Source organism: Nocardia sp. NPDC004860 (assembly GCF_040609015.1).
Lineage (GTDB): Bacteria > Actinomycetota > Actinomycetes > Mycobacteriales > Mycobacteriaceae > Nocardia.
Genome location: NZ_JBEXJI010000004.1, coordinates 169,815 through 226,670 on the forward strand (window position 1 = coordinate 169,815; position 56,856 = coordinate 226,670).

The window sequence follows — 56,856 nt, forward strand, 5'->3', positions numbered from 1 at the left end:
TCCGTCGACAGTTCGTCGGGTCGCTCGAACTGAGCGAGCGCGTTCGCTATCGCCACTCCGACCGCGTTCACGGCCGGTCGGTCGGTCCGTTCCCGCTCGAGTGCGGCCAGTTCGACGAAAGCGTAACCATCCGCCCAGTCCATGGCGTGCGCCCCGACCGTCTCGGCGGCCAACCGGGTCTTTCCCACGCCACCGGTGCCCGACAACGTCACCAGCCGGGCCTCGCGCAATGCCAGCCGCACTCCTTCCACGTCGCGTCCACGTCCGACGAAGCTGGTGTGCCGCCTGGGCAGCAGCGGAGCGGACACCTTCGATGTGGTCCGGGATGCTGCCGTAACTCCCGTTCGACCCGATTCGGGCGTCGTCTCGATGGCAGGTCCGTCGACTGCGGGATCAGGGGGTGCATTCGTGTGAATGTCGGCCAGGGCCTTGCGCAGCACTTCGGCGGGTGTCGTGCCGAGCTCGTCCAGTAACAAGGCCTCGGTTTGTTGAAACTGTTGTATCGCCTCGGATGTTCGTCCCGCTGCCGCCAGCGCCCGCACGAGTTGTGCGGCCAGTGTCTCCCGGAACGGATGTGCCGCTACTTCCGTGCGGAGTTCACGCAATACCTCGCCGCCTCGGCCCAGGGCTCGAAGGGCGTCCGCTCGCAGCTCGACCGCTTCGAGCCGCTGCTCGGTCAATCGCAGTGCCGCGGAGCGCAATACCTCCGATTCCCCCATATCGATCAACGGCTCCCCGCGCCACAACGCGAGCGCGGTATCGAAGCACGCGATGGCTCGTTCGGCCTCCCCCGCCTCGAGCAATGCCCGCCCCGCCGCGACCTCACGCGTGAACCGATGCACATCGACGTCCTCGGGCGCCAGTTCGAGCACATACCCGCCCCCGTCACTCCGCACCGCCCCCGGCGCCGCTGCGCGCAACCGACTCGCCAAGGTCTGCAACGCATTCCCGGTCCCCGCCGGCGGGTTCTCCGCCCACACCCCGTCCACCAGTCGCGCCACCGGCACCACACGCCCAACCTCGAGCGCCAGCAACCCCAGCAGCGCCCGCACCCGCGGCCCCCCGACCGACACCCTCGTCCCGTCCGCGGCCTCCACCACCACCGGACCCAATAGCCCTACCAGCATGAATCATCCATCTCACGATCGATCCTGCGTGCCGCCGCATCTCTCGTCAACCTGGGCCAACCGCCGACATCGACTACTCAACGGGTTGAAGAAGGCCCTGATCGTGTGCATGCGCCTGGCGGAGGCAAACGACTACTCGGCAGAGTGACCGCCGATCGACCGTGAGGCCGGCATCGCAGAGTTGGGCGCAACCAACGCGGGGAGAATCACGAATTGGGGGCGCTGTTCTTGCTCGGGATTGTGCGCGAGCCGATCTCGGCTTCACCAGCGGGTGCTCTCACTCCTGAGATCGGGGCTTACCAAGGCGACCGGTTGCCGCGCAGCACCCAGGAGTCCGCGCGGCCCCTGGATCGGCTACGAGGGTGCGAGGATTTCAATGGTGCTGGAGGATTCGCCGTACGTCACATAGACCTCGTGGGTTGTGGGGTCCGCCGCGATCCCCCAGGTACAGCGGCCGCCGTAGGGAGATGACTTCGCGGCGAGGCGGGAGGCGGTGACGGTGCGCGTCCTGGTGTCGATCATCGTGACGCTGCCGAAGGCCGAAGTCGTGAAATAGAGAGTGTACGGCGGGATCGATCGCCACCGCGTAGCCAGCTTCGCGTTGCAACGAGATGTTGCCCACCGCATGGGTTGCGGTGTCGACGGTCATTATCGAGCTCACGTTGAATTTGGTGATGTAGGTCGTCTGTGTCTCGGGGTCGACGACGATGCCGCGCGGCTCTGCGCTGAGCGGGATCGTGGCGCTCACCATAAAGGTGCCGGGGTCGATGACCGAAGCGCTGCCATTGCCAGCGACCCACACTTGGTGATTGCTGGGATCGACAGCCAGCGTTTCGGGCTCAGCATCGACCGGGATGGTGGCCACGACGGTCTTGCTGCGGATGTCGATCGCCAAGACCGTCCGGAAGTAGTTATTGGCCACGTAGACGGTGTGACGATCGGAATCGATTTGCAATGGCAGCGTAGTCGTGGGTGCCCTCTGTCGGGATGCGGGCAGTCACAGAATTGGTCATCGGATCTATAACCGACAGCATGCCAGCCGGCCCCTGGCCGATGAGGTACACCAGGTGCGTCGCCGGGTCCACGGTGATCGACTGGGGCTTCAGCACATGCATGTCGTCCACTGCGATGGTGGCCGTGACTGCCTGCGTACGGGTGTCGATGACCGAAACGGTGACGGGGTAGGGAGCCGTGGAGTCTTGGCTGACGACGTATGCCTTCCGCAGGCCGGGGTCGACAGCCACGCTGCGGGGTCCTTCACCAACCTGCACGGTTCCGCGGCTGCGATAGGGCCCGACACCGACATCGTCGTACATCCGGTTGGTCGCGGGGTCCGTCGTCGTTGGGATGGGGATCGGTGAGGAGGTCGTGGCCGACGTCGGCGACGTACAGCTGCTAACCGCGAGCGCAGCGGCCGCTGCAAGGCCGATCCCCCCAATAAGCCTTGTTGTGAAGCGCATTCGTTGGAACCTAGCATCCCTGACGCCCACTACACGCGCGGCTATTCACCCACAGGTGCTGCCCGCGGCTGGTCTGGGACATCGGCTCAACCTCACGCGAGAACCCATGGAGGGCTTGGGGGTTGAGCCGAACCAAGGGGATTTGGCGATGGTGTCGTCGCCGGTCATCTTGTACCGATGACCATCCGCTACCAATCCGGAGCCTCGATTGATCCGCGGTCGTAGTAGACATCGTCGAACTCTTCGTCCGGCTTGCGCTGTCGTTCGACGCGCTCGGCTTCCAAGCAACAATGGTCGCGATGCGGGGGTCGGCCAGGACTTCGCGTACGAGGCCCTCGATATCCTGCTGGGCCTGCTCCCGTGCCTGGTGGATCAGATCGGCGATCAACGAGCCGAGTGGTGCACCACTCGGGGCGACTGCTTCGTCGATGGCGACAGTACTGGACGACGCTACTGCTCGCTGTCAACTATTGTCGAAAAGTCTTGTCTGCCTGTCGATCTGATTGCCTCGTCGCTACCTTCTGCTCTCGAACGCGATTTCGGAAAACGGTGACGCGCAGTGAATTTCGTAGGAGTTCGTTGGGTCTCACGATGAGCTCGCCCCCGTGTTCACTCTTCGAGTCAGAATGACGGTCGCAGATCGGTTGGTCGGCTCACCATGCCTCGTAGAGCAGTCGGTGCGGTCTCTCGTCCACCGTCCCCGGTCTCAGTCGGCGGCGATACGGGACTTGCGGCGGAATTCGTAGTCGTAGGCTTCGTCGTCCCAAGTTACATCTCTCGCCGTCGATGGTGGCGCGGTGGCGGTTCGAGCGAGTGCATCGCGGGCAGCATCGGTGGCGGCTCGGACGTCCTCTCGTTCGGAGATGGTGTCGAGTTCGGTTCGGATGGCCTGCTGCGCGGTGATGTGGGCCTGTCCGATCAGCTCGACCAGGCTGGCCACGAGTCGATTGGTGTGGGCGTCGGCATCGGCGATGTGCCAGTCATGCACGGTGCCATCTGCGCTGACTGCCACCGTGACTCGACCATCGGCTGAGGTCGCGGTCGCGGTGCGGGTCTGGATCGCTGCCTGCAGGCGTTCGGTGTCGTCGGCGACCGCGTCCAGCAATGAGCGGTGACGCACAGGTCTGTGATCAGCCATGGTGTGAGGCCCCTACTCGCTGGTCCCGGCTGCCGACGTCGTCGCGCGGCCGGAGCGTCTGCATGGCGTTGTGAAGTACGCGCTACTAAGTTTGTAGCATCACGTGCACTGATCGGTCGGTGTCGGCAACACGAGGGGGCTCGGGTATGGGTGGGCGGCTGGATGTGAACCCGGAGCGTGTGCGCGCGTTGGCTTCCGGGTTCAAGGATGCATCGATCACGCTCGGGGGCATGACCGACCACGATTCGGCCGACCAGATCACCGCAGGTCTGGGTGACACAGCCGTCGGTGGTGCCTGCTCGACGGTGGCGTCGGCGGTCGGCGGGGCGTTCACCGCCATCTCCGGCCACTACGACGCGCTCCATACCCATGCCCACAACGGCGCCAACGCCTATGACGCGACCGAGGACCTCTCGGTCGACAAGTTCACCAACCTGAGGGACGCGATCTGATGGGTACGCCGACCGTCCCACAAGTGAAGGCGTGGGATCCGGACGTACTCAACACTCAGGCCGGGGAGTGGTTGCAGAAGGCCAAGACCCTCGGCGACACCCTGGATGCGGCGGCACGCTCGGTCGACGGCTCGCATCACTACTGGATCGGTGATGCCGGGGACTCGATGCGGGACCGGCACGACGAAATCCACGGCGACGCAAAGAAGGTCAAGACGGCGCTGGAAAACGGTGCTACCGCCGCGCGCAACGGGGCTACGGCGATCCAGGCCGCCAAAACGACGTTGCTGAGCAAGGTTTCCGACGCTGAAGGTGCGCATTTCACGGTCGGTGATACCGGCGAGGTGAAGGTGAGCACCGACATGCTCCTCATCCTCAAGCTCACCGGCCAAGACTCATCCTCCACTTCCACATTGCTGGCAAGTCTGGAGCACCGAGCCGAGGAGTACCAGAAGGCGATCCAAGCCGCGCTGACCGATTGCGGCACCGCCGACGACAACGCGATGACCGCGGTCAACAACGCCTTCGCGAATCTGACCACCACCCAGATCCAGCAGCCGACCACCGATCAGCTCGATCAGCTCACCGCCGATCAGGCCCGCCAGGATCTCCAGGCCGTCAAGGACGGCACCGCCGACGACGCGGCCCTGGCGCGAATCCGCATGGCCACCACACTGTCCGACTACGACAAGCAGGAACTGAACGACGGCAACAGCGTCGGCCTCGCCCAATACCCCTATCTCCAGGCATTCACTCAGGGCATGAACGACATGTCCAGCGATGACATCAGCCAGCTGGGCAGCAAGCTCAAAGGCAACGAGCCCGATCAGGTGCGATCGGCGATCGCCAACGATTTCCGCATCGTGTCCGACCCCCAGGTGCACAGTCTCGACGGCAAGAGCACCGGCGGAATGTCGCAGCTACCCAAGAACGTTCAGAAGATCCTCACCGAGAACCCCTCCGTGCTCACCGGTACCGCGACCAGTCCTGTGCCCTATCCCGTTCCCGATCAACCGAACTATGACGCGTTGCATGACGCCGACAGCATGCGGGCGCTCGGCCAGCTGATGAGTAAGGGCGACTTGTCGATTCAGGGCAGCGACATCAACCGCGCCATGATCAAACAAGGTGCCGAGATCGCCGCCTTGAACCCGAGCGCAGATCTGATCAAGAGTCAGACCGGCTCCCTCGCGAATACCTTCCTTCAGGACGCCTCGGGCGACCACACCGCCGTCCACGACGCGCTCGTCAACCCCCACGGCGTCATGGACGTCACCTGCACCCCCGGCGGTCACTATGACCCCAACAGCCACGTGCTGGACATCCTGCAACATCAATGGTCCCCGGACCAGCACGGTGCGGAAAACATGTTCAAGTACATCGGTGACGACGCCGGCGCAGCCAACCAATTCCAACAGCAGCGAGCAGGGGAATCAGCCCAATCGCTGGCCACGATCATTGCCCACAACGAAGCCACACTGTCCCACGACGTACCCGGCTACGGAGGCCACGTCTCCTTCGGTGAACTCAACCGTGGCCTGAGTCAAGTCGTGGCGAAATCCCTCGAGCCCTACATCCCCAATCTTGCCGGGGTCACTGACAAAGAGCTGTTGGTCAACCACTACTGCGGCAATCTCGACACCGCTAGTGGCACCGACAACAGCGTCACTGTTGACGGTACTCAGCTGAACCACACCCCCGGCGACCTGTCGAACCTGTTCAAAGTGATCGACTCCAATCCGCAGGCTGCCACCGAATTCAACACTGCCGCCGCCCATCTGGCCGGGCAACTGGACTTCGCCTACGGCGCGGGACATCACGACGCGGCCTACGAGCAGGGGCAACTCACCGGGGCTATGAAGAACGGCCTCGCCGATGAACTGTCGACCTTGATCAAAATTGATCACCAGAACACCGTCGATCACGATACTTCGGCGTACAACCAGAAAGCCGAGATCGCCGACATAGTCACCGGAATCGTGAACGGTGCAGGTATCGAAGGCCCGGCGGGCGGCGTCGTCTCGACCGCCGCGTGGATCCTCGACCCCATCATCAAAGCCCAGATACCTTCTCCGGACACCTACGGCATCGACCACACCACAACTCACTGGGACAAAGATCTCGGACCGACCTCCCACATCGACGCCAACAACACCTTCCTGCAGGACGCCAACATCATCAACGGCTACAACTCGGTCCACCACGACACCTTCGACCAATTCAATAACCACCAATACAACGGCCGCACTTACCAGTTCTTCGACTCTCAGGGCCGACCGAACATGGGTGTCATCGAGCATAATCGAGATGCTTTCGACGACGCGAAAAAGAGCATAATAGGACAGAACTTCTTCAACGACTATCGCGATAATCAACGTGCCGGGCTGACGAACCCAGCCATAACTCCCCAGAAGGATGGACCGAAATGAGACGGATCGCCGTCGAGACGATATCGATACTCGCGGTCGCGCTCGGAGCGGTTTTCTCGGCAGCCGCCTGCTCGACCGGGGAATCAACCCAGCAGGCAGGAAGCGCGATGACATCACTCTCCACCGCGACGTCTACCTCGGCCTATCCCCAATCGTTTGTGGACGATGTACATATAATCACCGACTACGCTAAGACCGATCCAGAGATATTTGAGAAGTTCAACACCTATCACAACAAATTTACCGGGGAGGCACGCGAATTTTTCGACTCGAACGGGCAGCCCAATATGGATACCATCATCCATAATAGGGAAACCTTCTTCGAAGCAAGGTATGTCCTCATTCCAAATGATTTCTATCAGCAAGAATTGCAACGCGTACAGGACAGCCCAGTCAAGCAGTCGCCTACCACGGTGAAACCGACATCGTGAAAATGTGCACATCGTAGGTAGGCGCAAAATCCGAGTGGCGTTTCTGTAGAAGGTTTGACCGAATCGAGACGTGCCGCCGTCAAGATTACGTCGATACTCGTGATCGTGCTCGGAGCGGCTTTTTCGACTGCCGCCTGCTCGACCGGGGAATGCTGTGACGGTGTGAAGCGGGCCGTGGTCGCGGCGGATGGTGCAGGAGGCCGACCCAAAGAACCGCAAGGGCCGAATTGCGCTGCGGAGTTCGCGGTCGTCATGCTCACCCAGCGCCAGCAGCTACTCGAGGAACGTAAGCGGACACGCCGACCAGCGGAGGCCCCCCGAATATGACCTGGTGTGCCCCTCCACACGGTGAACGATGCGGGACCCGACAACGTCCAGGACAAATGGCAGCGGGTGCGCGCGGCGCTCGGCATTCCCGACGACGTCACCGCGCACAGCTTCCGCGGCGCAGTCGCGACGATCCTCGACGACGCGGGATCGTCCGCCCGCGTCGCCGCCGACGTCCTCGGACACGCCGACCCGTCGATGACCCAGCGCCGCTACATGGCCCGCGGGCGAGTGCATCCGGCCGCGGCCGCCGCGCTGCACAGCGCGGTCAGCGACGAATGAGTTAGTGGGGAGTTTGTGGGGGATCGGTCCCGGTTTGCGGGTTCCCCGGTGCGGGTATTGGTGTAACTGCCAGCGTTGTCGCTGGTCAGTCACCCCGTGTGCGCCCCCGGCAGGAATCGAACCTGCGACCTAGGGATTAGAAGTTCCTACCCTCGAAACAGTGTCCTGACCTGCATAGATGCGGCTCATGGGGGAATGAAACCGCAGAATCCCTAGGTGAATCGATCAATCTTGGTTGATCTTGAAAATCAGGCGTTAGCCGGGTTGCCTCACCCCGTGCCATGCGGGTGAGATTACGCCGATTCGGCCACCGACACATCGGGTGAGCGTCACCCTCGGCAGGTGCCTCCCGCAACTGAGTAGTTCTGCGGTGGTCTGGCCGCGATCTGGTCGGAATCATTCGGCGCATGACGAACGACCTGGACGCGCTCGGCCTCTACGCACCCTCCGCCCGACGGACGCTCCCGCGAGTGGTGGACGTTCTTGTAGGGTCTGTGCTGTATGCCGTTGCGGTATGCCTCGGGCTGACCTTGGGTTACGCCGTAATGTATGGGCTCCTGGCCGATCCATGCCCGCACAACGACAATTGCGACCAGACCTACATCGGCTGGGGCATCGGAGTGTGCTGGGGCGGAACGATTCTCGCGCTGACGACGAGTCTGGCGATGCTCGTTCGCGCTGCGACCACGAGCAGATGGGCGTGGTACTGGCCGATAGTGGCGATGGTCGTCATCTATGCCAGTTCCATCGGCGGCCTCGCCCTCGCCGGCCTGTTGTCCAATCGCTGAGGGCCCACACATCTCGATCGAAGGGGAGGCTGCCCGGTAAGAAACGGATCCACTCACTGAAATCGGGGCAACCTCAGGACGGCGAGCTCACCGCTCCCACTCAATCATGGGACGCTCCCTTTCTTCGCGGTAAAGCGCGGACGGCTTCAACGGTTCGTGCTCCCTTTCTCGTTCGGTGAGATCGGCCCGTTCCATGGCCCATGAAGAACGTTTGTCCACGTAATCGGTCAGGCACCGCAATGCGTACGCTCGATCTGCGCCAACCTCAAGTTGACCGATCCGCGCCCTAAGGTCGTCCAGACCCGCACGGGCACGCCGGATCTCATCCGCGGTCTGACCACTTCTGGACTGGTCCAAGATCGATAGGAGCGCTCGGTCGATCGCCGACTGTTCCTCCGACAGCCAGTGAATCTCACGACTGAGCGCATCCCGGCTCCGCCAGTCCACGTACCCATACAGCTCCCGAACGGCCCACTGTTCCGGAACATTCGAGTCCAGAGTGCGCACCTGATCGCTCAGACGGATGACTTCCCGGCGGACCTGCTCTGCCTCTGCAACGGCTTCCAAGGCCATCAATATCGTGAGGTGGTCCCGCAACCGTCGTTCCAGATCCTCAAGCATTGCGCTACCTTCCCTCCGACTGTTCGGGAACCCGATCGGGCAACGTGATCCCCTGTGCAGCAAGCTCTTTGTCTGCGTGCCAGCCATCGACCGTCCACTCGACGGCGAGGTCGTAATCGTCTGCCCACCGATCACCTATGTCCCTGATGACAAGTTCTACGAGCTCACGCACGTCTTCGGTCGACTCCTGGATGCCGGCCCCAGACTCCCTCAACCCCCATGTTGCCGACCAGAATTCATCATCAGAACTACGTGGTTCGGCATGCCTGTATAACTCCACATCCACGGTCGCCGGGCTTCGACCCGATGGCGGCGACGGACGGGACGTCGGAGGGACACTCGGACCAGGGCGAGTGATGCCCTTCGCTTCAGTGCGTTCACGGGCGCGGCGTTGCTGGCGAGATTCGCTCATATACTGATGGTGCTACCAAACCTGTTGCCGAACAACCACTTCCGGCACACCGACCAGTTGGCATACGCCCGCATGATGGTCTATTGCTACCCGATGCTACCGACTGTCATCAACTTTTGAAGATCAGGCCGCAAGTCCGGTCGGCACCTCGCCCCAAGCATGTATTGCGGGGCCCAGACCGTTAGAGAATGCTGCTGAGGACAGCTCCCCAAGACTCGAGTGCCTGATTCAATTGTGTGCCGACTGTCGCCGCGGCCGCGAGTGCCGCCAAGGCGGAGCGGATCATCCCCGGCTTCCGACTCTCCGGCGACGCTTCCGCTGCCTGTGCCAAGTATTCGACGTTGTCGAGCAGTCCGCTGCGCTCCTCCTCGCCGAGGTCGTCGGCGAGGATCGCTTCCTTGACCGCGTCGAGGGCGTCTCCGAGGTCTTGGTTGCCTTGGTTCACAACGTTCGATATCGAGTAGGAGATGCTTTCCACCCTCGACCCGACGGGACTGTTGTTGAGCGTGCTGTTGTGGAAGTTGAACGCGTAGGTCGGGTCTTTCCGGCCCTGCCCGGACGTTTCTGCATAGTCACTCATTCGTTCCTGCACTTTTCTTAAGTAGTTGAGGCAGAGGACCGTATAGGCTTTGACGACGTCCGTATCGCACACAACCTGCCGGTCGGCGTGATGGACTGTCGCTGTCAACTTTTCGAAGCCGTGCGCGACGTCCTCGGGCGCGAGCCTTTTCAGGCATTTGATGATTTCCCCGAACCAGGGCTGGAGCGGCTTGTCGTGCTCGCTGCCGCAATGGATCGCGACGTAGTAATCGGTTGCGAGGTCGATGTTTTCGGCGAGATCAGCCTCGATGAGCCGGGCGAGGAATCCTTTCTTGATCCGACCGTGGCGTGGAGGCTCGATGAACGCTGGGACGTAGAGGAAGGTCGGCGGCTGTATCGCCTTCCGGAATTTCTCCGATACCTCGTTCAGCATCACCCACACTGTGCAGAAGACGCAGCGGCCCCCCGGCGTCAGAAGGACCTCTCCGGTCACCTTCTGCTCAGCTGTCCAGAAATCTGAGTAGGATTGCGCGTTGAAGATCGCCTGCTCTGCCTCCCTAATTCTCTGGGTCGCGTTCGGCAAGACGTGGTTTGCCGCCAATTGCAGTGAGCGTGTGAGCCTGTAGGCGTTTCCGATCCACTCGAACGCATTCGTCAGCGAATGGAAGTTTCCCTGGATCCGCCCGTGAGTGTGTGAGGTGTACTGAAGCCAATCAGGGTCTACCCGTGCCCCCAGAGAAGCGTGCTTCTCTGGGGTGATGCCGAGCGGCGCGAGGGGACGGGCCACGTGGACCGCTTGTGCGGATAGGGAACCCAGGACTTGGAAAGCTTCGATCCGCTGGGCCAGCGCGATGTCATAGTTCTGGATCGTCTCGCGAGCGGCCCGGAAGTCCATTCCGGCATCAATCTCAGCGAGCAAATCGTAGTCGGCGAGCTCCTCGCCGCCCTCCGCATCCGAACCCCCGGTCACCGCATCATGATCCGCCGAGTTGGACTGCGAGGCAAGCATTTCCAAGGAACATGCCAGGCAACGCAGCCATCCTCGCGGGTTTGCGCTCAGATCGGGGGCTCAGGTCAGGAAAGGTTCACCGTACAGGCCGCAGAGGATCGGACCCGTTTCGTACTGGAGCGTGCGGCTAACCAAGAACCTGGATCGCAAGCTGTTGGTAGCGTCGTCGCTTGTCTCCGACCACGTTACGCAGCCTTGAGGAAGTCTGGTAGTAGTCGAGATTTGTCTGACCGGCATCTGATATGAGGAGCCACCATTCGTCCAACGTGGACGAGTACGCGTCGACGGCCTGATGCAGGTCGGACAGCGGGTCAAGTAGTTCGACCGGTCCGGCCAACTCGGGACCGCCACGTCCTTCGGCGTACTTCGTCCATAGATCGATGTACTCGGTACGCCTGCTGCTCAACACTTCTCGTGATTGATTGCTCATGACCGCATCCACGAACATCCTCCCGGCCCTCCATCAGCCGGTCCAATCGCAGCAGGTACTCGCGGTGCTCTGCGTACTGCCGATCCAGCAGATGGTGGTCTCGAGTCGCGAGGGCCAGGAGCCGCTGGCTTCGCGTCGTGAGCCAGTTGACCGCGAACGTCCCGGCCCCGCCGATCATGGCGCCCGCCAGCGTGAACAAGCCGGTCGTCGCCTCGGAGGCCATAAACTTCAGGGGATCGAACACCAGCAGCAGTACGTTCGATTCTGGCAGGCTGGCACTTGTCTGATCCGTTGCGACACAAGGCATGCAAACCATCCAGCCGGTATTCCGGAGGGTCCTAGGAGCCTCCCCAGGCACGTGGCCCATGGCCGGAACTACGGCTATTGTCAGGGCAACTACAACGCGGCCGGTTGTGCCGATCGGCCGCACAGGGGAGGTCTTGCGTGGATCCGCTCGTGCTCGCAGCTGGAACGGCTCTCGTCACGGCAATGGCGACGGATGGATGGACACAGGCCCGGGATGCAGCCGTGGATCTATGGCGACGAGTCCATCCGAGGCGTGTTCCGGCAATTCAGGAAGAACTCGAAGAAGTGCGCGGTGAACTCCTGCTTGCCCGCGAGGCGGGCGACCACAACACCGAACGCGAATTGGTTTCCGACTGGCAACGACGGCTGCATCGATTGCTAAACGACGACCCCGGCCTGAACGCTGAAATTCGCCGAGTCCTCGACGACCATCTCCTGCCACTGTTGCCTACTGCCGAGCAGGCAACAGTGCAGGAGATCGTTCAGCATGCCACGGCCTCGAACAATGCCATGGTATTCCAGGCGGGACGCGACATGCACAATACCGGTCGCGGCATTGGCGACCGATGATCACCAGGATGATCGGACCGCACACGCGCCGAAGGCGCCACTGAACCAAAAGGCGGCGGCGTCGGAGAACGGGCGCACGTTTCAAGCGGGACGCGATCTACACAATATCTCGATCAATCTCGGCAATATCATCTGGCTCCTGATATTTCCGGTCATCGCCGCTGTTGGATTGTTAGCCTATTCGGTGGTCTGGCCGATGTTGCGGCAGTCAGTGTCGGCGGAGCCTTTAACGGTCAGCATTGCCTACGCCAAGGGTGGTGTTAGCAATGGCAACCCGGGGTGCGGGAATCTCTGGATGTTCGACAGACCGTTAAGCCTGATCAGACCTCCGGTCTCCGGGATTCTAAATGAGACATGGGCACAGGAAGCGGGCGGTGTCGATATGTTCACCACTTGGTTCAAGATTTCGTTGCAGGGTGCCTCAGTAGATGCCGTGAACATTCACGGAATGCGGATCATCGACGTCGATCGTACTCCGGCAACTGCGAAACAGTTTGTGGCGGATCAAGCGTGTGGCGGCACTACGGATGTGAGAAATTTCCAGATCAATCTCGATCCCACGCCGCCGCAGATAATCTACAACAACGGCATGACATTCGCTTTCACGGTAAGCAACTCGGATATTGAAGAATTCGATGTGAAGGCTGTGTTGAACTCTAAGAATGCCTGCGATTGCATTTCTCGGTGGCGCTTGGCCCTCGACTGGTCCCACATGGGCAAGTCCTACACTACCGTGATCGACAACAACGGTGTCCCCTTCCAGACCGCAGCCGTGCACAGTTTTTCGGCGACGGCACGGCTAGACGGTAAGGAATGGGTGAGATAGGCCACCATGTCGGCAAGAGACCATTCGCGGCGAAAATTCATCGTCGGCGGTATCGGCCTTGGTGCATTCACGGCCGCCGCAGGGTACATCGGCCTGGACAAGTCGACGGAGCCTCGTTCTAAAAATACCCCAGGATTGTGGAAATCGATGGGCGGTTCCACCGACGCGATTTCACTATATGCAGTGCTATTTACGGATATGAAGCCCGCCAGGCAAACAAAGGTAGCGTTCAGCGAGGATTCCAAGACCCTACTCGTCGCACGAAATGGATATTTCGACGGCGACGGATTGGATCTACAGGTCTGGAACCTTCGGGAGCAAACCAGTACGATGTCGACCAACTTGAACTGGCAGGGAGTTACCAAATATGCCGTAAGCTCGGATGCGTCCACGGTCACCGGCTACAGCGGTTTATGCCCACGGATCTGGCTGCGCTCTTCAGGTGAAGAACGAGAGGTCCGCAGCGCGTGCGGACGCTACCCCAATGAAATCGCGCTGAATCACGACGGAAAGCTGATGGCGGCCACGAGATATTTCGTTCCGCAGAACAGCGCGCGGCGCGATTTTCTCGACATTTGGTCGAGTCCACACGACACGCAGCCGCGTTCTCTGGCCGTGACGGCCCCATTTTCGCCCGGGGTCATGAAATTTGATCGAAGCGGCAGGCTACTTGCTGTAGCGAGTATGATCGGTGAATTCGACAGGGCGGGCAGCTACCCGATCATCACTCTCATCGACGCCACCACGGGATCAGTGATCACGACCCTGGATATATGTCAGGAGGAAGCAGGTAAGCAGGCCAAACCCATCGACGACATGGATATCAGCGAGAACGGATCGATGCTGGCGGTAAGCGTCAGTGATCCGCTGAAGAATCCGACGGGTGACTCGGCGTACGGCGGAGTGGAACTGTGGGACCTGCGGACACGAACCAGACTAAAAAGCTTCACTTCGAACGGCGGAGCGGTGGCGATGAGTCGCGATGGAGACATGCTCGCCATGGGAGCCTTCGAAAGATTTGGTGTGGATATCTGGAGCACATCCCGAATGCAACCGATCGCATCTCTGAATGTGTCGCGAGCCCCGGGGGCTGGAAGGGGTCTCAATGGTTCGGTCGTTTTCAGTCCGGATTGCACGATGCTTGCGGTTCCGGTGATGCAATCAGTGCAACTGTGGACTGTGGGCGGGTTCTGAAACGGGCGCTCTAAGCCTCCGGTACCAGTAGACAGATCGATGCGCTGGCGTCGAGGTCCAGCCGCCGGCACTGCGGGAGTAGCGGTTAATCCGCAGCACCACGGCCGCGCAGTGCCCGCAGCGCGACCGCACAGAGACCGCTGACATAAAACGAGGACGTATGCCAGCGGTTCGACCATTCCGCAAGCGCCGCAGCGACATCCGCCGCCATAGGATCGGGGTCGCACGCATTTCCGAACGAGACAATTCACGCGACGCAATCCCGTGTGCGACGAGATCAACCAGTCCAACGGTTCACTCCACGAATCTCTTTTCGCGGACTCCGCAGTAGATCGGCCCTGCGTCGTAGGCACTACGTGGTACTCGGATCTTGCGCCCACAGCCACATCCCGCAGATACCCCGTTGTTGTTTGACTTCCGGCCATCGCGTCCGTTCGGCTCGCGTCGACGATAGGCGACCAGAGCGAAGGCAAGTTCTTCGAGTTCGTCTCGGTAGAGGTTGCCGGTCTGCTCCGGCACACTGGTGACTGACCAACCGATCTTGTCGTGGCGTTGCAGGGCGAGCCCGAGTTCTTCTCCGAGGGCGCGGAAACGCTCGTTGTGCCATCGGCCTTGGCGGCTGGTGTCTTTGATCCCGCGTGTCGCCGCGATGCCGTGAGCGGCCTCGTGAAGCAGCGTGCCGAGCACTCCTACAGCTCCTCGCTGGAGTCCTTCTCCGCCGATGAACAGTTCGTGGAGTTCGTATACACCGCGTACCCATCGGTTCGGCGCGAAGTGCCCCAACGTGAGGTCACTCCCGATCGATCCGGAACCCACGGTCAATACCACCTCGGGCACGTCGGGGTGGTGGGATCGGATGGCGGCCCAGGCGCGTTCTACGGCGGAGACGAGGAGGCCGGTGATGGTGTCGGAGTCGGTCATGATCTCCGGTCCTTCCGAGAGCCTTGACACGTACGTGTCAACCAGCGGCCCAATGGTTTTGACACGTACGCGTCAATGGGAATGGGAACCCTCGGAGAGCGTGGAATCCCTGGGCGCGCGCCGCGCTCTGCGAGGGGCAGGCCCCGCGGCCTGCCCTCACCGCCTGCCCTGGGCAGCGCAGTACCTCCCAATTCCAGGGGACGCGCCGACCGAATTTCCCCTACTCGACCGGACGGTGGTCACCGTGCCGCACGCGGAAATTCGGTCGAGCGGGCGCGCGGACCCTGGAATCGAGCGTCTCCTGACAGGACTCCGCAATTGCGCTGAGCCGCGGATCGTCGAAGGTCAGGTACCAGTAGTAGGACTCGTCGTCGGCAGCAGCCTGATTGCGGCCCCAGTGGTTCTCCATGAAGTCGACGTCCTGGAACGCTTCCCAGTCGTTCTGGCGAATGGACTCGTGGCTCGCTGGTGATGCCGGAGCTGCGGCGGGGAAGGCAGTTGGGCCGGCCAGCGTCGTCCGACTGTTCGACATCAGGTCTGATCTGCACATCTTTACCCTACTTTGCCCCCTGTGCGTCATGTGCGTAGTTCGTTCGCGCTGTCGGTAATCGCCTATGCCGAGTGTTCTGGTGTGGCAAGGAGGCGGATGATCGCGGTGTCGCGGCGGCCTTCGAAATCGGTTCCCTCGCAGGCGGCCAACAACTTTCGGAGATCCTCGAGGGGCGGTACCGGGATGGGTTTCTCGGGGACGTAGGGCGGGGTCATCTTGTCGAAGGGGTTGTCTTCGAGGATTTCCTCGGCCTGGAGGTACTTGCAGAACTGTTGGAGGCTGCGGTACTGCCGGTTCGCGTACTCGGGGGTGAGTGGCTTGCCGGTGCGGCGGTTGGGCCGGTTGAGGGTGTCGATGATGTAGGCGCCGATGTTCTCGCGGGTCAGCGCGTCGACGTCGGGCTCGATCGGGGGTGACTGGGCTTCGAGGAATGCGACGAAGTAGCGCACGTCGCGGCTGTAGCAGTCGATGGTGCCGGCGGATTTGTTGGCGCGTCGAAGCTCGGTGACGAAGTCCTCCAGGAGCTCGACGATGGCGTCGAGATCTTGCCCCATCGCACCAGGCTACTCGCGAGAGTTCCTTGGTGTTTGAGCGTTGTTCGGACTGGATATTGGTGAACCTGCCAGCGTTTTCGCTGGTCAGGTACCAAAAGCGCCCCCGGCAGGAATCGAACCTGCGACCTAGGGATTAGAAGGCCCTTGCTCTATCCAACTGAGCTACGGAGGCAGTGCGGGCATCGGCGGTGATGCGGGCTCCAAACACCTTGACCGAAATCGATCTCGGTGTCCAGCGCGTTAAGTATAGCGAGCGTCCAGATCAGCAAAGCTGGGTCGCGTAGCAACTGTTCGGCGCGTCGGGGCGGTTGTGCAGACCGGAGGACCGGAAACCCCAGGGGAGTCTGGACGGGCGCTCCGAACTACGCTGGGCCCATGTCGTCAGTGCAGGACCCGCCCGCAGGATCGGATGTTTCGCCGAATCGGTCGGGTTCGGGGGTGACGTTCGCGGCGATCACGGCACTGGGTGGCGCGGCGACCGCGCTGGTGGCGGCGCTGGTCGTGGCGTTGTCGGCGGCGCAGGCGCTGACCCTGCTGGGTATTCCGGATCCGGGACCGCTGACCACCTACGGGCTGCCGGCGGTGCGGGCGGTCGCGGATTTCTCGGCCGCGCTGACCGTCGGGTCGCTGCTGTTCGCCGCGTTCTTCGTGCCGCCGCAGGCCAGTGGGCTGCTCGACGTGGGCGGGTATCGGGCGCTGCGGCGCGCCGGGAACGCGGCGCTGGCATGGGCGGTCGCGGCGGCGTTGCTGGTGCCGTTGACCCTGTCGGACACCACCGGGCAACCGCTGCAGGATTCGCTGCGCCCGGAGGAGGTGTGGCGCGCCGCGGACAAGGTCGATGTGGCCGGGTCGTGGCGATTCACCGTGTTCATGGTGGTGGTGCTGGCCATCGGCTGCCGAGTGGCGCTGCGCTGGGGCTGGACGCCGGTGCTGCTGTGGCTGTCGGTGCTGTCGCTGTTGCCGGTCGCCCTGACCGGGCACTCCTCGTCGGGCGGCGCGCACGATCTGGCCACCAACAGCCTGATCCTGCACCTGGTTTCGGCCTGCTTCTGGGTGGGCGGCCTGTTCGCGGTGCTGGCCTACGCACTGCGGGACGGCAAATACACCGCGCTCGCCGTGCGCCGGTTCTCGAAAGTGGCGACCGTCTCATTCGTGGTCATCGCGATCAGCGGTGTGATCAACGCCTATGTCCGGGTGCCGCTGTCGGATCTGTTCAGCACCACCTACGGCAAGCTGGTGCTGGCCAAGGCCGCCGCGCTGATCCTGCTCGGCGTCGTGGGGTTCCTGCAGCGGCAGCGCGCCATCCCGGATCTGGAGAAGGATCCGCAGGATCGCGGCGCGCTCATTCGTTTCGCGGGCGTCGAGGCGCTGATCTTCGCGGGCACCGTCGGCCTGGCCGTGGGCCTGGGCCGCACCCCGCCGCCGGACCTGCGCACGGTGCCCACGCCGACCGAGGTGGAGATCGGCTACAACCTGGCCGGTCCGCCGAATATCGAGCGGCTGCTGTTCGACTGGCGTTTCGACCTCGTCTTCGGGACCCTCGCGCTCGTATTGGCCGTGGTCTACGTGCTGGGCGTGCTGCGGCTGCGCAAGCGTGGCGACTCCTGGCCGGTCGGCCGGACCATTGCCTGGCTCGCGGGTTGCGCCACCCTGCTGATCGCCACCAGTTCCGGTGTCGGCCGTTACGCCCCGGCCATGTTCAGCGTGCACATGGCCCAGCACATGATGCTGTCCATGCTGGCCCCGATCCTGTTCGCGCTGGGCGGCCCGGTGCTGCTGGCGCTACGGGCGATTCAACCGGCCGGTCGGGACGCACCGCCCGGACCGCGCGAGTGGATCCTGGCGGCCGTGCACAATCCGGTGTCGCGCTTCATGACGCAGCCCGTGGTGGCCTCGGTGTTCTTCGTGGCCGGTTTCTACGCGCTGTACCTGGGCGGCATCTTCGACAAGTTCGTCGGCACGCACGGCGCGCACCTGGTGATGAACGCGCACTTCCTGCTCAGCGGATACCTCTTCTACTGGGTGGTGATCGGCATCGATCCGAAGCCGCGCCCGGTGGAGCCGCTCACCAAGCTGGGCATGGTGTTCGGTTCGCTGCCGTTCCACGCCTTCTTCGGCATCGCGCTGATGAGCATGGATACCGTGATGGGCGGCTGGTTCTATCGTGGTCTGGGCCTGTCCTGGAACCATGATCTGCTCGCCGATCAGCACACCGGCGGTAGCCTCGCGTGGGCCAGCGGTGAAATACCGCTGGTGGTGGTGATGCTGGCGCTGCTCATCCAGTGGTCACGCAGCGACAAACGTCTGGCGAACCGGCTCGATCGCAAGGCCGAACGCGACGACGACGCGGACCTGACGGCGTACAACGCCATGTTCGCCGAGCTCGCCCGGCGTGACGGAGAGGTGCGCAAGTGAACGACGTCGCCATGGCGACCCGGAAAGTCAAGCGGCTCTACCGATCCGATGTGCGGCAGGCCCGCCGCCTGCTGCGCGGTCACACCCGCAAGACCCCCGTCTTCCATACCGACATCCTGGGCCCGCGCGGCCCGGTCCCGGTGACCCTCAAGCTGGAACACCTCCAGCACGGCGGCACCTTCAAGGTGCGCGGCTGTCTCAACGCGCTGTTGCAGGCGCGCGGTGACCAGACGCACGTGGTGCTGGCCTCGGCCGGCAATGCCGGGATCGCGGCGGCGCTGGCCAGCGCGTTGCGCGGAATGTCGTGCACCGTGGTGGTTCCCGAGTCGGCCTCGCACACCAAGGTGGCGGCCATGTGGTCGCATGGCGCCGAAGTACTGTGGCACGGAACGACTTACGCCGAGGCGCACCGGTACGCCCGCCAGCTCGCGGCCGAGCGAGGGGCCATGCAGTTGCACGCCTACGATCTGCCCGAGATCGTGGCGGGGGCGGGTGTGGTCGGGCTCGAGATCGAGGAGCAGGTGCGGGGCAGGCCGCCCGTGTTGGTCGCGGTGGGTGGCGGCGGTCTGGTGGCCGGTGTCGCGGCGGCGCTGGGGCTGCGCGGCCGGGTGATCGGGGTGGAGCCGCAGGGCGCGCCGACCTTGCACTCGGCGCTGGCGGCCGGGCACCCGGTGGATGTCGAGGTCTCCAGCGTGGCCTCGGATTCCCTGGGCGCGAACCGGATCGGCGACATCGCCATGGAGGTGGCGCAGCGCTACGCGGTGCGGTCCATCCTGGTCAGCGACGATGCCATCGTGATGGCGCGCGAGTATCTGTGGCGCGAGTTCCGCATCGTGGTGGAGCCGGCCGGTGCGACGGCGGTGGCGGCGATCCAGAGCGGTGCGTACGTGCCGGCGCCCGGGGAGCGGCCGGTAATCGTGTTGTGCGGGGCCAATACCGACCTGGCGACGCTGTAGCGCGCTGCGAACCTATCCACACCCCGCGAGTTGTCCACACTCGCCGATTCGGGCCTGTCGCTGCCCGCGTCCGCGCGGGAACCTTGAGGTCGACGGCAGGCACAGGCTCGAATCGACAAGGGGGAGTGCAATGTACGAGGCGAACACCGCGGTGATCGGCCGGATCGTCACCCATCCGGTGCGGCGCGCGCTGCAGAACGGTGAACAGCTGTTGAGTTTCCGGTTGGCCAGCACTGCTCGCCGCTACGATCAGGGCGCGGGGGACTGGGTGGACGGTGGCACCCTGTACCTCACCGTAAACTGTTGGCGACGGGGGATCATCGAAGGAGTCGAGGCGTCACTGCAGCGAGGTGATCCGATCATCGCGTACGGGCAGCTGCGCTCGAACGAGTACACCACCCGAGATGGCGCGGAGCGCACCGACCTCGAGATGCGGGCCCTGGCGTTGGGCCCCGACCTGGGTCGTTGCACCGCCCCGGTGGTGCGCAAAACCTTCGGTCGAACCGACCGGACCGAACCCGTGGAACGGCTGTCCGTGGATGCGGACACTGCCGGAGAACCCGCTACTACACACAGTTAGGCTTGCCGATATGGCTGAGTTCATTTACCAGATGGTGAAGGTGCGAAAGGCGCATGGCGACAAGGTCGTGCTCGACAATGTGACCTTGAACTTCCTTCCCGGCGCCAAGATCGGTGTCGTCGGCCCGAACGGCGCGGGTAAGTCCAGTGTGCTGAAGATCATGGCGGGACTGGACCAGCCGAACAACGGTGATGCCTGGCTCGCGCCGGGAGCGACGGTGGGCATCCTGCAGCAGGAGCCGCCGCTGAACGAAGAGAAGACCGTGCGCGGCAACGTCGAGGAGGGCCTCGGCGAGATCAAGGTGAAGCTGGACCGCTTCAACGAGATCGCCGAGCTCATGGCGACCGACTACTCCGATGAGCTGATGGAGGAGATGGGCAAGCTCCAGGAGGAGCTCGACCACGCGGACGCGTGGGATGTCGACTCCCAGCTCGAGCAGGCCATGGACGCGCTGCGCTGCCCGCCGCCGGACGAGCCGGTCACCAACCTCTCCGGTGGTGAGCGCCGTCGCGTCGCGCTGTGCAAGCTGCTGCTGAGCAAGCCCGACCTGCTGCTGCTCGACGAGCCCACCAACCACCTCGACGCCGAGTCGGTGCTGTGGCTGGAGCAGTTCCTCGCCTCCTACCCGGGCGCAGTGCTGGCCGTCACCCACGACCGGTACTTCCTCGACAATGTGGCGCAGTGGATCCTCGAGCTGGACCGCGGCCGCACCTTCCCCTACGAGGGCAACTACTCCACCTACCTGGAGAAGAAGGCCGAGCGCCTCGAGGTGCAGGGCAAGAAGGACCAGAAGCTGCAGAAGCGCCTGAAGGAGGAGCTGGCCTGGGTCCGCTCCGGCGCCAAGGCGCGGCAGGCCAAGAACAAGGCGCGTCTGGGCCGCTACGAGGAAATGGCCGCCGAGGCCGAGAAGATGCGCAAGTTGGACTTCGAGGAGATCCAGATCCCGGCCGGTCCGCGCCTGGGCAATGTGGTCGTCGAGGTCGACCACCTGGACAAGGGTTTCGGCGACCGGCAGCTGATCAAGGATCTGTCCTTCACCCTCCCGCGCAACGGCATTGTCGGCGTCATCGGCCCGAACGGTGTCGGTAAGTCGACGCTGTTCAAGACCATCGTCGGTCTGGAGCAGCCGGACAGCGGCGAGGTGCGGGTCGGCGAGACGGTCAAGCTGAGCTACGTCGACCAGGGCCGCTCCGGCATCGACCCGAACAAGACGGTGTGGCAGGTGGTCTCCGACGGGCTGGACTTCATCCAGGTCGGCAATCAGGAAATGCCTTCCCGCGCTTACGTTTCGGCGTTCGGCTTCAAGGGACCGGATCAGCAGAAGCCGGCCGGTGTGCTCTCCGGTGGTGAGCGCAACCGCCTGAACCTGGCACTGACCCTCAAGCAGGGCGGCAACCTGATCCTGCTCGACGAGCCCACCAACGATCTCGATGTCGAGACCCTGAGCTCGCTCGAGAACGCGCTGGAGAACTTCGCCGGCTGCTCGGTGGTCATCTCCCACGACCGCTGGTTCCTCGACCGCACCTGTACCCACATCCTGGCGTGGGAGGGCACCGAGGACAACCCGGCCTCCTGGTTCTGGTTCGAGGGCAACTTCGAGGCCTACGAGGCCAACAAGATCGAGCGCCTGGGTCCGGAAGCGGCGCGCCCGCACCGCGTCACTCACCGCAAGCTGACCCGCGGATAACGGGTCACCCCAACCGAATTCATCGCCGCCCTCACCCGCCGAACCGGGTGGGGTAGGGGGATCGTGTCCGTCATCGGTCCGCTACCGAGCGCTGGATTCCGTACGGTCCATCGAAGAATGGTCGATTGATCACCGTTTCGTCGGGCCGAAGACGTTTGCTGGACGGTTCGCGGCCCGCTGGATGGCGGGCCGTGACCGGCCAGATGAACGGTTATCGAATAGCGAACTCAATGGTTTCGCATTCGCACTTGTGCGTGAAAACTGTTTTGGTGCAAGGTTTGTCGTATGCGACCTGGCGATATCGGACGAAGTCGGCGACGACCGAACCGTCCGGTTCATCCGTATGATGAGACGCGGCGCGGCATTGAGAGGAATTCAGCCCGGCAGTTCTTGCGCCCAGCTACTCTCGCATCGGCGTCACTTTGTTACGGAACCGAATCCGAGGAGTTGGCGAAATGACGGTCTCGTCCGAGTTGTCCAGCGCGGCCTGGGCTGCGAGTTTGCCCGCGTCTCTGCGGGGCAATCTCGTACCCCTCGAGGAGGCGTACTTCCGCCACGTCGACGCCGGCGATGCTGACTGCGCGATCCCCGCGACATCCACCCACATCTTCCGCTGCCATCTGGACCTCGGCATCCAGCGCACCCCCGGCACCGCGAATGTCCGTGTGTACCATGCGGATGACGAGGCCGGGCTCGGTGTCGCCATCCAGCTCGTGACCGATGACATGCCGCTGCTGGTCGAATCCGTGACCTCCTCGCTGAGCCGGATCGGCGTCAGCGTCAGTGAGGTCGTGCACCCCATTTTCGAGGTGACCCGAGACGCCGCGGGCCACCTGAAGACGGCGGTGCCGCACGAGGTCGACGCCAATGGCACCACGGGCCTGCCCGAGTCCTGGATGCACGTGCAGCTGCACCCCGCCACCAGCCGCGCCCAGCTCGAGCAGATCGAGACCGCGCTGCCCGACGTGCTCACCGACGTGCGCCGGGTCATCGAGGACACCGAGGCCATGCGCGAGGCGCAGGAGCGGGTCGCCGCCGAGCTCGACACCGCGGCCACCGCGGGCAGATCCGCCTTTCCCGCAACGGATCTCATCGACTGCGCCAATCTGTTGCGCTGGTTGGCCGACGGCCACTTCACCGTGTTGGGCTACGCCCGGTACGAGCGCAGCACCGTGGACGGTCAGGCCAAGTCCATCATCGTGCCGGAGACCAGCCTCGGCGTGCTGCGCCCCAATGTCGGCACCGACTTCCGGGTCCCCGACAACAGCGGCGATCAGCCGCTGCTCATGCTGACCCAGGGCCTCGTCCCGGCCACCGTGCACCGCGCGGTCTACCCGTACTTCGTCGGCGTGGCCGAGATCGACGACTCCGGTGCCGTCACGGGCGAGCACCTGTTCATCGGCGTCTTCACCGTCACCGCCCTGCACGCGAACGTGCTCGACATCCCCGTCATCGACCGCCGGGTGCGCTCCATCATCGAGTCCAGCGGCTTCGACCTGGACTCCTTCTCCGGCCAGGAGATGCTCGAGGTCATCCAGGCCTTCCCGCGTACCGAGCTGTTCTCCTCCGAAGGCGAGGCACTGCGCCGCACCGCCAGCGCGGTGCTGAATGTAGGCATGCGCCGCCAGGTTCGGCTGTTCATGCGCATGGACCGCTACGGCCGCTTCGTGGCCTGCATGGTGTATCTGCCGCGCGACCGCTACACCACCCGCGTCCGACTGGAGATGCAGGACATCCTGATGCGCGAGCTGGGCGGCGCATCCATCGACTATTCGGCCCGGGTGTCCGAAAGTGATCTTGCCAGTGTGTATTTCACGGTGCGGCTGCCCGATCAGGGCACCGTGGCCAACACCGGCGAGCCCAACCGGTTGCGTATCCAGCACCTGCTCGCCGAGGCCAGCCGTACCTGGGACGACCACCTGCGCGACGAGGTGGCCAACTCCACCGTGCTCGACCCGGCGGTGGCGCAGCGCTACGCCGAGTCGCTGCCGGAGAGCTACAAGGAGGACTTCGAGCCCACCCGTGCCGTGGCCGACATCCTGCGGCTGCAGCGACTGCCCGACGGGGGCATCGATCAGCACCTGTACCGCTGGTCCGATTCCGACCCGGGCTCTTGGCGCTTCACGCTCTACATCGGTGGTGGCGGTGGCATCTCGCTGAGCCAGGTGCTCCCGCTGCTGCAGAGCCTCGGCGTGGAGGTGATCGACGAACGTCCGCACCACGTCGAGCGCGATCAGGGTCCGGAACAATGGATCTACGACTTCGGCCTGCTGGCCCGTCCCGAGCTGCTGCGCAGCGCCCTGGACCGGAACATGGACGCCGAGCTGGTGGAGTCCGCGAGCCGGCTCGACGTGCTCGACGCCCAGGTGCGCGGTTTACGCGAACGCTTCACCGAGGCGTTCGCGGCGCTCTGGTACGGCCGTGCCGAGGCCGACGGCCTCAATGAGCTGGTGCTGCGCGCCGGCCTGCACTGGCGCGGCGTCGCGATCCTGCGCGCCTACTCGAAGTACCTGCAGCAGGCCGGATTCCAGTACAGCCAGGCCGCCATCACCCGCGTGCTGCTGGCCTATCCGGAGGTGGCGAGCATGTTCGTCGAGCTGTTCACCGCGCTCTTCGATCCGGACTCGGCCAACCCCGACCATGCCACCGAGCTGGAGGCCGCGGTCCGCTACCGCATCGACGAGGTGGTGAGCATGGACGCAGACCGCATCCTGCGCGCCATCCTCGGCCTGATCAAGGCCACCCTGCGCACCAACTACTACGTCACCGACGCCGACGGCACGGTGCGGGACTACCTGTCGTTCAAGGTGGAACCGCAGGAGATCACCGAATTGCCCAAGCCCAGGCCGCAATTCGAGATCTTCGTCTATTCCCCGCGGGTGGAGGGCGTGCACCTGCGCTTCGGCCCGGTGGCGCGCGGCGGCCTGCGCTGGTCGGACCGCCTGGAGGACTTCCGCACCGAGGTCCTGGGCCTGGTCAAGGCGCAGGCGGTGAAGAACGCGGTGATCGTGCCGGTCGGCGCCAAGGGCGGTTTCGTGGTCAAGCAGCCGCCGGCCGCGACCGCCGATCCGGTCGCCGATCGGCAGGCGCTGCAGGCCGAGGGCATCGCCTGCTACCGCACCTTCATTTCCGGCCTGCTCGACGTCACCGACAATGTCGATCGCGCCACCGGCGCGGTGCTGCCGCCCGAGCGGGTGCTGCGCCGCGACGCCGACGACACCTACCTGGTGGTCGCCGCCGACAAGGGCACCGCCTCCTTCTCCGATATCGCCAATGATGTTGCCCTGCAGTACGGTTTCTGGCTCGGCGACGCCTTCGCCTCCGGCGGTTCGGTGGGCTACGACCACAAGGCCATGGGCATCACCGCCAAGGGCGCGTGGGAGAGCGTGAAGCGGCACTTCGCCGAGATGGATATCGACACCCAGTCGCAGGACTTCACGGTGGTCGGCATCGGTGACATGTCCGGTGACGTGTTCGGCAACGGCATGCTGCTCTCGCGCCACATCCGGCTGGTCGCGGCCTTCGACCACCGCCACATCTTCCTGGACCCGAACCCCGATGCCGCAACCTCTTTCGCCGAACGCGAGCGCATGTTCGCGCTGCCGCGCTCGTCGTGGGCCGACTACGACCGGTCCCTGATCAGCGAGGGCGGCGGGGTCTATGACCGCACGGTGAAGGCCATCCCGGTCACCGACCAGGTCCGCGAGGTGCTCGGCCTGGCCGCCGACGTCGTCTCGCTGTCCCCGCCGGAGATGATCCGCGCCATCCTGCAGTCCCCCGTGCAGCTGCTGTGGAACGGCGGCATCGGCACCTACATCAAGGCCAGCACCGAGACCAACGCCGAGGTGGGCGACAAGTCCAATGACGCGGTCCGGGTGAACGCGAACGCCCTGCGGGTCAAGGTGATCGGCGAGGGCGGCAACCTGGGCGTCACCGCCCTGGGCCGCATCGAGTTCTGCCGCCATGACGGCAAGATGAACACCGACGCGCTGGACAATTCCGCCGGTGTGGACTGCTCCGACCACGAGGTCAATATCAAGGTCCTGCTGGACGGCGTGGTCTCCTCCGGCGAGCTGCCCGAGGCCGAGCGCAATCCGCTGCTGGCCTCCATGACCGACGAGGTCTCCGCACTCGTGCTGCAGGACAACGTCTCCCAGAACATCCTTATGGGTATGTCCCGGGCCGAGGCACCGCACATGCTCAATGTGCACCAGCGTGTCATCGAGGATCTCGAGGAACGCCGTGGCCTGGACCGCGAGCTCGAGGCGCTGCCGAGCGACGCGCAGATGAAGTATCGCGCCGAGGAGGGCGCCGGCCTCACCTCGCCGGAGCTGTCGAATCTCATGGCGCACGTGAAGCTTTCGTTCAAGGCCGACCTGCTGGCCAGCGACCTGCCCGATATGGCGTACTTCTCCGCACGGTTGCCGCTGTACTTCCCGACCCCGCTGCGCACTCGCTTCGGTGTGGCCATCAAGCGGCATCGCCTGCGCCGGGAGATCACCGCCACGATGCTGGTGAACGAGGTGGTCGACCTGGGCGGCATCACCTATGCCTTCCGCCTGGGCGAGGAGATCGGGGCCTCGGCCTCCGACGCGGTCCGCGCCTTCACCGCGGCGACCCAGATCTTCGATCTGCACTCGGTGTGGGGTCGTATTCGCGCTGCGGAGATCTCCACCGGGATGAAAGACGTGCTGGAGCTGGAGACCAAGCGCACCCTGGACCGGGCCTCGCGCTGGTTGCTCAACAACCGCCCCCAGCCGGTCGCGGTGGGCGCCGAGATCCATCGCTACGCGCAGGGTGTGCGCACGCTCTCGCCCAAGGTGCCGGGCTGGCTGCGCGGTCACCACATCGACAGTCTCAATGCGCAGTCCCAGGCGATCGTCGAGCAGGGCGCGCCCTCGGAGCTGGCTACCGAGGTGTTCGGCCTGCTGAACCAGTTCCCGCTGCTGGATGTGCTCGATATCGCCGACATCACCGATCGCAGCGGTGAGGAAGTGGGCGCGCTGTACTACGCGCTCAACGATCACCTCAAGATCGACTGGCTGTTGCAGGCGGTCAGCCACCTGGAACGCGGTGATCGCTGGCACGCGCTGGCCCGGCTCGCGCTGCGCGACGATATGTACGGCTCGCTGCGCTCGCTCACCCTCGACGTGCTCTCCGGCGGTGACCCGGAGGAGACGGCCGAGGAGAAGATTGCATACTGGGAGTCCAAGAACCAGTCCCGGCTGGGCCGTGCGCGCTCTGCCCTGTCGGAACTGTTCGAGTCCGGAACCCACGATCTGGCCACGCTGTCTGTTGCGGCGCGGCAGGTGCGCAGCATGGTGAGTGGGGTGGGTGCGCAATCGGAGGTACCGCGTTGACGAGTGTCGGTTCGCTGAACGGCCAGGCGAAGACGGCAGCACCGAGTCCGGGGGAGTCCCCGGTCTCGGCCGAGCCGAAGCGTTTCCACACCACGGTGGAGGTGCGCTGGTCGGATATGGACGCCTTCCAGCACATCAACCATGCTCGCATGGTCACCCTGCTGGAGGAGGCGCGCATTCCGTGGCTGTTCCTGGATGAGCGACCGACGGTTGCGCTGCGGTCCGGCTGTGTGCTGGCCGATCTGCGGGTGCAGTACAAGGGCCAACTCCGCCACGAGGATTCGCCGCTGGACGTGTCCATGTGGATCGACCGGCTGCGCGCGGTGGACTTCACCGTCGGCTACGAGGTGCGTGCGGCCGGCGCCGCCCCGGACTCCCCGCCGGCGGTGGTCGCCTCCACCCAGCTGGCCGCCTTCGACATCGACACCCAGCGCCTACGCCGCCTCACCGCCGAGGAACGCGGTTACCTCGCGCAGTGGCTGGCCGACTGACCGAGCACGACCGTTGTCGGGACAACTGACCCTGCGCGTTCCGGATCCCGCGGAACGCGAGAACCTGGCCACCTTCATCACGCACGCCGTCCGCCTCGACCCGGCGGCCGTCATCCGGCTGCGCCGGCGCGGGGACCGCTACGTCTCCGCCTGGGCGACCACCGGATTCGAGGCGCTGGCGGTGCGCACAGTGGTGGCCGAGCTCGGGATGGACGATGTGTCCGTCGGCGCGGACGCCATCCTCGCCGGGCTGCACGGGCCGGACGCGGGCGTCGCGTTCGGGCTCGGCTATGCCATGGACTCCGCCTGGCGCGCGGCGCTGCCGCCGGAGGCGGGCTTCGTCCACGTGGAGGATGTGCCCGCCCGCATGCTCGTCGAATTGGCCGAGCGCGGAGCCGAATTGGCGCAGGAGCACGGCAGCCAGCACGGCCCGCCGGCCGCCCTGCTGGATCAGACGGTGTTGACCGTATCCGGCGGCGGAGAGCAGGTCGAGGTGCCCATGCGGGTGGTGTTCGCCCTCGCCGCCATGGATTTCATTCCGCACGGCGGCGAGAAGACCGACTCCCGCCGCATCTCCGTGGACGAGATCGTACGGGTGCGTGCGGCTCGTACCTGGCTGCGCCTGGACGCCCGCTACGGTTCGGTGGCCCGCCGTCGCGGCCCTGCCCTGCCGTTGCTCCCGCACTGAGGCTCTGCCGTTGCTCCCGCACTGAGGCTCTGCCGTTGCTCCCGCACTGAGGGCCTGCCGTTGCTCCGCACTGGGGGCCTGCCGTTGCTCCCGCACGGAGGCTCTGCCGCTACCGGTACCGAGTCCGGCCTGAACCCGCCCCCAATGCGCGGGGCACCGAATATCCTGGCTCGTAAGGTTTTTCGAGCCCGGCTAGGTTCGAGTCGGGTCGAACGCAACCACACGGAGGGGCCATCATCATGACGATCCTGAGGTGCATTCTCGCGGGTGTGGCGCTGGGCATCGCCCTGCTGGCTCCGGCCTTCGCGCCCGCGGTGGGTGGCTGACGCGACAGCCGGTCCGCCGGCCATCGGAATCGTGATGGCCGGCATAGCCGCAACGATTGGTCGCCCCGCCCCGCGCCCATTACCTTGGCGGCATGAGCGATGCCGCAATCGTGACCGAGTGGACCGACCTGAAGGTCGGCGATGCCGTGATGAGCGCTTATGTGGCCCGTCCGGCGGAACCGGGTGAGTATCCCGGAGTCGTTGTGGGACACGAGATCTACGGCCAGCACGCGATGGCGCGAGCGGCCGCCGACCGCCTGGCGTCCCTGGGCGTCATCGCCGTCCTGCCGGACCTGTTCCACCGCGTCGCGCCGCGCGCCGAGCTGGAATTGCACGTCGACCGGGAACGTGGGCTGGAACTGCTGCGCACCCTGACCCGTCCCGGGGTAGTCGACGATGTCTCGGCCTGTCTCGACGAATTGCGCGGCCGCGGCGCGGTCTCGCTGAACATGGTCGGCTTCAGCGCGGGCGGGCACGTCGCCTACTATGCCGCCACTCAACTTCCGCTGGCCGCCACCGCCGCGTTCTACCCGGGTTGGCTCACCAATACCGATATCCCGCTGTCCACACCCGAACCCACCGTCGAAGCCACCCCCGGCATCACGGGCCGGGTCGTGTTGTTCTTCGGCGGCGAGGATCCGCTGATCGATGCCGAGGCTCGCGACGAACTCGAAGAGGCGCTGAGCAGGGCCAATATCCAGCACGAGATCGTGGTCTACGACGACGCCCCGCACGGCTTCCTCTTCCCCGGCCGCGATTGGTACCGGCCCGAGGCCGCCGAGGATTCCTGGGCCCGGCTCGCGGGTCTGCTGCGCGGCTAGCGAATTCGGCACACCGAAGGTTCGCTGCTCAGCAGACACCGAAGACTCGCTCCTCAGCAGACGCCGAGGATTCGATCCTCAGTGCACGCCGAGCATCCGCAGCCCCGCCGTGACCACCGCCGCGGAGAGGATCACCACCAGCAGCGGCGCGCGCTTCCACGCCAGCGCTGCCGCGACCAGTACCCCCGCGGGCAGCGCCCACCCGAATTGGCCGCTGCCCGTGGGCACCAGCGTGGTGATCGCCAGCGCGGTGAGCAGCACGACCGACGCGATCTCCAGCAGCCGGATGGTGCGCGGAGAAATCTTGACCCGGCTCCGCAACAGCGGCCCGGCGAATCGGAATGCGAAGGTTCCGAAGGCCAGTGCCATGGCGCCCAGCAATAATGTCTTGGTCATCGGCCCGTGCCCCGCGAGCCCGATCGGCGTACAGCGGCCGGCATCAGACGGGCCCGGCTGTGGCAGTAATGGTTTCGGTGCCTGCGGCGTGGCTCCCGGCGTACTGGGCGGTGCCGCTGACGCCCGTGACCGGACCGCGGGTTGGCGTGGCCGGATCGCCGGTCGTCTCGGCATCCGGCTTCCCGGCACGCCGGACAACCAGCAGCACCGCGGTCAGTGCGAGGAGCACCGGCAGCCCCGCGCCCAGGAACGGCGTGGTCGCCGCGGCGACCACCGCTCCGGCCAGAGCGGCTGTACGGGTGAGGGGTTCGCGCAGTGCGGGCAGCACCAGCGAGAACAGCACGGCCGGGAAAACGGCGTCCAGCCCGAACGCATTCGGATCCGGCACCACCGCACCGAGAACGGCACCGATGGCCGCGCCCATCGGCCAGGCGGCCACTACCGAGAGCCCGCACACCCAGTAGGCGGCGTGCCGCCGATCCCGATCCGGCTGGGCCAGGGCCATGGCCACCGATTCGTCGTTCATGACGTGGGTGCCCAGCAGCCGCCGCCAGCCGGTGCCGACCACATCGGGCACGGACAGTCCGTAGGGCAGGTGCCGGGCGTTGACCAGCAGTCCCGCCAGCACGGCGGCGACCAGCCCGCCGCCGGCGGTGAGAATGCCGATGAAGACGAATTCCGAGCCGCCGGCCACGACGGCGACGCTCATGAGTACCGGCAGCCAGCCGGGCAGTCCGGAGGTCACCGCGGTAGCGCCGTAGGATACGCCGATCATGGCGACTGCCAGGCAGATCGCCGCGATACCTGTGAGCACACTCCGATCGAGTGTTCGCCATGCCGAACGCATGTTTTCTATAATGAACACAACCGGCCAGGTTCGTCAAAGGGGCGTGCCGATATCCCGGTACTGTGAACGCCACCATGACCCAGCAGTCCGACCGCTCCGAGCCTGTGTCTGCCCAGCAGGTGCCTGTGTCTGCCCAGCAGGTGCCTGTGTCTGCCCAGCAGGTGTCCGAGTCTGCCCCGCAGGCGCCGGCATCCCCGCAGCAGGCGCCCGCGTCGCCGCAGGAGGCGATCGCCGCCGCTCTGCGCCGGGAGCGGGCTCGCTCAGGACTCTCGCTGACCGAGGTCGCCCGTCGCGCCGGGATCGCCAAATCGACACTGTCCCAACTGGAATCGGGCTCCGGCAACCCCAGCATCGAAACGCTGTGGGCGCTCTGCCTCGCCCTCGACATCCAGTTCTCGCGGCTGCTGGATCCTCCGACCCCGCAGGTTCAGGTGATCCGCGCGGGCGAGGGTCCGGTCCTCGCCTCGGCGCGGTCCGAGTACCGGACCACCCTGCTCGCGGCCTCCCCGCCCGCGGCTCGCCGTGACGTCTACCGCGTCACCGCCGAACCCGGACACCCTCGTGACTCCGCCCCGCACTCCCGCGGCGTCGTCGAGCACATCGTGCTGTGCGCCGGTCGCGCCAAGGTCGGGCTCGCCGAGGATCCGGTGGAACTCGGGCCCGGCGACTACATCTGCTACCCCGGCGATCTGCCGCACGTCTTCGAGGCCCTCGAGCCGGGCACCTGGGCCCTGCTGGTCAGCGAATACAGCTGATCCGCTAATCCAGCTGCGGCGCTGCCGATCTCACTGACCGGCCACCCACCAGGCGGACAGCAGGTGCACGGCCGCCAATCCGACGCAGGTGGCCGCCATCGGCCAGTTGCGCCGTGCCCAACCGATAACCGCATCGCCGATCTGGGCGAGTCCGGCGACCATCAGGATCGGCGCCAGTCCGCTGCGGGCCCCGACCGCGAGCAGGATCAGCATCACGATGCTCAGCGGCACCGCCCGCGCCCCGTACGCATACGCGAAAAACAGTGTGCCCGTATTGATCTGGCCACCGTCCGGCACCGCCATCGCGGGCCGTGTCATGCCCACCACGCTGGAGACACCCGAGATCAAGGCGACCGCCGCGTTCGCGATGGCGATTCCGGTGTACGCGTCCATTTCCTTCACTCCCTAAATCATTCAGAGTCTGAATGTTTCGAGGGAAGTATCATCTGACCCGTGAACGATGTCAAGAAGCCGACCGGACTCCCGAAGACCGTCTCGTTCCGGTTGGGCACGGTGGGTTCGGTGGTCGCCGACCGCTTCGCCGCGCGCATCGAAACCCTCGATCTGAAGCCAAAGCACGCGGGGCTGATGACCGCGCTGAGCCACGGCGAGGCCGCGTCACAACAGGAATTGGCGGGTCGGCTCGGCGTCGCGCCGAGCCTGGTGGTGGCGCTGGCCGATCATCTGGAACGACTCGGTGCGATCGAGCGCGTGCGTGATCCCGGGGACCGGCGCCGGCAGGTGCTGACGCTCACCGGGCACGGCTACGCGCTGCTGGCGGAATGCGAAAAGGCCGCGCGAAGGCTCGACGACGAACTCACCGCCGGGCTGACCGCGAAGGAGCGCACGGCCTTCCTGCGCGCGCTCGGCGTACTGGCCGCCGAAGCCGGGCTGCCCACGGGGGAGTGACGCGTCAGGCCGCGCCCTCGCCGAGGTACTGCAGCCACATCGGATCCAGTTCCGAGCTGGCCGACAGCAACCGCCAGTGCGGACCCTTCGGCGCGACCATCGGATGGTGCAGCGTCCAGCCCAGTTCGCTCAGCAGCTTGTCGGCCTTGCGGTGATTGCAGGGGGCACAGGACGCGACGCAGTTCTCCCACGAGTGGGCGCCGCCGCGGCTGCGCGGAATGACGTGATCGATGGTTTCGGCCTTGCCGCCGCAGTAGGCGCAGCGGTAGCGGTCGCGATGCATGAGGGCGGCTCGGGTCATGGGTACCCGTGCCCGGTAGGGGACGCGCACGTAGTTGCGTAGTCGGATGACCGAGGGGAGCGCCACCGAGGTGCCGGCGGAATGCACGACCGGACCCTCCGGATTGTCGTGCACGGTGTCGGCCTTGTCGCAGATCAGCAGCACGATGGCGCGACGGGCGGACAGGGCGGTGAGCGGCTCGTACGTGGCGTTCAGCAGCAGCACGCGGCGTTTGGCCCAGGCGGGAACGGGTGCTGCGGTGGGCGGATGATGCGCGTGCTCGCGGTGATCGCCCGGATGGGCGGGCTCGGGATGGGCGCCCAGGTGATGCTCGGAATGAGAATGTTCGGACAGCAAGTGCAGCGGAGTAGCCCCCGACCCACGATTGTGGACGTCGGCGGGCTGGAGTTGTCGATGGGTCCGCGCCTCGTGTCGGGCGCCGTGCCGCTGCTTCATGGGCCATACCCCGGTTTCGTATTCGTCCGATTGTGTGGTATCTCGGCAGACTGCCACCCAGTTGACCATGACTTGCCGCATATTGCACGGTGATTTCGCACATTGTCGGGCACATTCGGATGAACGGGACGTGACAATCGTGCACGCGGGCCGGCCGGCTGTCGAGAAACGCTGTTCCGAGCTGCGAACGGTGTGCTGGGAGGCGTCGATCGGCCGCATCGAGGGTGCACCCGGGCCGGACGTCGCGGGAGTGGGCACAATGGGGACGTGACTTCCGGTGAGCAGACTGCAACCTCCTTCTATCAAGCCGTGGGCGGCGAGAAGACGTTCCATCGGATCGTCGCGGCGTTCTACCGCGAGGTCGCGCAGGACGAGGTGTTGCGGCCGCTGTATCCGGAGCAGGACCTGGGCCCGGCCGAGCGACGCCTGCGGATGTTCCTGGAGCAGTACTGGGGCGGGCCGCGGACCTACTCCGACGAGCGCGGGCATCCGCGCCTGCGGATGCGGCACATGCCGTTCAAGGTCGGGCCGATCGAGCGCGACGCGTGGCTGCGGGCCATGCGCATCGCGGTGGCGGAAATCGAGCCGGAGGTGCTCAACGATGCGCACCGGCAGCAGCTGCTCGACTACTTCGAGATGGCCGCGAATTCACTGATTAACTCGCCTTTCTGAGTTAGATCCGCAGAAATTCCAGCGCCTCACAGTGTTTCCGGGCGCCCGCAGCTGCCCGCTGATCATTTGCTGAAACTGGACAAGTCCATTCGACGTGACCGCGAAAGTCACTGTGCTTTGGCACCATTACGGCTGTGACTGATTCTTCCGCCGCAGCCGGGGGCGGGGCCGATCCGGCTCCGTGGTGGCGATCGGCTGTGTTCTACCAGGTGTACCCGCGTTCCTTCGCAGATTCCGGCGGTGACGGCGTCGGTGATCTGGGTGGACTGCGTGACCGTTTGGGCTATCTCGAGCTACTCGGGGTGGACGCGCTGTGGATCTGCCCGGTGATGCGCTCGCCCATGGCCGACGGCGGCTACGACGTGTCGGACCCGCGCGACATCGATCCGCTGTTCGGCGGCCTCGCTGCGCTGGACGAGATCATCGCCGAGGCGCACGACCGGGCCATGCGGGTGACCATGGACCTGGTGCCCAACCACACCAGCGATCAGCATCCGTGGTTCCGGGCGGCGCTGGCGGCGGGGCCGGGGAGTCCGGAGCGGGCGCGGTACTTCTTCCGCGATGGCCGCGGGCCGGACGGCGCTGTGCCGCCGAACAACTGGCCGAGCATCTTCGGCGGTCCGGCCTGGACCCGGGTGATCGAATCCGACGGCAGACCGGGGCAGTGGTACTTGCACATCTTCGCCGCTGAACAACCCGACCTGAATTGGGAAAACCCCGAGGTCGCAGCCGATTTCGAACAGACCCTGCGGTTCTGGCTGGACCGCGGCGTGGACGGCTTCCGGATCGACGTGGCGCACGGCATGGCCAAACCCCCGGGCCTGCCCGATATGGAGCGCGTCGACACGCGGATGCTCCACCTCGAGGACGACGATCCGCGCTTCAACAACCCCGGCGCGCACGACATCCACCGGCGGATCCGGAAGGTGATGGACGAGTATCCGCACGCGGTCGCCATCGGCGAGGTGTGGGTCGACGACAACACCCGCTTCGGCGAATACGTCCGGCCCGACGAACTGCACCTGGCCTTCAATTTCCGGCTCGCCCAGACGCCCTTCCGGCCGGATCGGATCCGCGCGGCCGTGGACAATTCGCTGCGCGCGGTGGCCGGGGTCGGCGCGACGCCCACCTGGACGCTGTCCAACCACGACATCGAGCGCGAGGTCACCCGCTACGGCGGCGGGCCCGTCGGGCAGGCGCGGGCGCGGGCCATGATCCTGCTGGAGCTGGCGCTGCCGGGCAGCGTATTCGTCTACAACGGAGCCGAATTGGGGCTGGCCAATGTGGACGACCTCCCGGAGTGGGCGCTGCAGGACCCCACCTGGGAACGCTCCGGGCACACCGAGCGCGGCCGGGACGGCTGCCGGGTGCCGCTGCCGTGGGAGGGGGAATCGCCGCCGTTCGGGTTCACGACGGGGATGCCGTGGCTGCCCATGCCGCCGGAGTGGGCGGCGCTGACCGTGGAGGCGCAGCTGGAGCGGCTGGATTCCATGCTGTCGCTGTACCGGATGGCGATCGAATTGCGGGCCGTCCGGCCGGAATTCGGGGGGTACGGGCTGGAGTGGTACGCGAGTCCGCCCGGCTGCCTCGCGTTCCGGCGCGAGGGCGGTCTGCTGTGCGTGCTCAATGCCACCGATGCGCCGATCCTGCTCCCCGCGGGTGAGGTGCTGCTGGCGAGCACGGCGATCAACGCGCGGCGGGAACTTCCGGCGAACTCGACGGCCTGGCTGGTCTGAAAGGGGATTGTCACGACACGGCCGCACTAGCCCTTACCGGTCGTAGTAGTCATACGGGCATCGACTACCGTTGGGCCGTGAGCATTCTCCAGACAGTGCTGATCTACGTCGGCATCCCGGTCGCGATCTATCTGGTGATCGCCGGATTGTCGTTCCTCGGCAAGCCGCTGCCCGGCAAGAAGCCGGAACACTACGAACTCGGTGCGAAGTGGACCCAGCCCCCGGTGCTGTGGAGCGCGACCGACGAGGTGACCGGATCCGGCCACCACGACACTGCTGATTCGCATGGTGACCATGCGGCTATCGAATCCGCCCACGCGGAGCTGATCGGAGGCCGGGCAAGTGGCAAGTTCTAATTGGCCTGTGGTCGACGAGGCCGACCTACCCCACGGTTACGCGATCACCACGAGTGGACGCGTCTCCGGTGTGCACGAGGCCGGCGACGTCTTCAAGGAAGCGCCGTTCAGCGACCGCGAGCGGCTGCTCATGGACAATGCGCTCACCGACGCCACCCGCGCCACCAAGGTGCGCTTCAACATCTACATCGGTGACCTGGGCTCCGACTCGGCCGCCGGCGTGGACGCCCTGTTCCCCTCCGCTCCCGAGGCCGCCCGCTCGGTGCTCATCGCGGTGGACCCGAACACCAACTCCGTCGAGGTGCGCTCCGGCCGCGACGTCGCCGAACGCGCCAACGACCGCGTCTGCCAGCTCGGCGCCACCGCCGCCACCAGCTCCTTCCGCCAGGGCGAGCTGATCGACGGCCTGGTCTCGGCCGTGCGCGTGATGGCCGCCGCCATCGGGCGGGTCTAGCCGACTCTCGGCTCTTCTCGGGGGCTTCGCCCCTGAAACCCCAAGGGACGTTTGGGGGCTCAGCCCCCGAACCCCGAGGGGTGAAGGTCGCACACCGACCCCGCACGCCCCGACCGGCATTTCGCCCTGAGCAGATCAGGGCGCGGGGGCGGGGTGGGGGAATTTACGCTCGGGAGATGGCCGAGCATCCGCGTTTGCAAGCAATTCCCGGTGGTCTCGACGAAGGGGCCGGGGTGGCGCGACGTGCAGTGCGTCCGGCGCCGGTGCGCGAGCCGCTGTGGCGGGAGGCACTCGGCGGTCAGCTGCGCTCGCTTAGGCTGGAGCGGGGGGAGAAGCTGACGGAAACGGCTGGGCGGGCGGGCATTTCGCCGCAGTATCTGTCCGAGGTCGAACGGGGGCGCAAGGAGCCGTCCAGCGAGATGATCGCGGCCTTGGCCGGGGCTCTGGGTACCAGCTTGGGTTCGCTCACACGGCAGGTGGCCGAGGACCTGCTTCGCGCCCGTCCCGCCCCGGCCCGGCACCCGGGCATCTCGCCGCTGGCGATCTCCCCCGTCCTGCTGGCCGCCTGATCCGCGAGCATGCGTTGGCGCACCTGCCTTTTCGGCGTTGTGCGTGCACCAGCGCATGCTCGTCGGCGTTCAGGCGCGGGGGCCGAGGAGATGGTCGGCCAGGCCGTAGTCGAGCGCCGTTCGCGCGGTGAAGACCCGGTCCCGGTCGGTGTCGCGGCGCAGGGTTTCCGCGGACTGGCCGGTGTGGGTGGCGAGGATGGCTTCGATCTGGGCGCGCATGCGGACGATTTCGTCGGCCTGCAGGATCAGGTCGGGGATGGTGCCCTGACCTCGAATCGCGGGCTGGTGCAGGACGATTCGAGAGTGCGGGAGGACATTGCGGCGGCCCTTCGCGCCGCCGGCCAGCAGCACGGCGCCCACCGCGATCGCCTGGCCGACGCAGGTGGTCACCACGGGGGACTGGATGTGCTGCATGGTGTCGTAGACCGCGAGCATGGCCGGCAGGTCGCCGCCCTCGCAGTTGATGTAGAGGTTGATGTCCTGGCCCGGGCTTTCCGCGTCCAGGTGGAGGAGCTGGGCGATCAGGGCATTGGCGACACCGGAGTCGATGGGCGTGCCGAGATAGACGATGCGTTCGGTGAGCAGATGCGAGTAGACGTCCATGATCCGCTCCCCGCGCGGGTCGCGGGCGATCACATTCGGAATCGTGTAGCTGCTCATGCTGTTTCCTTTCCGGCATGTGCGGGGCCCCGCATGGTTACACTGCGCAAGCGCAGGGCGGTGGAGCGGCGCCTCCGGGCCTGACCGCTCATGCCGAGATACCCAGCTTCTGGCGCTGCGGGACGACCTGGTGGAAGGAGTCCACGATGCCGTCGATGAAGCCGTACTCGCGGGCCTGCGTCGCGGTGAACCAGCGGTCGTGCAGGGAGTCCTCGAAGACCTGATCGTAGGGCTGGCCGGTGTCGGCGGCGATCAGGCCGAGGACGGTCTGCACGGTGTAGCGCAGGTCGTCGGCCTGTACCTCCACCTCGACCGCACTGCCGCCGATGCCCGCCGAACCCTGGTGCATGAGGATGCGGGCGTGCGGCAGGGCGTAGCGGTGCCCGGGTGTCCCCGCCGACAGCAGGAATTGTCCCGCGCTGCAGGCCAATCCGAGGGCCAGTGTGGATACCGTGCCCGGCACCAGCCGCATGACGTCGCGGATGGCGAGCATGGCGGGCACAGACCCGCCGGGCGAGTGGATCCACAGTGAGATGTCGGCCTCGGGATCCTCGGCCGCCAGCGTGAGCAGCTGGGTCATGAGCAGCGTGCCGTTGTCGTCGTCGAGCGGTCCGTCCAGTACCAGCACCCGGCGGGCGAAGAGCTGTTCCCTGGTGTGCCAGTTGAACATCGGAGTCTTGTTCTCTGCCATGCCTTCACGGTGCCGCAGCGAATTGCCGGAAGTCCTGCCGCGCTGCTGTGAGCGGATCCGCCCACAGCAGCGTCTGCCGGGCTAGTGCCGGTGGCAGGTGTCGGCGACGCGGTCGAACTTGGCGCGCACGGGTTCACTGCCGGGGGCGTGGTCGTGGCGAATCTGCTCGATGCGGTCCTCGACGTCGGGGTACTGGGACACGATGCGGAAGAACGACTCGGGCCGGGCCTCGGGCGGCAGCTGGTACATCACGGCGAGCCCGGAGGTGAGTTCCGGGTGGCCGTCGATGAGCCGGGCCAGCACCGGATCCTGATCGTTGAGAGTGGTGTCGATCTGGGCCCAGCTGCAGGTGGAACGGGTGAGCGAGTCATCGTCGTCGGCGGCCGCCACCCCGGTGCCGGAAAGCACTGCGGCGGAGCAGATTCCGGTAACGGCGAGAGCGGCGGCGGCGTGACGGGTCCAGGATGTCATGGTGGATGGCCTCATTCGGTCGGGATGGCTTGCGGCACCGATCATGTCGGACTCCGCGCCCTGCGGACCCGGTCCGGCGGGGGTTCTTCAGCGACTCTTCAGTCGGCGGCCCCGCATAGCCGACAGCCCCTCCCGAATGGGTTCGAGAGGGGCCGTGACGGTCGAAATATGCTGCCGTGCAGTGCTTTCTAGCTGCGGTCGAAGGCGCGGGCGCGCAGCGAGCGCTCGATGCCCGCCTTGCCCTCCACCACCAGGCGGCGCAGCGCCGGCGGGTGGTCACCGGCGAGGAACTTGTCGGCCACCGCGACGGCCTCCTCGGTGACGGCCCAGTGCGGGTACAGCCCCACCACGACCGTCTGGGCGACCTCGCTGGAGCGCCGCTCCCACACCGACGCGATCTCGGCGAAGTAGCGCTCCACATACGGGGCCAGCAGCGCGGCCTGGCCCGCCGGGGCGAAACCGGTGACGATGGCGCGCGCGGTGATGTTCGGCACCGTGTCGTCGCCCATGACGGTGTTCCACGCCGATTCCTTGACCGCCGCCTGCGGGCGGGCGGTGGCCGCGGCCGCGGCCTGGCGGCGGCCCGCGGCGGTGTCGTCGCGCGTGAGTTCCGCGTCGATGAGCGGGGTTTCGATGCCGTCCGCGTCGATCGCCCCCGCGGCCGCGAGCGCCTGGGTGATGCGCCAGCGCAGGTCGGTGTCGACGGTCAGGCCCGGCAGGCCGACGCCCTCCGGGTCATCGGCGTGCAGCCGGCGCAGCACCTCGATGTGCTGCGGCGAGAGCAGCGCGCCGGTCAGCGCGTTGACGAATGCCAGCTGGTGGTCCGAGCCCGCACCGGCGGCGCGGGCCAGTTCCAGCAGGCGGTCGGCGTAGGCGGGCCAGCCCTCGGCGCGCGCCCACTCGGGGTCGGCGTAGGCGCCGAGCGCGGTGGCGGCCTGCATGAGCAGCCGCTGGACGACACCGATCTCGGTTTCCGCGCCGACGCCGCGCTGCACCAGCGCCACGAAGTCGCGGGCCTTCATCTCGGCCTGCCGGGTCATCTCCCAGGCGGCCGACCACGCCAGCGTGCGAGGCAGCGGCTCGGCGATATCGGCGATGCGCGCCACCACGGTGTCGAGGGAGCCGGCGTCCAGGCGGACCGAGCAGTAGGTGAGGTCGTCGTCGTTGACCAGCACCAGCTTGCCGCGGCCGACGCCGACCAGCTCCGGCACCTCGGTGCGCTCGGCGGGATCGATGTCGAGCTCGACGCGCTTGGTACGCACCAGCTTTCCGTCCTGGTCGTCGTAGACGCCGATGGCCAGGCGGTGCACGCGGCGCTCACCGGCGCCGGGCTCCGCGCCCTGCTGGACGACCGCGAAGGAGGCGAAGTTGCCGTCCTCGTCCACGGTGAAGTCCGGGCGCAGGATGTTCAGGCCGGTGGTCTTGAGCCACTGCGCGCCCCAGTCGGACAGGTCGCGGCCGGACGCCTTCTCCAGCGCGCCGACCAGGTCGTCGAAGGTGGCGTTGCTGTACGCGTGTTCGGTGAAGTAGTCGCGCAGACCGGCCAGGAACGGCTCCTCACCGACGTAGGCGACCAGCTGCTTGAGCACGGAAGCGCCCTTGGCGTAGGTGATGCCGTCGAAGTTCACCTCGACCGCGGCCAGGTCCGGGATGTCGGCGGCGATCGGGTGGGTGGAGGGCAGCTGGTCCTGCCGGTACGCCCACGACTTCTCGACATTGGCGAAAGTGGTCCAGGCATTGGTGTATTCGGTCGCGCCGACCTGGCACAGCACCGAGGCGAAGGTGGCGAACGACTCGTTCAGCCACAGGTCGTCCCACCACCTCATGGTGACCAGGTCGCCGAACCACATGTGCGCCATCTCGTGCAGCACGGTCTCGCAGCGGCGCTCGTAGGAGGCGCGAGTCACCTTGGAGCGGAAGACGTAGTCCTCGAGGAAGGTGACCGCGCCCGCGTTCTCCATGGCGCCCGCGTTGAATTCGGGCACGAACAGCTGGTCGTACTTGCCGAAGGCATAGGGCACACCGAAATTGGTGTGGTAGAAGCCGAAGCCCTGCTTGGTCTCGGTGAAAAGCCGTTCGGCGTCCATGAATTCGGCCAGCGAGGCGCGGCAGTAGATGCCGAGCGGAATCTCGCCGTGCGAATCGCTGTAGGTGTCGGTCCACTTCGCGTACGGACCGGCGATGAGTGCGACCAGGTAGGTGCTCATGCGCGGGGTGGTGGCGAAGGTGTGGCGGACCACGGTGCCGATGGTGTGGGTGTCGGCGACCGCGCCGTTGGAGATGACCTCCCAGTCCTCGGGCGCCGTGACGATCACGTCGTAGGTGGCCTTGAGGTCGGGCTGGTCGAAGCAGGCGAACATGCGCTTGCAGTCGGCGGTTTCGAACTGCGAGTACAGGTAGACCTTGTTGTCGGTGGGGTCGACGAAGCGGTGCAGGCCCTCACCGGTGTTCGAGTACTCGCCGTCCGCCTCGACGACGAGCTCGTTGTTCGCGGCCAGGTTCGGCAGGGTGAGGCCCTGCTCCTCGTCGTAGCCGCTCACATCCAGCGCCACGCCGTTGAGCACGGCGGAGCGCACACCCGCGCCCACGAAGTCGATGAAGGTCTGCGCACCCGGGGTCGCGGTGAAGGTCACGGTGGCCTTCGAGTGGAAGGTCTCACGGCGCGGCTCTTCGGCACCGGTGGGCTGTCCGGTCAGGTCCAGTTCGACCCGATAGTTCTCCACCTGGACCGTCGCGGCGCGTTCGATCGCCTGCTCGCGGGTGAGATTCGGTGCGGACAAGGGGGCTCCTTAGCTCTCGGAGAACTTCTGCCGTGCAGGTGCACCCGGCCCGCTGAGCGGCGCTGCCCAGGGCTCGGTGCGGGATGCGATGCGCCCGCGCGAGGCATCGAGCGGACCGAACAATTCTCCACTCGTGACCCGGCGCGGACACGACGTTCCCCACAATGCCACGTCCCGCCGACCCGTGGCGTGGGCCCGCTCGGGCCGGTCGTTCCCGGCCCGCGCGGGCCGGTTGCTCCAGGTCGACCGCGATCGGGCGTTCGACCGGGCGTCGAGGCGGGCGGTGCCCGTCGGTAAGCTCTGCGGCGGCAGCAATCGCCCAGCACGAGGAGGACCGTTGAAGCACATCCACGCCGGTAAGGTGCGCGACCTGTACGAGGACGGCGATTCGCTGATCCTGGTCGCATCCGACCGGGTGTCGGTGTACGACGTGGTGCTGCCGACCCCGATTCCCGACAAGGGCGCGCTGCTCACCCAGCTGTCCAACTGGTGGTTCGGGTTCTTCTCCGACGTGCCCAACCACATTCTGTCCACCACCGACGTGCCCGCCGAGTTCGCGGGCCGCGGGGTGCGGGTCAAGCCGCTGAAGATGCTGAAGGTGGAGTGCATCGCGCGCGGCTACCTGACCGGCGGCGGCCTGGCCGAATACCAGCGCTCCGGCACCGTGTCCGGTATCGCGCTGCCGCCCGGCCTGCGTGACGGCGACAAGCTGCCCGAACCCATCTTCACCCCCACCACCAAGGCAGACGCCGGGCACGACGAGCCCATCAGCTTCGCGGACGTGGTGAACCAGGAGGGCAGGGAGGTCGCCGAGCAGCTGCGCGACCTGACCCTCGAGATCTATGCCCGCGGTGCCGAGCACGCCGCCGCGCGCGGGGTCATCATCGCCGACACGAAGATCGAACTCGGCTGGGACGGCGACGTTCTCACGGTCGGCGACGAGGTGCTGACCTCGGACTCCTCCCGCTTCTGGCCCGCCGACGACTACGAGCCCGGCCGCCCGCAGAAGTCGTTCGACAAGCAGTTCGTGCGCGACTGGTCCACTTCCACCGGATGGAACAAGGAGTACCCGGGTCCGGAGATTCCGGCCGAGGTGATCGAGGTGACCCGCCAGAAGTATGTCGCGGCCTACGAGCTCATCACCGGCAATACCTGGAGCGGCGTTCAGGGCTAGGCCGGAACCGCTTCGGCGGCAAGGAAGTTCGTGACGAAGGCGTCGGCCCGGCGCTCCAGCTCGGAGTACTGGGCCACGCGTTCCGCGCCGTCGGTGGCCGCGTCGATGAGGAGCTGCCCGTCGGCGTCGAGGCGCTGGCGGCGCTCCTCCGCATCGGGGAGCAGGCCGACGGCGGAATACGAAAATCCGCAGTAGTAGGCGATTCCCATACTGAGCTGGCCCTCCAGCGCCTGCTGCATGAAGTCGACGGTCGGATCGCCGGCGGCGACTCCGCCCAGGCCGAGCCACAGCATGCGCTTGCCCGCCAGCCGAGGCTTGCTGCGGCCGTAGGCGAATCCGTAGTTCCACACCCGATCGATCCAGCCCTTGAGTATCGCGGGGACACTCGCCCAGTAGACCGGGAAGACTGCGACCACGACGTCGGCGGCCAGGATGCGGTCCATATGCTCGTGGACCTCGGGGGAATAGGTCTTCTCGCGGTTACCCCAGTCGGGCTGGTCGGCCTCGGTCATGCGCGGGTCGAAACCCTCGGCCCGCAGATCCAGCAGGTCGACGCGGTATCCGGCGGACTCCAGCCGGGCGACGGTCCGGCGGGCGATATGCGCGGTGAGGGAATCGGATCGGTGGTGAGCGATCACCACGAGGGCGGTCTGCTGACGGGTATCGTTGTGCGACAAGGGATTTCCTCCTGGATTGGCGTCGATGTTGCGTTCCGGTGTTCCCAGTACACCCGTCTCGGCGTGGACGATCCATAGATAAAGCGCTCCGCTGGATAGGAATTCGTCTACCCTCGATCGGGTGGATCCCATGAGCAAGCTGCTGAGCGGTATTCGCGCCGAGGGTTCGGTCGTGACGCACGCCGTGCTGCCCGCGCCGTGGACCATCCGCTTCGCTGATCACGCTCCGCTGACCATGATCACGGTGCTGCGCGGCGGCGGCACCCTGCGCACGCCCGACGGCGGCATCAGGCCGCTCGCGGTCGGCGATACCGCGCTGGTGCGGGGACCGCGGACCTTCCACCTGGTGTCGGAGGGGTTCCAGCCTTCGAAGGACGCCGCGGGGCTGGAGACTCCGGAGGATTGCCGGGACGGGAAGCCCACCGAATACGAGATCTCCTGCTTCACCGGCGATTCCGCGTGCACCGCCGAGGAGCTGTCCGGAATCCATTGGGGCAGTGAGGTGAATGCCACCGCCCTGATGGTCGGCGCCTACCGCACCTCGGCCCGCCGGCACGAACGCCTGCTGCATTCGCTCCCGCCCGTCCTGGTCGTCACCGACGACTTCGATACCTGCGGCTGGGTCGAATCCGCCGCGGCTTCCGCCGTCGATCAGAGCGCCGGTTCGCAGGCCATGGTGGACCGCCTCCTCGACTGGAGCCTGGTCTGCACCCTCCGCACCTGGTTCGACCAGGCCGGGCCCGCCGCCCCGGGCTGGTTCCGCGGCCTGTCCGACCCGATCGTGGGACCGGCCCTGACCGCCATCCACACCACACCCGGTGCGCCCTGGACCGTCGCCGGCCTCGCCGCCGAATCCCGGGTCTCCCGTTCACTTTTCGCCAAGCGCTTCACGGCCGTCGTGGGCCGGCCGCCGCTGGCCTACCTGACGGAATCCCGCATGCACGAGGCCGAGGAACTCCTCACCGCCACCGATCTCACCATCGCGCAGATCGCCAAATCCCTCGGCTACGCCGACCCGTTCGGCTTCTCCGCGGCCTTCAAACGCCACCGCGGCCAGAGCCCCACCGCCTTCCGCGCCACGGCCGCCTGACCTGCCGCGGTATCCGAATATGCAGTGCCGCAGCCATTCTCGCCATGTCACCGCCGGGTAGCGAACGGCCGTGGACCCGGGCGCATGCCGCGGGCGCGGCGCGATGGTGCGGAACAATCCGCGCCGCAATGAATCCGCGGGGCGAAACGTCGGCCGTACAATGACGGGTCCGTCACTGGCGGCGGAGGCGGGCGGCGCGGATGGTGAGGTAGTCGCGTTCGGGGAGACTGGCGGTGTGGCGGGCGGCGGCGGTGTAGGCGGCGATGGCTTCGTCGGGGTCGCCGGCCATTTCGTGGAGGTGGCCCCGGACGGCGTCGAGGCGGTGATTGCCCGCGAGCGAGTCGGTGAGGGTGTCGGTGAGGTCCAGGCCCGCCTGGGGGCCGTGGACCATGGCGGTGGCGACCGCGCGATTGAGGGTCACCATCGGGTTGGGGGACTGGCGTTCGAGGGCGTTGTACAGCAGCAGGATTCGGGGCCAGTCGGTGTCCTCGGGGCGCAGCGCCTGGGCGTGCAGGGCGGCGATGGCGGCCTGGATCTGGTACGGGCCGATGAGGCCGCTGCGCACCGACGCGGTCGCCAGCCGTACGCCCTCGATGATCATTTCGCGATCCCAGAGGCTGCGATCCTGTTCGGCGAGCGGAATCAGCTCGCCGCGGCTTCCGGTGCGCGCCGCCCGCCGGGCATCGGTCAGCAGCAGCAATGCGAGCAACCCGGTGACCTCCGGATTATCCGGCAGAACGCGGAACAGGGCCCGTGCCAACCGAATCGCCTCGCTCGACAGATCGCCCCGCCGCAGTCGCTCGCCGCCGCTGGTGTGCCCCTCGGTGTAGATCAGATAGAGCACCCGCAGCACACTGCCGAGCCGCTCATTCCATTCTTCCCGTTGCCCGTTCGACCCCGCGGGCATGGCGAAGGGCCGCTCCTCGGCCGCCAGGCGCTTCTTGGCCCGCGTAATCCGCTGCGCCATGGTCCTTTCCGGTAGCAGGAAGGCTCGCGCGATCTCCTCGGTGGTGAGCCCGCCGACCGCACGCAGCGTCAGCGCGATCGCACTGGCCGGCGACAGGGCCGGATGGCAGCACAGGAAGAACAGTGTCAGCGTGTCGTCGCGATCCTCGGCGATGACGGCGTCGGCCGGATCGGGGGCGGCGGCACCGAGTCGTTCGAGATCGCGGAGGGCGTTGGCGGCCTCGCGGTTTCGGCGGGCCGACTCGGCGCGGATGGTGTCGATGAGACGCCGCGCGCCGACCTGGATGAGCCAGCCGCGCGGGTTGTCGGGCAGGCCGTCTGCGGGCCACTGGGTGGCGGCGGCGAGCAGGGCCTCCTGGAGAGCGTCCTCGGCGGCGTCGAAGTCGCCGTAGCGGCGGACGAGGGTGCCGAGGACCTGCGGCGCGAGGTCGCGCAGCAGGTCCTCGATCGCGGTGTCCGGCATCAGAGATCGGCGGCGGGGGCGCTCATGATCGGGCGGATCTCGATGTACTCGCCGATCGGCTTGCCGCCGGGGCCGGGCGCGGCCGATGCTTTGGCCGCGATCTCGAGCGCGCGGTCCGGGCTGTCGACATCGACGATCCAGAACCCGGCCAGGAACTCCTTGGTCTCGGGGAAGGGCCCGTCGGTGACCACCGGCGCGGAACGGCCGTCGGACGTGACGGTGCGCGCCTGGCCCGGGTCGGCGAGGCCCTGGGCATCGACGAGTTCGCCGGACTTGGCCAGCTCCTCGCCGAGGGCGCGCTGGAAGTCGATGTGGGCCTGGATCTCCTCGGGCGCCCACTCGTTGATCGGGGTGTCGCAGTAGGCGGCGGCGGAGTAGGTCTTGATCAGGATGTACTTCACGGTCGGCTCCTTTCGTCGGTGCACCCTTGCGGGCGCTCTCGTCCAGAGGTCGGAGCCCAGTACGCCGGGACGACGTACTCCGTACTCCGGATTATGTGAGGGTCGTCACAGCTCCTCGGGGTTCACGGCCGCGCCGCTCAGGATCAGCTTCTTGATCTTGTCCTGCACATCCCAGATGTTGACGTTCATCCCGGCCAGCACCCGGTTTCCCGAGTCCAGCCAGTACGCCACGAACTCGCGCTCACCGAGGTCGCCGCGTACCACCACGCGCGCCTGCTGCTCTCGCGCCACGTACCCGGTGTACTCCATCCCGAGGTCGTACTGGTCGGTAAAGAAGTAGGGCAGCCGGTCGTACACGGCGGGCTTGCCCAGCATGGTCAGGGCCGCCACCGCCGGCTGGTTGAGCGCATTCGCCCAGTGCTCCACGCGGATTCGCTGCCCCAGCACCGGATGCTGCTGATCGGCGATGTCACCGACCGCGACGATATCCGGGTCGCTGGTGGCCAGGCTCTCGTCGACCAGGACGCCGCCGCCGACCGCCAGCCCGGCATCGGCGGCCAGCTCGATATTGGGCAGCGCACCCACTGCGACCAGCACCGCGTCCGCCTCGATGTGGGTGCCGTCGTCGAGCCGCACCCCGGTGGCCCGGCCGTCGGCGGTGGTGATCTCGCCGACCTTCACCCCGAGCCGCAGATCCACCCCGTGCGCGCGGTGCAGATCGGCGAACACCGCGCCCATCTCGGCCCCGAGTGCGGCCTGCAGCGGCACCGATTCCGCCTCCAGCACAGTCACTTCCACGCCGGCGGCGCGTGCGGCGGCGGTCACCTCGAGCCCGATCCACCCCCCGCCGATGACGGCCAGCCGCCGCGCGGAGCCGAACATCGCGAGCAGGGCGTCGGACTCCTCGATGGTGCGCAGCACGTGCACCCCCTCGGCGTCCGCGCCGGGCAGCCGCAGCAGGCGCGGCCGCGAACCGGTGGCCAGCGCCAGCTTGTCGTAGGGCAGTGTCGTACCGTCCGGCAGCGCAATGGTTTTGGTGCCGCGATCCAGCGCGGTGACGATGGTGCCGGGCATCATCTCGATATGGTGGTCGCGATACCACTGCGCCGGATCCACGGTGAAGTCGCTGAGCGCCTGCTTGCCCAGCAGATGCTCCTTGGACAGCGGCGGCCGCTCGTACGGCAGATGATCCTCCGCGCTGACGAGCGTGACCGAACCATCGAAATCATTGGCCCGCAAGGCTTCCGCGAGTTTTGCGGCGGCCAGTCCACCGCCCGCGATGACGAACCTGGATGTGGTCATGCCGAAACCTCCCTGCTAGTACGGTCGGGACCGCCGTCGATGAGGCCGATAGTCCGACCCTAGCCCGGGTGGAGTCGGGCGGAGCGGAAATATCGGCAACAATCGGGGTTGTTGCGCATTGAGTACGGCCCTGCCCTCGGCCGTCGATCGACTGCGAAAGGACTTCCCTGTGAGCGACACCAAGAAGGACCGGGTCGACTTCTGGTTCGACCCGCTGTGCCCGTGGTGCTGGATCACCTCCCGCTGGATCCTCGAGGTCGAGCAGGTACGCGATATCGAGACGCACTTCCACGTGATGAGCCTGTCCGTGCTGAACGAAGGCCGCGAGGGCCTGCCCCCGCAGTACGAGGAGCTGCTCGCGACCGGTTGGGGCCCGGTGCGGGTCGCGATCGCGGCGGCCCAGGCGCACGGCGACAAGGTGCTGGCCCCGCTCTACACCGCCATGGGCACCCGCCTGCACAACCGCCGCGCCGAGTACGAGCGTGAGGATGGCTCCCGCGCGGACCTACTCGCCCAGATCATCGCCGAGTCGCTGGCCGAGGTGGGCCTGCCCGCCGAGCTGGCCGAGGCCGCCAAGGGCACCGACTTCGACGAGGCCCTGCGCGCCTCGCACCACGCCGGGATGGACAAGGTCGGCCCGGATGTCGGCACGCCGACCATCCACATCAATGACGTCGCTTTCTTCGGGCCGGTGCTCTCGCGCATCCCGCGCGGTGAGGAGGCGGGCAAGCTGTGGGACGGCGCGGTCGCGCTGGCCGCCTACCCGCACTTCTTCGAGCTCAAGCGGACCCGCACCGAGGATCCCGTCTTCGACTGAGCTGCCCCGCCTCCCCGGGTCTTCAGCGCACGGCTGGAAGCCGTTCACCGGTGGGCACGCGTGCCGCGGTCGAGTAGCAACCCGATTCCGGCGGTACCCGGGGAGGTGCGCTCGCCTCACGAAATAAGTTGTGCCCTCACATATTTGGAGACGTCGCCCGGCCTCGCTGTGACGTCATTGCGGCCGGTACTCGTGATATGTGGCGGTCTCGCCGTATCCGGGCGGCGGACCGCCGTATCCGCCCGGGTACGCCGGCTGGTACCCGCCGTAGGGCGGGGCCGCGACCGGACGCGGCGGTACGTCGGGCCGCCAGAACAGCTTGCCGTGGCGGCTGCGGTCGCGCAGCGCCCACATGCGCCAGGTCAGTACCGGATGGCTGGACATGGCGTTCACGATCCAGACGAAGAAGCCCTTCTCCTGGGCCGCCCGGTCGGCCATCTCGTCGAAACCGACCAGATTGTTCAGGTACTTGCCGCCCGCCAGCGTCTGCATGGCCGGGGGCGCACCCTGCGGCCGGTTGCAGAAGCCGTGATTGTCGGCGGTGTACTCCTGGGAGCGGATCAGCGAGCTGCCCAGGATCGGCAGGAACGGCGCCATGAACATGCCCAGCTGCCGCCAGTACGAGACGTGCCCGGCCGCGATGTGCCCGACCTCGTGGCCGATGATGAAGGCCAGCGCCTCGGGATTGCGTGCCGCGCCGCCGATTTCGAACAGATCGCTGTACACCACCACATAGCGTCGGAAGCCGTGCCCGGAGGCGAACGCGTTGATCTGGCCGTTGCCCAGCACCACGTAGGCGTCGGGCACCTTCGGCATGCCGAACCGGGCCGCGGCCTCCTGCACCATGCGATAGCCCTCGGGGAACTGGGTCGGCGACATCTTCACGCCGTTCACCCGCTGGGTCGCGTAGTTCAGACCGCGGCCCAGGTAGACCAGCAGCGGTGCGAACACCAGGGCCAGCACCAGCTGACCCGCATAGCCGGACACCAGCAGCAGTAGTGCGAACAGATACGCCAGCACGGTGGCCACGATCACGAGCACGAGCAGCGGGATCTCCCAGCTGTGCCGCGCCGGCATCCCGAACGGGGACAGGCCCCGGGTCTGCTGCACCACCGGCGGCTGGGGCGGCGAATACGGTTGCTGTGGAGCCCATCCCGGCGGGCCCAGCCGCGGATCCCATCCGGTCATGCCGGTCACGGGGTTCCAGGCCGGAGCGCTTCTGGCGGTCGGCGGTCCCGGTAGGCCGCCAGCGGATTGCCCCCCGTAGGCGTTCGGCGTTTGTGAACTGTCGTCGGACGTCATGCCTGGATAGTACGTTTCACCGGCGGCGACGCGCGGTCGTCGCTGCGGGGCCGCTCACGCGACGGATTGCCCGGGTGAGAGCCCCGTGCGGACCGGGGGCGCGCGTGCTGACAGAATCGCAGCCATGCGCGTATACCTGGGTGCCGACCATGCCGGCTTCGAACTGAAGAACCACGTCAAGGCTCACCTCGAGGGCCAGGGCCACGATGTCGTCGACTGTGGCGCGCTGGAATACGACGCCCTCGACGACTACCCGGCCTTCTGCATCGAGGCCGCGCGCCGCGTGGTCGCCGAGCCGGGTTCGCTGGGCTTCGTCTTCGGCGGCTCCGGCAATGGCGAGCAGATCGCCGCCAACAAAGTGCCCGGCGCCCGCTGCGCCCTGGGATGGAGCGTGGAGACCGCGCAGCTCGCCCGCCAGCACAACAACGCCCAGCTGCTCGGCATCGGCGGCCGCATGCACAGCACCGAGGAAGCCCTCGCCATCGTGGACGCCTTCATGACCACCCCGTGGTCCAACGAGGAGCGTCACCAGCGCCGCATCGACATTCTCGCCGAGTACGAGAAGACCGGCGTGGCCCCGGCCCTCCCGAACTGACCTGTGCCCGAAGGCCATACGCTGCACCGCCTGGCGAAGCTGCACCACAAGCGCTTCGCCGGCGGTCAGGTCCGAGTCTCCAGCCCACAGGGGCGATTCGCCGAGGGCGCGGCGCTGATCGACGGCCGGGTGCTGACCCGCGCCGAGGCATGGGGCAAACACCTGCTCCACCACTATGATTCGGGCGTCACCCTGCACATCCATCTGGGGCTGTACGGCAAGTTCACCGAATCCGCTGTGCCCATGGACGATCCGGTCGGCGAGGTCCGGATGCGCCTGATCGGCGGCGGCCGCACCGGCGACCTGCACGGCACCGACCTGCGCGGCCCCGCCGCGTGCGAGATCCTGCTCGACCCCGAGGTCGAAGCGCTCACCTCCCGCCTGGGCCCCGACCCGCTGCGCCGGGACGCCGAACCCGACCTCGCCTGGGACCGTATCCGCCGCTCGCAGCGGCCGATCGGCGCGCTGCTCATGGATCAGAAGATCCTGGCCGGAGTCGGCAACGTCTACCGCGCGGAAGTCCTCTTCCGTCACGGCATCTCCCCGCATCGTCCGGGAAAGTCGTTGAGCCGCACCGAATGGGACGAGATGTGGGCGGACCTGGTGGAGCTGATGAAGGTCGGCGTCCGGCGGGGCAAGATGCACGTGGTGCGCCCCGAACACGACTACGGCGCCCCGTCGTACGCCGCCGACCGACCTCGCACCTATGTGTACCGCCGGGTCGGCGACCCGTGCCGCCTGTGTGGCGCCACCGTCGTGCATGCGGTGATGGAGGCCCGAAACCTGTTCTGGTGCCCCACCTGCCAAGCCCGCTGAACCCGTCGCGGACTCGAGCGGCACGTCCGTCCCTGGCTGGATCCGAATGGGCGTTCCGGCAGACGTACGCTCACGCCGAGATCCGCGCGGTTCGGGGTGGTTATGCGCGGACCGCTGGTGCGAGGATCTGTTCGCACCATTCGCGGAATGTTGTGGGACTCGCGGTTTCGTCGGTGCGGGGCACCGCGTCGTCGAGGCCGTTGTTCTTGGCGCGCATCATATCGACGTAGGCGGTCGCGATCGGGTCGCCGATTCCGCGCGCGGTCAGGGTGGCGCGGAAGTCGTCGAGAGATCGCTGCTGGTAACGGATTCGTCGGCCGAGTACCTCGGACATGGTGTGCGCCATCTCGTTCGGTGTCAGGTCCTGCGGGCCCAGTACCGGGACCTCGCCGGTTCCCGTCCAGGAGCGGTCGAGTAGCAGGCGGGCGGCCGCCGCGGCGATATCGCGGGTCGCGACCATCCGCGTCGGGCGGTCGGCGGCCTCGGCGCCGGTGAACACGCCGTCGTCCCGGATCGAAACCGCCTGCCACAGTAGGTTGTCCATGAACGACGGGTTCGCCAGTGCGCGATAGGCCACGCCCGTGCTCGCGATGAGATCGTCCAGCGCCAGCGATGCTGTCACGTGCCCGGCCCGCCCCGCGAGGGGAGTGCCCCGCCCGAGCGACGAGACGCCGACGACGTGCCCGACCCCGTGGGTGGTGAACGCCTTCGCGGCGGCGTGAGTGAATCCGGTGAACACGTCGTCCAGGCTCGGCGCGTACAGGTCGGGCGGGACCAGCCAGAAGACCGCGTCCGCGCCGGCGAAGGCCCGGTCCACGACATCGGCATCGCCGTGCGATCCGGTGACGATGTCGACACGGGCGCGGATCGACTCCGGGAGCTTCCCGGGATCGCGCACGATGACACGCAATTCTTCACTGCGAGTGGATGTTTCGAGGAGTCGGTCCAGCAGCTGGCTGCCGATCTGGCCGGTGGGGGAGGTGATGACGATCATGCTTCGAGTCTGGTGAGGGTTCGTCGCGGCGTCCAAGACCCTTTCCGCGAATTGATACCGTGAGGGTATGGATCTGGATCTGCGCAAGCTCCGCTACTTCGCCGCGGTGGCCGAGCATCGGCACTTCGGCCGGGCGGCGGAGAAGCTCTACATCGCCCAGCCCGTGCTGAGCCGTCAGATCAAGGCTTTCGAGCAGGAATTGGATTGCGCGCTGCTCGTGCGGACCACCCGCACCGTGGAGCTGACCGCCGCCGGACAGCAGCTCTACGAGGAGGCGCAGGGGATTCTCGCCGCCGTCGACGCGGCGGTGCGGCGCGTGCGCGACGCCGACCACGGCGTGCGACGCCTGGTGGTCGCCTTCTCGGCCGGACTGTACGTCTCGGAGGCGATTCGGGAATTCGTGACACGACACCCGGAGGTCGAAACCGATGTCGTGCCCGCACGCTGGTGGGAGCCGGATGCGCCGCTACGGGACGGCCGAGCCCAGATCGGTTACCTCCGGAAGCCTTTCAACGAATCCGGACTGCACACCATCCCCGTCGGCCACGACCCCAGGGTCGCCTGCATGCCCGCCACCCATCCGCTGGCTGCGCGCCGCGAACTCGCCCTGGCCGACCTCGACGGCGAGCGAATGCTCGACACTCCGAAACGCCGCACCGCCTCACTGGAAGAAAAGTTCGAGCTGATCGCCTCCGGCCACGGCATGGCCCTGGTTCCCCGCAGCGTTGCCCGCGCCTACGTCCGTCCCGACCTCGTCCACCGCCCGGTCACCGACGCCCCCAGCGCCGAAACCTGCCTGGCAGTCGCCTCGGACCATCACGACAAACTCCTCCGCGAATTCCTCGACATCGCCACCGCAACCCTGCGGTCCTGAACCATGCCGGAATCCGCACGCTACGGACCGCTGAAAATCGCGACCGCACAGGGCATCTGCGGCTCCGGGATGATGGCGCTGAAGATCTACGCCGTCCGGTCGACGACGGCGCGGGCCCGCAGCCTGAGCAGCTGGCCGACACCGACGGCGAGCAGGGCCGCGGTGGCGATGATGTAGATGTCGCCCGGAATGTGCTGCCACCACGACCACGCGAGTTCCTGATGCTTGCCATTGGGGACGATGCCCGGGCCGATCAGGAAGAACAGTGCGAAGGCGCTGGTCACCGCGAACGGGGTGATACGTGGATTCGTGGTGGTCCAGGCGGCGGCCGTGATCAGGGCGGGCGCCGCCCAGACCCAGTGATGGGTCCAGGACACCGGCGAGATCAGCAGCAGGACCGCCGCATTCACGAGCAACGCGGTCACCGAGAGAATGGTCACCGGGCCCGCCGGACCGGCCGAGTCCGCGGTGCGGCGTTCGAGGCCGACCAGGTGGTGCATCAGGGCGGCGCCCGCGCAGACCGCCACCACGGCCAGGCCCAGCCAGATTGCGGTGGCGGCGGGATTCGACAGGCCGAGGCGGAAGACCATGCCCTTGAGGGACTGGTTGCCGACATAGTCGGGGGAGCCGATGCGGTTGGTATCGGCGATGGCGTGCAGCCAGTAGTCGCGCGATTCCCTTGGGAACAGTACGAATCCGGCGCCGATCACGCCCGCCGCGGTGGCGGCCGCCGTGCCCGCGGCCTTCCAGTCGCGCCGGATGAGGAAGTACAGGACGAAGGCGGCGGGCGTCAGTTTGGTGACCGCGGCGACGCCGATCAGGACGCCGCGCGGCCAGCGGGGCTTCTCGGTCAGGCAGTCGAGGGCGACGGCGGCCATGAGAACGAGGTTGATCTGGCCGAACCACAGTGTGGTGCGGACGGGTTCGACAGCCAGCATGAGCACGACCGCGGTCACACTGAGCGTCAGTTTCGCGCGCGGGTCCAGGTCCGGGCGGACGCGGGAGAGCACCAGCCAGATCGTGATGCCCAGGCAGGCCAGCGAACTCGCGGTCACCATGAGCTCGGCCAGCCACAGCGGCATGATGGCCAGCGGGATCATCAGCACCGCCGCGGACGGCGGGTAGGTGAAGGGCAGGTCGGTGTGGCCCGCCACCGGCAGGGTCGGGCCGTACAGGGTGCCGTGCTCCAGCCAGCCCCGGGTGTCGACCCGGTATACCTGCAGGTCGAGGAAACCGTGCATGGCGGAGAAGATCGCCGTGATCGCCACCGACACCAGGATTCCGATCACGATCGGAATGCGGGGCAGGCCCGGGCGGCCCTCCGACTTCAGATTGCGCAGCAAGTTACGTTGCCCCGCCCGCGTAGTGATCATCAGGGAGACAGTAACCCTTTCGGCTGGTGCGCAGGATGTCCGGATTGCATTGGGAGACTGGTTAATCGATGGCAAATCCATCGATCGGGGTTCGGCCGCCCCAGTGCGCCAACCGGCTGCCCGGACGCGCGAACCAGGTCGCGTAGAAGAGGAAGGATACGGCGGCCAGCGCGGCCAGCACGATGCCCCCCGCGGGTACCGGATACTCCGCCATGGTCGCCGCCAGGAACCGATAGGACAGCAATAAACCGGCGAGCACCGCCGCGCCGAGCGACACGATCCGGGCTCGGGGCATGTCCCAGCCGCGCTCCGGATCCCGCAGTGCCGACTCCACCGTCAGGCACAGCACCGCGCCCGCCACCAGATCGCTGCCGTAGTGGTAGCCGAAGCCCAGCGTCGCGAGCAGCGTGCACACCAGCCAGAAGGCGCCGGCCCAGCGCAGCCAGCGCGGCGCGGTGCGGGAGTGGATGAACAGGGCTGTGGCCCAGGCGGTGTGCATGGAGGGCATGCAGTTGCGGGCGGTCTCGGAGTCGAACAGCATCGGCTGCGGATCGGGGGTCAGCGCGGGCCAGACCTGCGGCCAGTCACCGATCTCCAGGCCGTGGCCGAGCGGGCCGTAGGCGAAGACCGGGCCGACGACGGGGAAGAGCACATAGCCGAGTGGGCCGATCACGCCCAGCACCAGGAAGGTTCGCACCAGGTGGTGCCGCGGCCACGCGCTCGTCGAGACATGGCGCAGCTGCCAGACCGCGACGACCACCGCCGCCACCGGCAGCTGGATGTAGACCACGTGCAGCACGTGCGAGGGCACCGGGCCCAGCGCCTCGAGCGCGCGGCCGACCAGCCACGCCGGTTCGCCCAGCGCCTGGTCGGCCAGCTGGACGTACTGATCCAGCACGCGGGGTCCGGCGACGATGCTGACCATCAGCCAGGTGTCGGCGAGCTTGGAGGCCATGACCAGCAGCACGCCGAAGGCGATGGCCTGCAGGGCGGTTCGGCGACGCTCGCCCTCCCAGCGGAGCACGGCCACGGTCAGGGCGGTCAGGACCAGGGTCGGTCCGGTGCCGATCGATATGTGCCAGCCGCAGGCCGCTTGCAGGGCCAAGGTCAACAGGTCCAGCACCGCGGCGGCAACCAGGCTGACGACCCGGGCCCGGGTGGGCACCCCGATGCATGCCAGCCCCAGTCCGGCCCATGACACGGCCGCCGACTGCGGGTTCGCGAAGTAGTCGTCGATCAGGCTGCGGAGCGGGCCCATCACGCCGTGCGCCGACGCCCATACCTGCGCGACGGTCAGCAACACCACCGCCACGCCCAGCCCGGCGGCCGGGAGGAGCCGAGAACGAGTCCCGGTGCCGGACAGCACCGAGCTGGAAACGTTCATCTTGTGGTCGACCAGCACCGTAAATCGATAACACAGCGCAAACGGAGGCACAACATCCGGTTACCGGAATCCCATTTTCGGGCATGTCCGGCGTGTGCGATGCCATAGTGTCGCCCGCCGATCGCGCGGCGCGTGATCGGGGAGTTCGCTCGCAGGTTCGGGCGACGCCACGGGTTGATCGCCAGGGCTGCCCGTTCAGCCGGGACGGGTCCGGAGGCGGCAGAATCGTGGATCGATCACCGGTGAACGGATTCCGGCGGGCATCGAGGGGCAGTGGCCACGAAGGGTGCGAGGAGCGTAACGCGCTGCGCCGCATGGCCATTGCCCGCGGCGAGCGGTGACATCCGTGGTGGTGCGAATCGAAAGATGGTCGGGGTGACAGGATTTGAACCTGCGACCCTCCGCTCCCAAAGCGGATGCGCTACCAAGCTGCGCTACACCCCGTTGCGCGTCGGACTCGACGCTCCCGCTGAACGGGAAAGAGCGGGTGACGGGAATCGAACCCGCACCATCAGCTTGGAAGGCTGAGGTTCTACCATTGAACTACACCCGCAGCGACCGCATCCTTGGATGCTGTGTGCGTTGAGCACTGTACCGAACCTCACTCCTGGAATGCCAATCAGGTGCCGTTGCCGCATGTCGCGGCCAGTAGGACGAGTCGTTCGGCGAGTCGCTGGAAACCCGCCGAAATTGGGTGTAACACCGGGGCCTCACCAGCGATGAGACATCCGATCGCCATTCGCGAGGCAGCGGGAACCTGTTCTGAATCAGGGGTTTTCGATGTCGGGTGGCTTGCTAGGATCCTTTTTGTCCGGACGGGGGTATCTGGAAAGGGGGCGGTGAGCATGCACCACTGGTGTGGCCGACCGCGTAGTAGTGAGTTCGATCCGAAGGGCGTGACCGGC

At 66.5% G+C, this 56,856-nt stretch carries 55 protein-coding genes and 3 tRNA genes (1 of these 58 cut by a window edge); 29 read left to right on the forward strand and 29 right to left on the reverse strand.

Annotated elements, in window-relative coordinates; all coding sequences use genetic code 11:
* The 4 genes from ABZV44_RS11105 to ABZV44_RS11120 form a co-directional block, all read right to left on the reverse strand.
* Positions 1-1,127: the 5' end (the start) of a BTAD domain-containing putative transcriptional regulator gene (locus ABZV44_RS11105; RefSeq protein ID WP_354834585.1), read on the reverse strand. The gene continues 2,131 nt to the left of window position 1, outside the view; the window shows 1,127 of its 3,258 coding nt (coding positions 1-1,127); its start codon is at positions 1,125-1,127; the stop codon falls past the left edge of the window.
* Between the two features lie 373 nt (positions 1,128-1,500).
* Positions 1,501-2,049 carry a YncE family protein gene (locus ABZV44_RS11110; protein ID WP_354834588.1) on the reverse strand — a complete coding sequence of 183 codons (549 nt, stop codon included), beginning with the start codon at positions 2,047-2,049 and terminating at the stop codon, positions 1,501-1,503.
* A complete protein-coding gene (locus ABZV44_RS11115; RefSeq protein ID WP_354834590.1) occupies positions 2,039-2,371 on the reverse strand; it encodes a hypothetical protein in 333 nt (110 codons plus the stop codon). The genes ABZV44_RS11110 and ABZV44_RS11115 overlap by 11 nt, the downstream gene beginning before the upstream one ends.
* 922 nt (positions 2,372-3,293) lie before the next feature.
* Positions 3,294-3,725 carry a YbaB/EbfC family nucleoid-associated protein gene (locus tag ABZV44_RS11120; protein ID WP_354834593.1) on the reverse strand — a complete coding sequence of 144 codons (432 nt, stop codon included), beginning with the start codon at positions 3,723-3,725 and terminating at the stop codon, positions 3,294-3,296.
* 146 nt (positions 3,726-3,871) lie between these two features.
* On the opposite strand from ABZV44_RS11120, the gene ABZV44_RS11125 reads away from it, so the two are divergent.
* The 5 genes from ABZV44_RS11125 to ABZV44_RS11145 all read left to right on the forward strand — a co-directional run bounded on the left by ABZV44_RS11125 (position 3,872) and on the right by ABZV44_RS11145 (position 8,434).
* Positions 3,872-4,177 carry a type VII secretion target gene (locus ABZV44_RS11125; protein ID WP_354834596.1) on the forward strand — a complete coding sequence of 102 codons (306 nt, stop codon included), beginning with the start codon at positions 3,872-3,874 and terminating at the stop codon, positions 4,175-4,177.
* Positions 4,177-6,606 carry a WXG100 family type VII secretion target gene (locus ABZV44_RS11130; protein WP_354834599.1) on the forward strand — a complete coding sequence of 810 codons (2,430 nt, stop codon included), beginning with the start codon at positions 4,177-4,179 and terminating at the stop codon, positions 6,604-6,606. The genes ABZV44_RS11125 and ABZV44_RS11130 overlap by 1 nt, the downstream gene beginning before the upstream one ends.
* The gene (locus tag ABZV44_RS11135) at positions 6,603-7,037 is read left to right on the forward strand and encodes a hypothetical protein (protein ID WP_354834602.1); all 435 of its coding nucleotides are present in this window, start codon (positions 6,603-6,605) and stop codon (positions 7,035-7,037) included. The genes ABZV44_RS11130 and ABZV44_RS11135 overlap by 4 nt, the downstream gene beginning before the upstream one ends.
* Positions 7,038-7,385: 348 nt before the next feature.
* Positions 7,386-7,646, forward strand: coding sequence for a tyrosine-type recombinase/integrase (locus ABZV44_RS11140; protein WP_354834606.1), 261 nt, complete (start codon positions 7,386-7,388; stop codon positions 7,644-7,646).
* A 407-nt stretch (positions 7,647-8,053) separates the two neighbouring features.
* On the forward strand, positions 8,054-8,434 hold the full coding sequence (locus ABZV44_RS11145; RefSeq protein WP_354834609.1) for a hypothetical protein: 381 nt from the start codon (positions 8,054-8,056) through the stop codon (positions 8,432-8,434).
* Between the two features lie 87 nt (positions 8,435-8,521).
* On the opposite strand, the gene ABZV44_RS11150 is transcribed toward ABZV44_RS11145, so the two are convergent.
* The 3 genes from ABZV44_RS11150 to ABZV44_RS11160 all read right to left on the reverse strand — a co-directional run bounded on the left by ABZV44_RS11150 (position 8,522) and on the right by ABZV44_RS11160 (position 11,458).
* The gene (locus tag ABZV44_RS11150; protein ID WP_354834612.1) at positions 8,522-9,055 is read right to left on the reverse strand and encodes a hypothetical protein; all 534 of its coding nucleotides are present in this window, start codon (positions 9,053-9,055) and stop codon (positions 8,522-8,524) included.
* 593 nt (positions 9,056-9,648) lie between these two features.
* Complete coding sequence (locus ABZV44_RS11155; protein ID WP_354834615.1) at positions 9,649-10,977, reverse strand: hypothetical protein; 1,329 nt, start codon at positions 10,975-10,977, stop codon at positions 9,649-9,651.
* A 166-nt stretch (positions 10,978-11,143) separates the two neighbouring features.
* Entirely contained in the window at positions 11,144-11,458 is a 315-nt protein-coding gene (locus ABZV44_RS11160; RefSeq protein WP_354834617.1) for a hypothetical protein, read from the reverse strand.
* 432 nt (positions 11,459-11,890) lie between these two features.
* Here ABZV44_RS11160 and ABZV44_RS11165 point away from each other — a divergent pair, with 432 nt between their 5' ends.
* Genes ABZV44_RS11165 through ABZV44_RS11175 form a run of 3 tightly spaced genes read left to right on the forward strand, consistent with a single transcriptional unit; the run spans position 11,891 to position 14,342 of the window.
* Positions 11,891-12,322: a hypothetical protein gene (locus ABZV44_RS11165; RefSeq protein ID WP_354834620.1), complete on the forward strand. Its 432-nt coding sequence runs from the start codon at positions 11,891-11,893 to the stop codon at positions 12,320-12,322.
* The gene (locus ABZV44_RS11170) at positions 12,309-13,148 is read left to right on the forward strand and encodes a hypothetical protein (protein WP_354834623.1); all 840 of its coding nucleotides are present in this window, start codon (positions 12,309-12,311) and stop codon (positions 13,146-13,148) included. Before ABZV44_RS11165 ends, ABZV44_RS11170 begins: the two co-directional genes overlap by 14 nt.
* Positions 13,149-13,154: 6 nt before the next feature.
* A complete protein-coding gene (locus ABZV44_RS11175) occupies positions 13,155-14,342 on the forward strand; it encodes a hypothetical protein (protein ID WP_354834626.1) in 1,188 nt (395 codons plus the stop codon).
* Between the two features lie 294 nt (positions 14,343-14,636).
* Here the strand turns inward: ABZV44_RS11175 and ABZV44_RS11180 are convergent, their stop codons facing one another.
* The 4 genes from ABZV44_RS11180 to ABZV44_RS11195 all read right to left on the reverse strand — a co-directional run bounded on the left by ABZV44_RS11180 (position 14,637) and on the right by ABZV44_RS11195 (position 16,539).
* A complete protein-coding gene (locus tag ABZV44_RS11180; RefSeq protein WP_354834629.1) occupies positions 14,637-15,263 on the reverse strand; it encodes a hypothetical protein in 627 nt (208 codons plus the stop codon).
* A 220-nt stretch (positions 15,264-15,483) separates the two neighbouring features.
* The gene (locus ABZV44_RS11185; RefSeq protein WP_354834632.1) at positions 15,484-15,795 is read right to left on the reverse strand and encodes a hypothetical protein; all 312 of its coding nucleotides are present in this window, start codon (positions 15,793-15,795) and stop codon (positions 15,484-15,486) included.
* An 80-nt stretch (positions 15,796-15,875) separates the two neighbouring features.
* The gene (locus ABZV44_RS11190; protein ID WP_354834635.1) at positions 15,876-16,367 is read right to left on the reverse strand and encodes a phage integrase N-terminal SAM-like domain-containing protein; all 492 of its coding nucleotides are present in this window, start codon (positions 16,365-16,367) and stop codon (positions 15,876-15,878) included.
* 98 nt (positions 16,368-16,465) lie between these two features.
* Positions 16,466-16,539 (reverse strand) — tRNA-Arg (locus ABZV44_RS11195).
* A gap of 203 nt (positions 16,540-16,742) precedes the next feature.
* On the opposite strand from ABZV44_RS11195, the gene ABZV44_RS11200 reads away from it, so the two are divergent.
* The 8 genes from ABZV44_RS11200 to ABZV44_RS11235 all read left to right on the forward strand — a co-directional run bounded on the left by ABZV44_RS11200 (position 16,743) and on the right by ABZV44_RS11235 (position 29,691).
* Positions 16,743-18,782: a cytochrome c oxidase assembly protein gene (locus tag ABZV44_RS11200; RefSeq protein ID WP_354834638.1), complete on the forward strand. Its 2,040-nt coding sequence runs from the start codon at positions 16,743-16,745 to the stop codon at positions 18,780-18,782.
* An 11-nt stretch (positions 18,783-18,793) separates the two neighbouring features.
* Positions 18,794-19,738: a threonine/serine dehydratase gene (locus ABZV44_RS11205; RefSeq protein WP_354835310.1), complete on the forward strand. Its 945-nt coding sequence runs from the start codon at positions 18,794-18,796 to the stop codon at positions 19,736-19,738.
* Between the two features lie 130 nt (positions 19,739-19,868).
* Positions 19,869-20,318, forward strand: coding sequence for a single-stranded DNA-binding protein (locus tag ABZV44_RS11210; RefSeq protein WP_354834641.1), 450 nt, complete (start codon positions 19,869-19,871; stop codon positions 20,316-20,318).
* A 10-nt stretch (positions 20,319-20,328) separates the two neighbouring features.
* Positions 20,329-22,005, forward strand: a complete 1,677-nt coding sequence (ettA, locus tag ABZV44_RS11215; protein ID WP_354834644.1) for an energy-dependent translational throttle protein EttA — start codon at positions 20,329-20,331, stop codon at positions 22,003-22,005.
* Positions 22,006-22,460: 455 nt separating this feature from the next.
* On the forward strand, positions 22,461-27,365 hold the full coding sequence (locus ABZV44_RS11220) for an NAD-glutamate dehydrogenase (RefSeq protein WP_354834647.1): 4,905 nt from the start codon (positions 22,461-22,463) through the stop codon (positions 27,363-27,365).
* Positions 27,366-27,460: 95 nt separating this feature from the next.
* Positions 27,461-27,856, forward strand: a complete 396-nt coding sequence (locus ABZV44_RS11225; protein WP_354835312.1) for a thioesterase family protein — start codon at positions 27,461-27,463, stop codon at positions 27,854-27,856.
* A 13-nt stretch (positions 27,857-27,869) separates the two neighbouring features.
* Complete coding sequence (locus ABZV44_RS11230) at positions 27,870-28,544, forward strand: hypothetical protein (protein WP_354834650.1); 675 nt, start codon at positions 27,870-27,872, stop codon at positions 28,542-28,544.
* 418 nt (positions 28,545-28,962) lie between these two features.
* Positions 28,963-29,691 (forward strand): dienelactone hydrolase family protein, encoded by a 729-nt coding sequence (locus ABZV44_RS11235; RefSeq protein WP_354834653.1) that lies wholly within the window; start codon positions 28,963-28,965, stop codon positions 29,689-29,691.
* Positions 29,692-29,769: 78 nt separating this feature from the next.
* Here the strand turns inward: ABZV44_RS11235 and ABZV44_RS11240 are convergent, their stop codons facing one another.
* Entirely contained in the window at positions 29,770-30,087 is a 318-nt protein-coding gene (locus ABZV44_RS11240; RefSeq protein WP_354834656.1) for an AzlD domain-containing protein, read from the reverse strand.
* Between the two features lie 43 nt (positions 30,088-30,130).
* A complete protein-coding gene (locus ABZV44_RS11245; RefSeq protein WP_354834659.1) occupies positions 30,131-30,901 on the reverse strand; it encodes an AzlC family ABC transporter permease in 771 nt (256 codons plus the stop codon).
* Positions 30,902-31,161: 260 nt separating this feature from the next.
* Between ABZV44_RS11245 and ABZV44_RS11250 the strand changes: the two genes are divergently transcribed.
* Positions 31,162-31,689, forward strand: a complete 528-nt coding sequence (locus ABZV44_RS11250; protein WP_354835314.1) for an XRE family transcriptional regulator — start codon at positions 31,162-31,164, stop codon at positions 31,687-31,689.
* A gap of 30 nt (positions 31,690-31,719) precedes the next feature.
* Here the strand turns inward: ABZV44_RS11250 and ABZV44_RS11255 are convergent, their stop codons facing one another.
* On the reverse strand, positions 31,720-32,082 hold the full coding sequence (locus ABZV44_RS11255; protein WP_354834662.1) for a hypothetical protein: 363 nt from the start codon (positions 32,080-32,082) through the stop codon (positions 31,720-31,722).
* Positions 32,083-32,142: 60 nt separating this feature from the next.
* On the opposite strand from ABZV44_RS11255, the gene ABZV44_RS11260 reads away from it, so the two are divergent.
* On the forward strand, positions 32,143-32,598 hold the full coding sequence (locus ABZV44_RS11260; RefSeq protein ID WP_354834665.1) for a MarR family winged helix-turn-helix transcriptional regulator: 456 nt from the start codon (positions 32,143-32,145) through the stop codon (positions 32,596-32,598).
* Positions 32,599-32,602: 4 nt separating this feature from the next.
* Here the strand turns inward: ABZV44_RS11260 and ABZV44_RS11265 are convergent, their stop codons facing one another.
* Positions 32,603-33,334, reverse strand: coding sequence for an HNH endonuclease (locus tag ABZV44_RS11265; RefSeq protein WP_354834668.1), 732 nt, complete (start codon positions 33,332-33,334; stop codon positions 32,603-32,605).
* Positions 33,335-33,601: 267 nt separating this feature from the next.
* On the opposite strand from ABZV44_RS11265, the gene ABZV44_RS11270 reads away from it, so the two are divergent.
* The 5 genes from ABZV44_RS11270 (at position 33,602) to ABZV44_RS11290 (ending at position 37,121) form a co-directional block, all read left to right on the forward strand.
* Complete coding sequence (locus ABZV44_RS11270) at positions 33,602-34,006, forward strand: globin (RefSeq protein ID WP_354834671.1); 405 nt, start codon at positions 33,602-33,604, stop codon at positions 34,004-34,006.
* Between the two features lie 134 nt (positions 34,007-34,140).
* On the forward strand, positions 34,141-35,742 hold the full coding sequence (locus ABZV44_RS11275) for a glycoside hydrolase family 13 protein (RefSeq protein WP_354834674.1): 1,602 nt from the start codon (positions 34,141-34,143) through the stop codon (positions 35,740-35,742).
* 77 nt (positions 35,743-35,819) lie between these two features.
* Positions 35,820-36,098 (forward strand): hypothetical protein, encoded by a 279-nt coding sequence (locus ABZV44_RS11280; RefSeq protein WP_328289985.1) that lies wholly within the window; start codon positions 35,820-35,822, stop codon positions 36,096-36,098.
* Entirely contained in the window at positions 36,085-36,552 is a 468-nt protein-coding gene (locus ABZV44_RS11285) for a DUF5130 domain-containing protein (RefSeq protein WP_354834677.1), read from the forward strand. The genes ABZV44_RS11280 and ABZV44_RS11285 overlap by 14 nt, the downstream gene beginning before the upstream one ends.
* 176 nt (positions 36,553-36,728) lie before the next feature.
* Entirely contained in the window at positions 36,729-37,121 is a 393-nt protein-coding gene (locus tag ABZV44_RS11290; RefSeq protein ID WP_354834680.1) for a helix-turn-helix transcriptional regulator, read from the forward strand.
* A gap of 69 nt (positions 37,122-37,190) precedes the next feature.
* Here the strand turns inward: ABZV44_RS11290 and ABZV44_RS11295 are convergent, their stop codons facing one another.
* The 4 genes from ABZV44_RS11295 to pepN all read right to left on the reverse strand — a co-directional run bounded on the left by ABZV44_RS11295 (position 37,191) and on the right by pepN (position 41,723).
* Entirely contained in the window at positions 37,191-37,781 is a 591-nt protein-coding gene (locus ABZV44_RS11295; RefSeq protein WP_354834683.1) for an ATP-dependent Clp protease proteolytic subunit, read from the reverse strand.
* Between the two features lie 88 nt (positions 37,782-37,869).
* Entirely contained in the window at positions 37,870-38,472 is a 603-nt protein-coding gene (locus ABZV44_RS11300; RefSeq protein WP_354834686.1) for an ATP-dependent Clp protease proteolytic subunit, read from the reverse strand.
* A gap of 81 nt (positions 38,473-38,553) precedes the next feature.
* Entirely contained in the window at positions 38,554-38,943 is a 390-nt protein-coding gene (locus tag ABZV44_RS11305; protein WP_354834689.1) for a hemophore-related protein, read from the reverse strand.
* Positions 38,944-39,131: 188 nt separating this feature from the next.
* The gene (pepN, locus tag ABZV44_RS11310; protein ID WP_354834691.1) at positions 39,132-41,723 is read right to left on the reverse strand and encodes an aminopeptidase N; all 2,592 of its coding nucleotides are present in this window, start codon (positions 41,721-41,723) and stop codon (positions 39,132-39,134) included.
* A gap of 337 nt (positions 41,724-42,060) precedes the next feature.
* On the opposite strand from pepN, the gene ABZV44_RS11315 reads away from it, so the two are divergent.
* Positions 42,061-42,897: a phosphoribosylaminoimidazolesuccinocarboxamide synthase gene (locus ABZV44_RS11315; protein WP_354834694.1), complete on the forward strand. Its 837-nt coding sequence runs from the start codon at positions 42,061-42,063 to the stop codon at positions 42,895-42,897.
* Here ABZV44_RS11315 and ABZV44_RS11320 read toward each other — a convergent pair.
* The gene (locus ABZV44_RS11320) at positions 42,894-43,574 is read right to left on the reverse strand and encodes an NAD(P)H oxidoreductase (protein ID WP_354834697.1); all 681 of its coding nucleotides are present in this window, start codon (positions 43,572-43,574) and stop codon (positions 42,894-42,896) included. The genes ABZV44_RS11315 and ABZV44_RS11320 overlap by 4 nt on opposite strands.
* A gap of 130 nt (positions 43,575-43,704) precedes the next feature.
* Here ABZV44_RS11320 and ABZV44_RS11325 point away from each other — a divergent pair, with 130 nt between their 5' ends.
* Positions 43,705-44,664, forward strand: coding sequence for an AraC family transcriptional regulator (locus ABZV44_RS11325; protein WP_354834700.1), 960 nt, complete (start codon positions 43,705-43,707; stop codon positions 44,662-44,664).
* Between the two features lie 172 nt (positions 44,665-44,836).
* On the opposite strand, the gene ABZV44_RS11330 is transcribed toward ABZV44_RS11325, so the two are convergent.
* The 3 genes from ABZV44_RS11330 to ABZV44_RS11340 form a co-directional block, all read right to left on the reverse strand.
* On the reverse strand, positions 44,837-46,093 hold the full coding sequence (locus ABZV44_RS11330; protein ID WP_354834703.1) for a sigma-70 family RNA polymerase sigma factor: 1,257 nt from the start codon (positions 46,091-46,093) through the stop codon (positions 44,837-44,839).
* Positions 46,093-46,494, reverse strand: coding sequence for a YciI family protein (locus ABZV44_RS11335; protein ID WP_354834706.1), 402 nt, complete (start codon positions 46,492-46,494; stop codon positions 46,093-46,095). The genes ABZV44_RS11330 and ABZV44_RS11335 overlap by 1 nt, the downstream gene beginning before the upstream one ends.
* A gap of 105 nt (positions 46,495-46,599) precedes the next feature.
* On the reverse strand, positions 46,600-47,796 hold the full coding sequence (locus ABZV44_RS11340) for an FAD/NAD(P)-binding oxidoreductase (RefSeq protein ID WP_354834709.1): 1,197 nt from the start codon (positions 47,794-47,796) through the stop codon (positions 46,600-46,602).
* Positions 47,797-47,965: 169 nt separating this feature from the next.
* Here ABZV44_RS11340 and ABZV44_RS11345 point away from each other — a divergent pair, with 169 nt between their 5' ends.
* Entirely contained in the window at positions 47,966-48,613 is a 648-nt protein-coding gene (locus ABZV44_RS11345; protein ID WP_354834712.1) for a DsbA family protein, read from the forward strand.
* Positions 48,614-48,787: 174 nt separating this feature from the next.
* Here the strand turns inward: ABZV44_RS11345 and ABZV44_RS11350 are convergent, their stop codons facing one another.
* Entirely contained in the window at positions 48,788-49,690 is a 903-nt protein-coding gene (locus tag ABZV44_RS11350; protein ID WP_354835316.1) for a M48 family metallopeptidase, read from the reverse strand.
* Between the two features lie 349 nt (positions 49,691-50,039).
* On the opposite strand from ABZV44_RS11350, the gene ABZV44_RS11355 reads away from it, so the two are divergent.
* A complete protein-coding gene (locus tag ABZV44_RS11355) occupies positions 50,040-50,510 on the forward strand; it encodes a ribose-5-phosphate isomerase (protein WP_354834714.1) in 471 nt (156 codons plus the stop codon).
* 3 nt (positions 50,511-50,513) lie between these two features.
* The gene (locus tag ABZV44_RS11360; RefSeq protein WP_354834716.1) at positions 50,514-51,326 is read left to right on the forward strand and encodes a DNA-formamidopyrimidine glycosylase family protein; all 813 of its coding nucleotides are present in this window, start codon (positions 50,514-50,516) and stop codon (positions 51,324-51,326) included.
* Positions 51,327-51,426: 100 nt separating this feature from the next.
* On the opposite strand, the gene ABZV44_RS11365 is transcribed toward ABZV44_RS11360, so the two are convergent.
* Positions 51,427-52,320 carry an NAD(P)H-binding protein gene (locus ABZV44_RS11365; RefSeq protein ID WP_354834719.1) on the reverse strand — a complete coding sequence of 298 codons (894 nt, stop codon included), beginning with the start codon at positions 52,318-52,320 and terminating at the stop codon, positions 51,427-51,429.
* A 67-nt stretch (positions 52,321-52,387) separates the two neighbouring features.
* Between ABZV44_RS11365 and ABZV44_RS11370 the strand changes: the two genes are divergently transcribed.
* Positions 52,388-53,194, forward strand: coding sequence for a LysR family transcriptional regulator (locus ABZV44_RS11370; protein WP_354834722.1), 807 nt, complete (start codon positions 52,388-52,390; stop codon positions 53,192-53,194).
* An 86-nt stretch (positions 53,195-53,280) separates the two neighbouring features.
* Here ABZV44_RS11370 and ABZV44_RS11375 read toward each other — a convergent pair whose 3' ends face one another.
* The 4 genes from ABZV44_RS11375 to ABZV44_RS11390 form a co-directional block, all read right to left on the reverse strand.
* Positions 53,281-54,567 carry a glycosyltransferase family 87 protein gene (locus tag ABZV44_RS11375; RefSeq protein ID WP_354834725.1) on the reverse strand — a complete coding sequence of 429 codons (1,287 nt, stop codon included), beginning with the start codon at positions 54,565-54,567 and terminating at the stop codon, positions 53,281-53,283.
* Positions 54,568-54,628: 61 nt separating this feature from the next.
* Positions 54,629-55,951, reverse strand: a complete 1,323-nt coding sequence (locus ABZV44_RS11380; protein ID WP_354835318.1) for a phosphatase PAP2 family protein — start codon at positions 55,949-55,951, stop codon at positions 54,629-54,631.
* Between the two features lie 367 nt (positions 55,952-56,318).
* Positions 56,319-56,395, reverse strand: a tRNA-Pro gene (locus ABZV44_RS11385).
* A 38-nt stretch (positions 56,396-56,433) separates the two neighbouring features.
* Positions 56,434-56,504: transfer RNA gene (locus tag ABZV44_RS11390), tRNA-Gly, on the reverse strand.
* Between the last annotated feature and the right edge of the window lie 352 nt (positions 56,505-56,856).

Coding starts and splice junctions, on each gene's coding strand:
- ABZV44_RS11380 (WP_354835318.1), bottom strand. CDS start 55,951: ATGAACGTTTCCAGCTCGGTGCTGTCCGGCACCGGGACTCGTTCTCGG.
- ABZV44_RS11205 (WP_354835310.1), top strand. CDS start 18,794: ATGGCGACCCGGAAAGTCAAGCGGCTCTACCGATCCGATGTGCGGCAG.
- ABZV44_RS11295 (WP_354834683.1), bottom strand. CDS start 37,781: ATGAGCAGCTACACGATTCCGAATGTGATCGCCCGCGACCCGCGCGGG.
- ABZV44_RS11300 (WP_354834686.1), bottom strand. CDS start 38,472: ATGGCAGAGAACAAGACTCCGATGTTCAACTGGCACACCAGGGAACAG.
- ABZV44_RS11290 (WP_354834680.1), top strand. CDS start 36,729: ATGGCCGAGCATCCGCGTTTGCAAGCAATTCCCGGTGGTCTCGACGAA.
- ettA (WP_354834644.1), top strand. CDS start 20,329: ATGGCTGAGTTCATTTACCAGATGGTGAAGGTGCGAAAGGCGCATGGC.
- ABZV44_RS11220 (WP_354834647.1), top strand. CDS start 22,461: ATGACGGTCTCGTCCGAGTTGTCCAGCGCGGCCTGGGCTGCGAGTTTG.
- ABZV44_RS11375 (WP_354834725.1), bottom strand. CDS start 54,567: ATGATCACTACGCGGGCGGGGCAACGTAACTTGCTGCGCAATCTGAAG.
- ABZV44_RS11355 (WP_354834714.1), top strand. CDS start 50,040: ATGCGCGTATACCTGGGTGCCGACCATGCCGGCTTCGAACTGAAGAAC.
- ABZV44_RS11210 (WP_354834641.1), top strand. CDS start 19,869: ATGTACGAGGCGAACACCGCGGTGATCGGCCGGATCGTCACCCATCCG.
- ABZV44_RS11200 (WP_354834638.1), top strand. CDS start 16,743: ATGTCGTCAGTGCAGGACCCGCCCGCAGGATCGGATGTTTCGCCGAAT.
- ABZV44_RS11240 (WP_354834656.1), bottom strand. CDS start 30,087: ATGACCAAGACATTATTGCTGGGCGCCATGGCACTGGCCTTCGGAACC.
- ABZV44_RS11350 (WP_354835316.1), bottom strand. CDS start 49,690: ATGCCGGCGCGGCACAGCTGGGAGATCCCGCTGCTCGTGCTCGTGATC.
- ABZV44_RS11330 (WP_354834703.1), bottom strand. CDS start 46,093: ATGCCGGACACCGCGATCGAGGACCTGCTGCGCGACCTCGCGCCGCAG.
- ABZV44_RS11265 (WP_354834668.1), bottom strand. CDS start 33,334: ATGAAGCAGCGGCACGGCGCCCGACACGAGGCGCGGACCCATCGACAA.
- ABZV44_RS11120 (WP_354834593.1), bottom strand. CDS start 3,725: ATGGCTGATCACAGACCTGTGCGTCACCGCTCATTGCTGGACGCGGTC.
- ABZV44_RS11305 (WP_354834689.1), bottom strand. CDS start 38,943: ATGACATCCTGGACCCGTCACGCCGCCGCCGCTCTCGCCGTTACCGGA.
- ABZV44_RS11190 (WP_354834635.1), bottom strand. CDS start 16,367: ATGGGGCAAGATCTCGACGCCATCGTCGAGCTCCTGGAGGACTTCGTC.
- ABZV44_RS11365 (WP_354834719.1), bottom strand. CDS start 52,320: ATGATCGTCATCACCTCCCCCACCGGCCAGATCGGCAGCCAGCTGCTG.
- ABZV44_RS11150 (WP_354834612.1), bottom strand. CDS start 9,055: ATGCTTGAGGATCTGGAACGACGGTTGCGGGACCACCTCACGATATTG.
- ABZV44_RS11180 (WP_354834629.1), bottom strand. CDS start 15,263: ATGACCGACTCCGACACCATCACCGGCCTCCTCGTCTCCGCCGTAGAA.
- ABZV44_RS11370 (WP_354834722.1), top strand. CDS start 52,388: ATGGATCTGGATCTGCGCAAGCTCCGCTACTTCGCCGCGGTGGCCGAG.
- ABZV44_RS11235 (WP_354834653.1), top strand. CDS start 28,963: ATGAGCGATGCCGCAATCGTGACCGAGTGGACCGACCTGAAGGTCGGC.
- ABZV44_RS11135 (WP_354834602.1), top strand. CDS start 6,603: ATGAGACGGATCGCCGTCGAGACGATATCGATACTCGCGGTCGCGCTC.
- ABZV44_RS11255 (WP_354834662.1), bottom strand. CDS start 32,082: ATGGACGCGTACACCGGAATCGCCATCGCGAACGCGGCGGTCGCCTTG.
- ABZV44_RS11185 (WP_354834632.1), bottom strand. CDS start 15,795: ATGTCGAACAGTCGGACGACGCTGGCCGGCCCAACTGCCTTCCCCGCC.
- ABZV44_RS11175 (WP_354834626.1), top strand. CDS start 13,155: ATGTCGGCAAGAGACCATTCGCGGCGAAAATTCATCGTCGGCGGTATC.
- ABZV44_RS11130 (WP_354834599.1), top strand. CDS start 4,177: ATGGGTACGCCGACCGTCCCACAAGTGAAGGCGTGGGATCCGGACGTA.
- ABZV44_RS11145 (WP_354834609.1), top strand. CDS start 8,054: ATGACGAACGACCTGGACGCGCTCGGCCTCTACGCACCCTCCGCCCGA.
- ABZV44_RS11125 (WP_354834596.1), top strand. CDS start 3,872: ATGGGTGGGCGGCTGGATGTGAACCCGGAGCGTGTGCGCGCGTTGGCT.
- ABZV44_RS11325 (WP_354834700.1), top strand. CDS start 43,705: ATGAGCAAGCTGCTGAGCGGTATTCGCGCCGAGGGTTCGGTCGTGACG.
- ABZV44_RS11340 (WP_354834709.1), bottom strand. CDS start 47,796: ATGACCACATCCAGGTTCGTCATCGCGGGCGGTGGACTGGCCGCCGCA.